Below are 56463 nucleotides of genomic sequence, written 5' to 3'. Positions count from 1 at the left end.
GCCTCTGGTGGGGTCGAGGCGTGTGGGGAGAAGCGGAGTGAGTCAGTGCGTACCGTCGGGGTGACTCCCTCGGTGTGCAGGGCCTTCGCCACGACCGTCGGGTCGTGGTCCGGCATCGTGAAGGAGAGAACGCCGGCTCGGTGTTCCGGGGCGGTGGGGGAGAGGATGAGGCCCCCGTGGGCGGTGACGACTTCGGTCAGTTCGGTGATCCGCTCGGCGATCGCGGCCTCGATCGCCCCGACCGTGTGCCGCTCCACGAGCTCCAGCGCGGTCGCGAACGCGGCGGCCGTCACCGGGCTGAGGTTGGTGATCGACCAGCGTTGTGCGTCCGGGGACGGCGAGTGTTCCGTGCCGTCGAACACGCCGACGTTCTCGACACCCGTCCAGCCTGTGAGGACCGGTTCCAGGGATTCCAGGGCGCGGTCGGACAGTGTGGCGAAGCCGGTCGCCCAGCCCGCGCGCAGCCACTTCTGGCCGCCGGCCACCACCACGTCGGCCGCGTCCCAGTCCATCGCTGTCACACCGAACGCCTGGATCGCGTCCACGATCAGCAGTCGGTCAGGACCGATCGCCTCGCGCAGGGCCGCCAGGTCGGCGCGGTAGCCGGTGCGGAAGTCCACGGCGCTGACGGACACGGCGACGACGTCGTCGGTCAGCGCGGCTCGGACCAGGTCGGGGGTGACCCCGCTGCCGGGTACCGGGTCGAGCCAGCGGGGCGTGGCCCGGCCCAGGTCGGCGGTGCGGCGCCACGGATAGTGGTTGGCCGGGAAGTCGGTGCGCGGCGTGAGAACCACGCCCGTCCGGATGCCGAGGGCCGCGTGGAACATGCCGGTTGAGGCGTTGGGGAGCAGCACCGTGTGCCGGGCGTCGGTGCCCGCGAGGCGTGCGGCCGTGTCGCGTGCGACCGCCTCCGTGCGCATCAGACCGTCCACGGTGGTGTGATCCGCGCTCGCGGACTCCTCCATGGCGCGCGCGGTGGCGGCCACGGCGTCCCGCGACGGGGGACCGAACCGTGCGAAGTCGAGATACCCGGCGGGCGTGTCGAAATGGGCTGCGTACGACGTGAGCACGGGGCTCGTCCTTCCGGGGCGGGGTGGGACGGGGTGGGGTGGGGGCGATGCGAGTCGGTCGGGCCGGTCGAGTGGGCCGCCGGTGGGGCCGGCTGGTCCGGTGGGTCAGTGGTGGCGTGAGGGTGGCGGACCCCCGTACGGGCTTTCGCCGTCCCGGGCACGGTTCCACCCGCCTGCACCGTACGCGCCGCACTCCGCCGCGACCGGGCCCGGGGTGCGCGCGTGGTGTCGGCCCGCACGAGCACGTACAGGGGAACGGGGCGGCCGGACACCTCCCAGAAGGTGCCCGGCCGCCCCGTTCGCCGACGTCGGCGACGATGAACCCTGCGCTCAGTGTCCGGCGGACTCCTCCGGGCGGGCGTGGCGCGGCAGGAGGAACGCGAGCAGGAACGTCAGGGCGAGCATGCCGTCGACGATCCAGAGCAGCGTCTGCATGACGGAGCCGAAGCCGCTCCGGAAGGCGGACGTCGCGGTGTCCTGGAGTGCGGCGGGTATCCGGGCGCCGGCCTCGGGCGAGGTCACGGCGGAGCGGGTCTCCTTCTCCAGGCGGGCGCAGGACGCCGGGGTCGCGGCGGGATCCTTGGCGGTGGCACGGTCCGAGGTGCAGGTGCGCAGGCCGGCCACGATGCGGTCCTGGGCGTCGGGCGAGACATGCGCGGCGGACAGTTGTGCGCGCAGGTGGTCCGAGCGGTGGTCGACGGCGGTGGCGATCCCGCCGCCCAGCAGGCCGAAGAACGCCGTGCCGAGGATGGCCACGCCGAAGGCGCCGCCGAGCTGCTGCACCGCGGTCATCGTGCCGGACGCCGAACCCGTCTCGTGCTGCTCCACGCTGGCGAGGACGATGTCGAAGAACGGGGCCATGAGCAGGCCCATGCCGATGCCCGTGACGAGCAGCGACGGCAGGAGCTGCCAGGGGCCGACACCGGATCCGGCCTGGTCGAGGGTCAGCCACACGCCGAAGACACCGAGTGCCATGACCAGGGCGCCCGCCTGGAGCACGCTCCGGCCGAACCTGACCACGCCCTGGGCGATGCCGAAGCCGACGATCATGCCGCCCGACCAGGGCACCATCACCAGGCCCGCCTTGAGCGGCGAGTAGCCGAGGCCGATCTGGGTGTAGAGGTTGAAGACGAGCATGAAGCCCTGCATGGTCGAGAAGAAGACCAGCCCGAGGATCATGCCGCCGCTGAAGCCGCGCTTGCGGAAGAGGCTCGGGACGACCAGCGGGTCCAGGCCGGCCCTGCTGCGGCGGGACTCGTACACGGCGAAGGCGACGAAGACGACGACGGAGGCGCCCATCATCAGGAACGTCCACACGGGCCAGTCGTACTCACGGCCCTGGACCAGCGGGAAGATGATGAACAGCGCGGCCAGGGAGACCAGGATCATCCCGGGGATGTCGAGGCGCGGCTTGTTCTCGGACCGGCCCCTCGGCAGATAGCGCACGGCGCCGAGGATCGCCGCGGCACCCAGCGGCAGGTTGATGAGGAAGATCATGCGCCAGCCGGTGCCGAAGTAGTCGGCGTCCACCAGCCAGCCCGCCAGGATCGGCCCGCAGACCGCGGACAGACCCATGACCGGGCCGAACATGCCGAAGGCCTTCTGCGACTCCTTCGGCGGGAACATCTCCTTGATCATGCCGAGACCCTGCGGCAGCATCACCGCGCCGAACAGGCCCTGCACGACCCGCGCGCCTATCAGCATCCCGGGCGACACGGACACCGCGCACAGCAGCGATCCCACGGTGAAGCCGGCGGCTCCGACCAGGAACATCGTGCGCCGCCCGTGGATGTCCCCGAGCCGTCCTCCGGTGACGAGCCCGACGGCCATCGAGAGGGTGTAGGCGGCGGCGAGCCACTGGAGTGTGGAGGCGCCGCCGCCGAGGTCGGCCCGCATGGAGGGGCCGGCGATGTTCGTGACGACGGCGTCGAGGAGGTCCATCACCTCGGCCGCGAGAATCACGAACAGCGCAGCCCAGCGCCACCGGTAGGGCGCTGGTGAGTCGATGGGCGTCTCGGCGGACGCGACACCGGTGGTGGACATCGGAAACTCCTCGTGAAGAGCCCGCGCCGGGCTACGACCGGGGCGCGGTGGGACGGATGGGTGTGACTGCCCGGCTAGCCGTCCCGCAGGGAGGAACAGGGAGAGGGGCAGAGGTGGAACGGAGGGCGAAACGGAGGGCGAAACAGAAGAGCGGACGCCGGTGAACGCTGTTCACCCTAGCAGAACAGTGCTCACGGCGAGAACGGCGTTCATTAAGATATAGCGCAACCTTGCGGCGAGGACAAGATATATCGCGTCTGAGTCAGGTGAACGCCGCTCTCCCGGAGAGAACACTGCTCTTCCCTGCCTAGACTGTCCTCATGAGCGACGCGGCCGCCGGCACCCCCGTACCACCTCCGCCGTCCCCCTGGGAGCGGGAGCGCCCCGATCGTGCTCGCGTCGCCCCCGCGCGTGCTCCGCTGTCGCGTGAACGCATCGTCGAGGCGGCGTTCACCGTGCTCGACCGTTCAGGGCTCGACGGGCTGTCGATGCGCCAGGTCGCGGGCGAACTGGGAGTCACGGTGTCCGCCCTCTACGCCTACGTCAGCTCCAAGGACGATCTCCTGGAGCTGATGTACACCCGGCTCTTCGACGGCTTCTCGCTGCCCGAGCCCGACCAGGAGCGATGGCGGGAGCAGGTGCGCGAGTACGCCCGTTCCTGGCGCCGGGTGCTGCTGTCCCATCGCGACATGGCCAGGATCTCCATGGCCCATGTCCCCTTCACCGCCGAACTGCTGCCGCACGTCGAGTCGTTGCTCGCCGTCTTCCGCACCGCGGGACTTCCCGACCGCATCGCGGCGGAGGCCGGTGACCTCATCTCCACGTACATCGACGGGTTCGTCCTGGAGGAGGGCATGTGGCAGGACAGGGCGGCCCAGCAGAGCGGCGGCGGCACGCTGGCCCGCCCCGACTGGCGTGAGATGGCCGACGAGATGCAGAACTACTTCGCGTCCCTGCCCGAGGAGGACTTCCCCCATCTGCGCGCCCTGTCCGGGGTGATGGTGACGGACTCCTCCGACGAGCGGTTCGACATCGGTCTGGAGATCATCCTGCGGGGCCTGGCGAGCTATCTGCCGGACGCGACGGCCTGAACGGCCGCCGCTCGCGCCTCAGTTGTTCCAGCTCTCGTCGTACGGATCGTGCGGAGTCGGGACCGGCCTCGCCAGGCTGACCTCGACGTACGGGATGACCCCGCCGTTGACCGGGTCCTTCGTGCGCCTGGCGGTGTAATGGCCGGTGACCTCGAGCCAGGTGTCGGGTTGCAGGACGGGCGGAATCCGGCCGGACAGGCCGATCTTGACCGGCTGGGCGTCGGCGGCGCAGCAGTTGAGGGCCATGCGGACGAGATACGGCGCACCGGCGTGGTCGAGCGCGACAAAGCCGATGATCTTGACCTGCCGGCCGTCGAGCGAACGGCCGTGGTCGTACGCAGCCCTGCTCGCGTAGTCGACCAGGCCGAGGGCGACCGGGTCACCGGCGGGCAGCTTGGCATAGCCGAAGGGTGCCTGGAGCGCCGTACCGGTGCGCATCGCGCTGTAGGAGCCGAGGGCCGGCGGCGCGACCAGGATCAGCGCGAGCAGCGGGAGGACGAGGAGCCACGAGATACGCGGCTCACGGTGTCCGTGACCGTGCCCGTCGTGACCGTGCCCGTCGTCGTGGCCGTCGGCGTGCCCATGGTCCTCCGTGTGGCCGTCCGTGTGCTCGTCCAGGCCGCCGCGCCCGGTAGCCCCGCCGCGCCCGTCCGCGAGTTCCCGCTCGTGCCCGACGTCGTGTGCGACTGCGACTGCCGCCGTCTTCGCGTCCGAGGCCGTGGGCGCGAGCGCCTGCCGGAGCTCGGCGTCGTGCCCGTCGCCGGACCGGCCGGCGGAGGACTTCCGGTGCTCGCGTATCTCGTACCAGACCGTGGCGAGGGCCGTGACGATGAGCACCACACCGGCCGCGAGCAGCAGCGGACGCAACCCGGCCTTGACGTACCGCAGATAGAGGTCCGTGACGCTCGCGTGCAGCACCGCCGCGCCGACGAGGAAGAGCACGGCCGCTTGTGCCTGCCGGTTCAAAGGAGCACCGCCCCGATCAGTACGGACGTGAGGATCGCGAGGGCGAAGGTGGTGGGTGCGAAGCGTGCCGCGAAGCCGCGGCCGAACGTGCCGACCTGCATGGCGAAGAGCTTCAGGTCGATCATCGGGCCGACGACGAGGAACGCCAGCCGGGCGGTGAGCGAGAACTGGGTCAGCGAGGCGACCACGAACGCGTCGGCCTCGGAGCAGATCGACAGCAGCACGGCCAGGATCGCGAGCGCCAGGATCGACACCACCGGATTCCCGGCCGCGGCGTGCAGCCAGCTCGCGGGTACGACCGACTTGAGTGTGGCGGCGGCCATCGCGCCGAGCACGAGGAACCCGCCCGCGTGCATCACGTCGTGCCGCACCGACCCCCAGAACGCCGCCCCCTTGCCGAGGCCCTCGTGCTCGGGGCGGGCCGGCGGGCGCATCCAGTCGGTGCGGCCCAGGCGCTGCCACAGCCAGCCCATCGCGCAGGCCACGAGAAGACTCGCCACGAAGCGGGCGAGAACCATCTCCGGGTTGCGGGGGAAGGCGACGGCGGTGGCGGTCAGCACGATCGGGTTGATCGCGGGGGCGGACAGCAGGAACGCCAGGGCCGCGGCGGGAGTGACGCCGCGGCGCACCAGCGCCCCGGCGACCGGTACGGAGGCGCACTCGCAGCCGGGCAGGATCGCCCCGGCCAATCCGGCGACCGGCACCGCGAGCGCCGGGCGCTTGGGCAGCGCGCGGGCGAAGAACGACGGCGGCACGAACACGGCGATGACCGCGGACAGCAGGACGCCGAGCACGAGGAAGGGCAGGGCCTGGATCACCACCGCGACGAACACGGTCATCCAGCTCTGCATCACCGGTGCGGACAGGGCTCCGCGGATCGGCCCCTGCGACGCGACGACCAGCAGCAGGAGCATGGTCAGGGCGAGCGGGGAGTTGAAGTTCCAGCCCTGCCGGCCCCGGCGGTCGTCGTCGTCACGCCGGTGCACCGGCGGCGGGGCTTCCTTGGTGATGGTCACGCTCGTGGTACCTCCGGTCGGGGAAGGGCGCGGCTGCGGATGCCCTTCCGCCTTGAATACGCCGGTCCGGCCACAGCTTCTCACCGGGCGTCGGAGGCATTGCCCGCACCCGGGGCTTTCTTGACCTCCGCGGGACCCGGGGCGCGCTTCGCGTGTGTTCCCGCAGGTCCCGCGGACGCGGCTCACGCGGCGCCCCGGTCCCACGGGCGCGGCTCCCGAGGCGCCGCCGGCGCCGGACTGTGGCTCGCGCGGCGGCCGTTGTGACATCTCTTTACGTGGGTGTCATGTACCTGTAGCTTCCCGGCCGCAAGTGCTTTCAGGAATTTGCCGGTTCTTCTTGCAGCGCAACTCCCCCTCCCCGCACCCGCATCGGAGCCGCCCAATGAACCGCAGACGTCAACGCCCGCCACTGAGAGCGCTGATGGCGCTTCTGGCGGTGACCGGACTCTTCGGACTGACCCCGCCGGACACGGAGCCGGTCCCCATGGAGAGCACGGCCGCGACCTCCACGACGGCGACCGTCTTCTACTACACGAAGACCAAGAACTGGCCGGCCACCTATCTGCACTACGCCCCGGACGGCGGTTCCTGGACCACCGTGCCGGGGGTGCAGATGGAGGCGGCCTGCACGGACTGGGTGAAGAAGACCGTGGACCTCGGTTCGGCCGCCGGGCTCCAGGCCACCTTCAACAACGGAAGCGGCACCTGGGACAACAACGGTGGCAGCAACTACGCGCTGGGCACCGGCACCATCACCGTCAAGGACGGTGTGATCGCCCACAGCGACCCGTGCGCCGACACCGGTACGGGCAGCGGCAACCAGGCCACCGTCTACTACTCGACCGCCACCTCCGGCTGGACCACGGCCAACATCCACTACGCGCCCACGGGCGGCTCCTGGACGACGGTTCCCGGCGTCGGCATGGACACCGCCTGCACCGGCTGGTGGAAGAAGACCCTCGACATCGGCACGGCGACCTCGCTCAAGGCCGCCTTCAACAACGGCAACGGCGTCTGGGACAACAACAACAGCGCCGACTACACGATCCCGTCCGGCACCACGACGGTGAAGGACCGGACCGTCACCGCCGGCGCCACCGACCCGTGCGCCGCCCAGGCGCCGGACACCCAGGCGCCGACCACGCCCACGGGAGTCACGGCGAGCGCCACCGACACCTCGGTGGTGGTGAGCTGGAGTCCGGCGACCGACAACACCGGCGTGACGAAGTATCAACTCACACGCACGGGCGGCATGAAGGGAGCCGTCGTCACCGACGTCGGCTCGACGGTCCACTCCGACACGGGACTTGAGGAGAAGACCACCTATACGTACACGGTGAAGGCCGTCGACGCGGCCGGGAACACCTCACCCGCCTCCGCCGCCGCCGTGGTCACGACCGGGGAGAAGGCACCCGCCCCGGCCTCGGGGACACCGCTCGGCACCGACCCGCGCAAGGACCCGATCTACTTCGTCCTCACCGCCCGCTTCTACGACGGCGACAGCTCCAACAACCGCGGTGGCAGCCAGGACGTCAAGTCGGGCAACGCGGCCAACAACGACCCCATGTTCCGCGGCGACTTCAAGGGCCTCGTCGACAAACTCGACTACATCAAGGCGCTCGGGTTCTCGGCCGTCTGGATCACCCCGGTCGTCCTCAACCGTTCCGACTACGACTACCACGGCTATCACGGCTACGACTTCTACAAAGTCGACCCGCGCCTCGAGTCGGCCGGCGCCTCCTACCAGGACCTGATCAACGCGGCCCACGCCAAGGGCATGAAGATCTACCAGGACGTGGTCTACAACCACAGCTCCCGCTGGGGAGCCAAGGGCCTGTTCACGCCGACGGTGTACGGCGTGCGCGACACCCAGTGGAGCTGGTACTACGACGAGAAGAACGACGGATTCGAGTACGACGGCCTGACCGTCGAGCCCAAGTCGGGGAAGTCGTACTACAACGGCGACCTGTGGTCGACCGCCGAACCTTCCGGCAACACCTGCCTCAACTGGGGCAAGCCCACCGGGGGCAAGAGCGCCGAGGGCTACACGCTGTACAACTGCCAGTGGCCGAGCCCCACTTCGGGCATGTTCCCCAAGGCGTACTACCACCAGTGCTGGATCGGCAACTGGGAGGGCGAGGACTCCCGTTCGTGCTGGCTGCACGAGGACCTCGCCGACTTCAACACCGAGAACGCCACCGTCCAGAACTACTTGATCGGCGCGTACGACAAGTACATCGACATGGGTGTCGACGGATTCCGTCTGGACACCGCCGTCCACATTCCGCGCGTCACCTGGAACCGCCGTTTCCTGCCCGCCATCTACGACCGGGTGACCCAGCGGTTCGGCACGGACGCCGCGAAGAACTTCTTCGTCTTCGGCGAGGTGGGCGCGTTCGTCAACGACAAGTGGAACCGGGGCTCGGTGAACCACTCCGCGCAGTTCTACACGTGGAAGGAGCGCAAGGAGTACAGCGCGGACGACGAAACGGCCGCCATCGAGCAGTACAACTACGAGGAGCAGCTCGGCACCGGCAACCAGCCCACTTCCACCAACGCGTTCCTGAGCGGGAACAGCTACCACACCCCGGACCGCAGCCAGTTCTCCGGCATGAACATCATCGACATGCGCATGCACATGAACTTCGGTGACGCGCAGAACGCCTACAACAATGGCAAGGACTCCGACGACTCCGTCAACGACGCCACCTACAACGTCGTGTACGTCGACAGCCACGACTACGGCCCGAACAAGTCGAGCACCCGCTACAGCGGCGGCACCGACGCCTGGGCCGAGAACATGGCACTGATGTGGACCTTCCGCGGGATTCCCACGCTCTACTACGGATCGGAGATCGAGTTCCAGGCGGGCAAGCAGATCGACTGCGGGCCGACCTGTCCGCTGGCGACCACCGGACGCGCGTACTACGGCGACCATCTCGCGGGGAGCGTCACGGCGTCCGACTTCGGCAAGGCCGACTCCGCGAGCGGCGAGGTCGCCACGACCCTCGCACAGCCGCTGGTCAAGCACCTCCAGCGGCTCAACCAGATCCGCCGGGCGATCCCGGCCCTTCAGGCGGGCCAGTACTCGACGGACGGCATCAGCGGCTCGATGGCCTTCAAGCGCCGCTACACCAACGGCTCCACCGACAGCTTCGCCCTGGTCACGGTCACCGGCGGCGCCACGTTCACGGGCATCCCGAACGGTACCTACACGGACGCCGTCACCGGTGACGTGAAGACCGTCACGGGCGGCACGCTGTCCGTGGCCGCTCCCGGGAAGGGGAACCTGCGGGTGTACGTGCTGAACGGTCCCGGCAAGATCGGAACCGACGGGCCCTATCTGAAGTAGCGCCCGACCGGCGCACAGCTGGGAAGCGGCGGTCACCGCCCTCCCGCCCAGGCGTACCCCGCCCGGACGGGGGTACCCGTGACCGCTGCGACCGCACCCGGCGGCAGCCGGGATGAATGGCGCGGTGAGGGGTGGGTACGCGACCGTCGAGCCGTCCGGGAGCGAGACCGGCCCGGGTGGCCGCCCGCCCGCCACGACCTGGGGATCTGCCATGGACACGCCCTTGAACAACAACCACCCGACCGCACCCGCGGCGACGCCGGCCCAGGAGGCACTGGACACCCTCGTCGTGAACACCAGCGACACCGCCGCGCTGGACACACTCGCCGGAAGCGATGTCCTGGTTCCCGTGCCGGACGACGCCTCGGACGCGGACATCGCCGATCCCCACGCCGTGGCGCTGCCCGTCCTGGACGATCCGGAAGGCGGACAGGTGGTTCCGGTGTTCACCTCGGAGCTGGAACTGGCCGAGCTCCTCCCCTCCGTCTCCCGCTACCGTGTCGTGCCGCTGGCCGCGCTCGCCGCCCAGTGGCCCACGGGCGATCTGGACCTCATCATCGACGCCGCCTCACCGCACGGTCTGACCCTCACCTCCGAGGGCGTACGCACTCTGCTGGCGCGGTAGCGAGGCCGGCGGCCGCGCGACGCGGGCGCGGCCCCGGGACCCACCCGGATTCCGTCGGGGCCGTGCCGCGGTCGCCGGACGGAGCCGAATGCGTGCTGTAGCGGAAGGGGGTGTGCGGGGGATCAGGCGTGCAGCATGCGGGCGAGCACCGACCGCTGGAGGGGGAGCGCCTCGGCGTGCAGTTCGCGGCCCTTCTGGGTGAGAGCGACCCACACTCCGCGGCGATCCTCCTGGCAGACGGTGCGTTCCACCAGGCCGTCCTTCTCCAGCCGGCCGATGAGCCGGGACAGCGCGCTCTGGCTCAGATGGACGCGGCCCGCGATGTTCTGCACCCGGCAGTGCTCGCCCGGCTCCATGACGGTCTCGGCGACGAGGATGTCCAGGACCTCGAAGTCACTGGCTCCCAGGCCGTGCGGATGCAGCACTCGGTCGATCTCGCACATCGTGCGCGCGTGCACCGAGAGGATGTCCCGCCACTGGTCCTCGAGCCGGGAACCGGGCGTCGTCGTTGCCATAACTGAACGGTAACAGAGATACGGTCACTAGTTGAGTGTGCAATTAGTGCGCCTGCATCCAGTCGCCGTCCTGTCAGGTGGTGGGGTCCTCGATGAGCCCGTACTGGTTGCCCTCCGCGTCCTTCACCGACGCGACGAGCCTGCCGTTGCCCACGTCCTGGAGCTCCTGGAGCGTCTCGGCGCCCGCGGCGAGCAGAGCCGCCAGGGTCGCCTTGATGTCGTCGACGTGCCAGAACGGGACCGGCCCCGTCAGCCCCTTGGAGTGGCCGTTCGGGTCGAGGCCGACATCCTGGCCCGCGTCCTTGAAGCCGACGTAGTAGGGCTCGTCCACATAGGGCTCCACCCCGAGCAGCTGGGTGAACAGGGCCTTCGCCTTCGCGATGTCCTTGACGGGGTAGATGATGGTCTTCACTCCGGCGGTCATCTCGACTCCTGTGCGGTGCGTGGCGGCCGTGCCGGCCGCTGTCGTGCCGCCGGCGTTCCGGCGGTCCTCTCACGCTAAGCCGGGGGAGGCGGATACGGCTTCTCGAATCCTGACCGGTACGGCGGGCCCGGCGTACCGGTCCTCAGGTGGGTTCAGGTGGACTCGCGGCGCACGAGCTCCGTCGGCAGGATCACCGCCGCCGGATCCTCGCCGCCGATCTGGGCAAGAAGGACCCGTACCATCTCGGAGCTGATGCGGTCCCAGGGCTGGCGGATGGTGGTGAGGGCCGGGGTGGCGGCCGTGGCGGCGGGGGAGTCGTCGAAGCCGCCGACCGCGACGTCCTCCGGGACCCGGCGGCCCGCTTTGCGCAGCGCGGCCAGCACACCCTGGGCCATCAGGTCGGAGGCGACGAACACGGCGTCCACGTCCGGGGCGCGGTCGAGGAGCTGCTCGGCGCCCGCCGCACCGCTGGCGCGGCTGTAGTCGCCGGAGGCGATGAGACGGTCGTCGGCCTCGACGCCCGCCTCGGCGAGCACTTCGCGGTACCCCGCCAGACGTTCGACACCGCCGGGGGTGTCCAGCGGTCCGGTGACCATTCCGATGCGGCGCCGCCCGAGGGAGAGCAGGTGCGTGACCATGTCCCGGGCGCCGTCGCGGTCGTCGGCGGCCACGTAACTCACCTTGGAGCCGAGGCCGATGGGCTTGCCGCACGCGACGAGCGGCACGCCCGCCTCGCGCAGTTCCTCGGCGACCGGATCGCCGGAGTGGCTGGAGACCAGCAGCACCCCGTCGACATGGCCGGCCGTGATGTAGCGCGTGATGCGCCGCCGTTCGTCCTGGGTGCCGGCGAGCATCAGCAGAAGGGGGACGTCGTGCGCGGCCAGTGCCTGGGTGCAGCCGCGCAGCAGGACGTTGAAGTTCGGGTCCTCGAAGAACCGCTCCTGCGGCTCGGTCAGCAGGAAGCCGACCGAGTCGGACCGCCCGGTGATCAGCGAACGGGCGTGCCGGTTCACGACGTAGCCCGTTCTGCGGATGGCGGCGTTGACCGCCTCGGCCGCGGAGGGACTCACATAGTGCCCACCGTTGAGCACGCGCGAGACGGTGCCCCGCGAGACACCCGCCTCGCGCGCCACATCATGGATCGTCGGCGGCTTGCGCCGGCCCCCCGTGTTGCTCATGGTCACGACTTTACGGCTCCTGACAGCAGGTCGAGGCTCCAGAAGCGCTGGATGACCAGGAACAGCGCGACCAGCGGGATGATCGCGAGCAGCGCGCCCGTGATCACCAGGGTGTACAGGGCCGGGGTGTTGGAGCCCTGTTCGAGGAGGGTGAACAGGCCGAGCGTGATCGGGAACTTCTCGTCGTCGCTGAGCATGATGTACGGGAGCAGGAAGTTGTTCCACACGGCCACGAACTGGAACAGGAACACCGTCACCAGACCGGGCACCATCATCGGCAGCGCGACCCGGGTGAAGATCCGCCACTCGCCCGCGCCGTCCATGCGTCCGGCCTCGACCACGTCCCCGGGGACGGCGGCGGCCGCGTAGATCCGGGCGAGGTAGACGCCGTACGGGGACAGGACGAGCGGCAGCAGCACGGAGGCGTACGAATCCGTCAGGTCCGCCTTGGCGAGGAGCAGGTACTGCGGGATCGCGAGGATCACCGGCGGCATCAGCACGCCCGCCATGAGGACGCTGAAGATGGTCTCGCGGCCCCGGAAACGGTAGATCGCCAGGGCGTAGCCGCTGATCGCCGAGACGGCAGTCGACAGCAGGGCGCCGAGACCGGCGTAGAGGGCGGAGTTGCCCATCCACTTCCAGTAGATGCCGTCGCGGTAGGCGTCGAGGTCCTTGATGTTCTGGGTGAAGCCGGTGCCCGGGAGGAACGTGAACGTCGAGAACAGTTCACGGCCCGACTTGGTGGCCGCGATCACCACCCAGGCGACGGGCAGCAGACAGTAGAGCGCGCCGAGCAGCAGCGTGAGGGTCGGGACCAGGGCGATCCCGCCGCGCGGGGGCGGTCCCTGGGCGGTGCCGGGGGTCGTGCCCGCGGCCGGGGCGGCCTTGCGGACGGCAAGAGAACTCATCGTGCTTCCTCCTGCTTGGTACGGGAGTTCGCGGCGCGCAGGAAACCGAAGGACAGGACCAGCGTGACCACGGCGATGATCACTGCCTCGGCTGCGGCCGCGTAGATGTCACCGGTGTTGAATGCGTCCCGGTAGACCTTCATGAGCGGACTCCAGGTCGTGGAGACGGAGTTGGTGAGGGGCTTGAGCGTGGTCGGCTCGCTGAACACCTGGAGCGTGGCGATGATCGAGAAGAAGAAGGTGAGCACCAGGGAGGGTGCCACCATCGGGATCTTGATCCGCAGGGCGGTCTGCAACGGGGTGGCCCCGTCCAGCTTCGCCGCTTCGAGCACCTCGGAGGGGATGGCCCGGAGCGAGGTGTAGATGACGATCATGTTGAAGCCGGTGCCGCCCCAGACCGCGATGTTGGACAGCGCGAGGTACAGCGGACCGCCGTCCAGCAGGTTCGGCTGCGGCAGACCGAACTTCTGGAGGACGAAGTAGAAGGGGCTGACGTCCGGGAGGTACAGGAAGCCCCACAGCAGTGCGGCCACGACGCCGGGGATGGCGTACGGCAGGAAGATGGCGAGCCGGGTGAAGGGCGCCAGGCGCACCTTCTCCGTGTCGAGCATCAGTGCGAAGAGCAGCGCGAGGCCGAGCATCACCGGCACCACGATGGCGCCGTAACCGGCCACGCGCAGCGCGCCGTCGACCAGTTCGCTGTCGGTCAGCGCGTCGGTGTAGTTCCTCAGGCCCGCCCAGACCTCGCTGCGGGCACCGGCGCCCAGGCCGAGGCCCTTGACCTGGACCTTGTGCAGACTGAGCCAGATCGCGTAGCCGATGGGCAGCGCGAAGAAGAGGACGAAGAGGATCGTCGCGGGGAGGAGGAAACCGTACGGGGCCCCCTTGACCCCGTACGGCTTCCGGCGTGCGGTGGTCACTGAGCGACCCCGAAGCCCTGCTTCTTGAGGTCGGCGACGGTGGCGTCCTGCATGGTCTTCAGGGCAGCGCCGAAGTCCGACTTGTTCTTGGCGGCGGCGCCGAACGCGTCGTTGAAGGACGTGTAGGCGACGTTCACGTTCGGGCCCCAGGCGGACGGGGCGGTGGTCTTGGCGACCTCCGCCGCCTTGGTGTAGAAGTCCGGCTGGTTGGAGAAGAAGGCCGGCGGCTGCGCGAACGCGTCACTGGTCTGCGCGCTCGTGGACGCCGGGTAGATGCCGCTCTCCTTCGCCATCGCGGCCACCGCCTGCGGGTCCGTGTTCAGCCAGGCGGCGAACTTCGCGGCGGCCGCCTTGTGCGGGGAGTCCGTGGTGACGGCCGTCGAGGAGCCGCCCCAGCTGCCGGTCACGTTCTCGCCTGACGACCACTGCGGCAGCGGGGCCATCGCCCACTTGCCCTTGGTGTCCGGGGCCGCCGTGGTCAGGGTGCCGGGCGCCCACACCGCGCTGACCCAGGCGATCTCCTTGCCGGTGTTCAGGGCCTTGTTCCAGGCGGGCTGGTACATCGGCTGGTTGTCGATCGCGCCCTCCTTGACGAGACCACCCCAGAAGTCGGCGACCTTCTGGGTGGCCGTGTCGTCGATGCCGACCTTCCACTTGTCGCCCGAGGAGGTCCACCACTTGGCGCCCGCCTGCTGGGCCAGACCGGCGAAGAGGCCGGAGTCGTTGGCGGAGAAGGTGGTGAGTGCCTTGTCCGGTGCCTTCTTCTTCAGCGCGCGGGCGGTTTCGGCGAACTGCTCCCAGGTGGTGGGAACCGTCAGGCCGTACTTCTTGAACAGGTCCTGGCGGTAGTAGAACATCATCGGGCCGATGTCCTGCGGGATCGCGTAGACCGCGTCCGTCCCCAGCGTCGTCTGCTGCCACACGCCGTCGGCGAACTTGGTCTTCGCGTCCTTCGACTCGGCGGCTATGTCGGCGAGCGCGTCATTGCTGACCAGGGTCGGCAGCGCCTGGTACTCGGCCTGGACCAGGTCCGGTGCCTTCTTCGCCTTGTGCGCGGTGAGGATCTTGGTGATGAGCGTGTCGCCCGAAGCCTGCTTCTTCACCTCGACGGTGATCTGCTGCTTCTTCCCCGGCCCCTTGTTCCAGAGGTCGACGACCTTGTCCATGCCCGGCGCCCAGGTCCAGAACGTCAGTGTCGCGGGTCCGGACTGGGATTCGCTCTTGCCGTCGTCGGACGAGCCGCAGGCGGCGAGCGAGGTGGCGCCGAGGACGACGGCGATGGTGCTGGCCACGAGGCGGTTGTGCTTCGTGATGGGCATGGAACGTTCTCCCCTGACCTGGGCCTCCGCCTGCTGCGGAGGCCTGCCCTGTTGGTGCGCAATATGCGCTCCGTGCTTCTGTGAGCGTTCACAGTAGAGAAACATCCCGGACACTTGTCAATGGTTGTTGCTGTGCGGTTATGTTGGACTCACGCCGTCGGCGCTGTGTGTGCACGTTCCCAAATGATCGATTAAACGGGAGAGATCCATGCCGGAGACCAACCCCAAGGGCCTCACCCGGCTCGCCTTCGGTGGGGACTACAACCCCGAGCAGTGGCCGGAAAGCGTCTGGCCCGAGGACGTCCGGCTGATGCGCGAGGCGGGCGTCACGATGGTGAGCGTCGGGATCTTCTCCTGGGCCCTCCTCGAACCGGCCCGGGACACCTATGAGTTCGGCTGGCTCGACCGCGTGCTCGACCTGCTGCACGAGAACGGCATACGCGCCGACCTGGGCACCCCGACCGTCGCACCGCCCGCCTGGTTCTACCGCGAACACCCCGAAGCGCTCCCCGTGGCCGCCGACGGCACCCGCTACGCCTTCGGCTCACGCGGGGCCATCTGTCACAGCAACCCCGCCTACCGCGCCGCGGCCGCCTCCATCACGACCCGCCTCGCGACCCGGTACGCAGACCACCCCGCCCTCGCCCTGTGGCACGTCCACAACGAGTACGGCGTCCCCGTCTCGGCCTGCTACTGCGACTCCTGCGCGGCGCACTTCCGCCGGTGGCTGACCGGCACCTACGGGACGGTCGACGAGCTCAACGAGGCCTGGGGGACGGCCTTCTGGGGGCAGCGCTACGCGTCCTTCGACCAGATCGACCCGCCGCGCGCGACCCCGACGGTCGGCAATCCGGCCCAGGCACTGGACTACAAGCGGTTCGCCGACGCGACCATGCGCGAGAACTTCGTGGCCGAGCGGGACATCCTGCACCGCCTCGCCCCCGGAATCCCCGTCACCACCAACTTCATGACGGCCCTCAGCCAGTGCGACTCCGTCGACTACTGGGCCTGGGGCCGCGAGGTCGACCTGGTCACCAACGACCACTACCTGATGACCGACGGCCGCCGCACCCATGTGAACCTCGCGATGGCCGCCGACCTCACCCGCTCGGTCGCGGGCGGCGCGCCCTGGCTGCTCCTCGAACACTCCACCTCGGGCGTCAACTGGCAGCCCCGCAACCCGGCCAAGGCGCCCGGCCAGATGGCCCGCAACTCCCTCTCCCACGTGGCCCGCGGCTCCGAGGGCGCCATGTTCTTCCAGTGGCGCCAGTCCCGGCGCGGTGCCGAGAAGTTCCACTCCTCGATGCTGCCGCAGGCCGGCACCGACTCCCGCGTGTGGCGCGAGGTCGTCGAACTCGGCGCCTCCGTCGCCTCGTTGGCCTCGGTCAAGGGAACCCGTACGGTCGCCGACGTGGCCGTGCTGTGGGACTGGCACTCCTGGTGGGCGCAGAGCCTCCAGTGGCGCCCGAGCGAGGACCACGACGCCCGCGAGCGCGCCGACGCCTTCTACGAGGCCCTCTACGACCGCCACCTCACCGTCGACTTCGCCCACCCCGAAGCCGACTTGTCGGCCTATCCCCTTGTCGTCGTACCCGCCCTCTATATCATGACCGAGGCCGCGGCGGACAACCTGAGGGAGTACGTCGACAGTGGCGGCACCCTCCTCGTCTCCTACTTCTCCGGCATCGTCGACGAGCACGACGCCGTCCACGAGGGACCCCATCCCGGTGCCCTGCGGGACGTACTCGGCCTGACCGTCGAGGAGTTCTCCCCCCTGCTCCAGGGGGAGCTCGTCCGGATCACCGGGCCCGACGGCTGCGAACTCACCGGCGACGTGTGGAGCGAGTTCGTGGTGCCGCGCGGCGCCGAGACCGTCTGGACGTACGCCGACGGGCTCACCGCCGGCCATCCGGCGGTCACCCGGCACCGGAGCGGGGCGGGTTCGGCCTGGTACGTGTCCACGCGCCTCGCGGCGGGGGGACTTGACGCCCTGATCGGCCGGGTGGCCGACGACGCGCGCATCGCACCGCGCGCCGACATGCCCCGGGACGTCGAAGTGGTGCGCAGGGCAGGTGAGTCGGGCACCTATGTCTTCGCGATCAACCACACGTCGTCCGACGCCAAGGTGCCGCTGGACGCGCACGGCACCGAGATGCTCACGGGCGAACGAGCCGCAGGCCGGCTCGCGGTCCCGGCGGGCGCGGTGCGGGTCGTGCGCCTCGACGGCTGAGTGGGCCGTCGGCCGCAGGGAGTGATGTGCGGGGCGTGGACCAGGGACGTCGACCGCAGTCGAGCCGGCCGGGGACCCACCTGGCTCGGGGGTGTCGACCGCACTCGAGTCGGCCGGGGACCCGCCCGGCGAATCCCTCCCCCGGCAGCCGCACCCACAGCCCGTCGTCCGAACCCCGAGCGAGGCGCCGCCTGATCACCGTCCGGGCTCTCGGCCCCGGCGACCGCACCCGAGCCATCCGGGTCACCACCCGGCGATCCCCCCATCCGGCCGGAGCCGCACGGCCCGCCGGTCGCTCCGACCGCCGTCCGAGTCACGGCACTCGGCGGCACCACTGCCCCCCTCCGACCGTGTGAGCCATCAAGCCGCGGGCGGAGGGGTCAGCCCCCGGATCCACCCGGATCACCCCCGTGATCCACCCGGATCCACCCGGATCCCCCTGGGGGCACCTCTCCCCACCACGTCGAAGGGACGACGGACGATGATGTTCCATCCCAGACGCACACTCAGGGCCCTGCTGCTGCCGCTCGCGGCCGGGCTCGCCCTGGCCGCCCTGCCCGCGCAGACCGCGCACGCGGCGAGCACCCTGACCAACTCCGGATTCGAGGCCGACGGGACCGGCGCGGCCGCGCCCAGCGGCTGGTCGGAGTCCGGCACCACCGCCGCCTCGTACGTCGAAGCCGGTGGCCACGGCGGGAGTTACCGCCTCAGCCACTACTCCGCCTCGGCCTACAAGGTGGAGACCTACCAGTACCTCTCCGGGCTGACGAACGGCAACTACAAGCTCACCGCGTGGGTGCGATCGGGCGGCGGACAGAACTCCGCCTACCTCGCCCTGAAGAACTGCGGCGGCACCGAGCAGCGCACCGACCTGCCGGTCTCCACCAGCGGGTGGATCCACCTGGTCGTGCCCGTCGCAGTGACGAACAACCAGTGCACGGTCAGCGTCTACTCCGACGCCAACGCCGGAAACTGGATCAACGTCGACGACCTGACGTTCACCTCCGGCACCACCGGACTGTCCGTCAAGGGCTCCGACATCTCCTCCCTCGCCAAGAGCGAGGCCTACGGCGGCGTCTACAAGACCGGTTCCGGACCCACCGGCGACGCGCTCGCCATCCTCAAGTCCGCCGGGATGAACTACGCGCGCCTCAAGGTCTGGGTCAACCCGGCCGACGGCTACAACAACAAGGCCCGCGTCCTCGCGATGGCCAAGCGCATCAAGGCGCAGGGCATGAAGCTGCTGGTCGACTTCCACTACTCCGACACCTGGGCCGACCCCGGCACCCAGACCAAGCCGGCCGCCTGGGCCGGACACTCGTACAGCCAGCTGAAGACGGACGTCTACAACCACACGTACGACGTCCTGAACGCCCTCAAGGCGCAGGGCACCACCGCCGACATGGTGCAGATCGGCAACGAGATCAACGGCGGCATGCTCTGGTCCGAGGGCTCCACGGACAACTTCGCGCAGCTCGCCGGACTCCTCAACTCCGGCTACGACGCGGCCAAGGCGGTCAGCTCCTCCACCGTCGTTGCCCTGCACCTCGCCAAGGGCGGCGATCTCACCGGCACCCGCTGGTGGTTCGACACCGCGCTCGCCAACGGCGTGAAGTTCGACGCCATCGGCCTGTCCTACTACGGGTACTGGCACGGCTCGCTCTACGACTTCCAGACCACCCTCGACGACGCGGCCGCCCGCTACGGCAAGCCGGTCTTCGTCGCCGAGACGGCCTACCCCTTCCGTCTCGACAGCGACGACGCGCTCGTCAACCAGATCGACACGACCGCCGAACTCGTCTCCGGCTACCCGGCCACCACCACCGGGCAGTCCAACTGGCTGCGTGACGTGATGAACATCGTGGAGGCCGTGCCGAACGGCCGCGGTCTCGGCGTCTTCTACTGGGAGGCCACCTGGACGGCCGTCACCGGCAACGGCTGGGACCCGGCCGACCCCGCCTCCGGCAACGGATGGGAGAACCAGGCCCTGTTCGGCTTCGACGACAAGGCCCTTCCGGCCATGTCCCTGTTCAGCCACCGCTGAGCGGAAAGGGGTCCGGCCGCCGGTGCGGCCGGGCCCTTTGCCCCCTCGGGGCCGTCCGGCTCCGGCCAGGGTCGCCGGAACGCCGTGCGTGCCGCCTCCGGCTGCGGGACAGTGGCGGGAGACCGTCACGACGGAGGGGGACGAGATGCTGAAGGGGTCCTTCAGCGGGCAACGACAGGACATCCTGGAGTGGTTGCGCAGCCCCGCGGCGCACTTCCCGCCGCAGCGCCGGGCCGACCTCGTCGAGGACGGTGTCAGCCCTGAGTCCCTCGCCGTCAAACTGGGTGTCAGCCGGGCCGTGGCACGCACCCACCTCGACCTCCTCGCCGGAGTCGGGCTGCTGCGCGCCAAGAAGGTGGGGCGGCGGACCTACTACCGGCGCGACGAGTACCGTATCGCCGAGGTGAACCACTACTTCGAGAAGGGCTGGTAGGCGCGTGGGAGACGGGTCCGGCACGGCGGAGGCCACAGTTCTTTCGCCCCGGCGCACGGTGCCGCTCGGCGGCCGCGGCCCCGAGGACGTGGTGGCCGACTCCAGGGGCGGGGTGCTGACCGGTCTCGAGGACGGCCGCATCGTACGGGTCGACGGTCTCGGAGACCCCGACCGCACCGGGATCCGGGTCGTCGCCGAGACGGGTGGCAGGCCGCTCGGCCTTGAACTCCTCCCGGACAACGCCCTGTTGGTGTGTGATGCCGAACGCGGGCTGCTGCGGATCGGTCTCGAGGACGGAGTGGTCCGCGTCCTGGCCGACAAGGTGGCCGGTGTTCCGCTGCGCTTTTGCAGCAACGTGGTCGCCCTCTCGGACGGCACGGTGTACTTCACCGTGTCCAGCCGGAGTTACCCCCTGAAGCAGTGGATCGGCGACCTCGTCGAACACACCGGATCGGGCTGCCTGCTGCGCCTCGCGCCGGGGGAGACGGAGCCCGAAGTCCTCCTGGAAGGGCTTCAGTTCGCCAATGGTCTCGCCGCCTCGGCCGACGAGTCGTTCCTCGTCCTCGCCGAGACCGGCGCCTTCCGTCTGGTCCGCTACTGGCTCACCGGGCCCCTGGCCGGCCGCTCCGAGACCTTCGTCGACGACCTCCCCGGCCAGCCGGACAACCTCTGGCGCGCCCCGGACGGCCCGATCTGGGTGGCACTCGCGGGCCCCCGCGTCGGCGCCCTGGAACTGCTGCACCGCCGGGGCCCCGCCGTCCGCCGTGCCGCGGCCCGGATCGCCGTACGGGCCCCCTTCAGGCCACCGGGCACCACGGGCGCCCTCGCGGTCGACGACGACGGCAGCGTCGTACACCACCTGGAGAGCCGCCGCGCCCGGTTCCGGATGGTGACCAGCGTCTGTGAGTCCGACGGCCGGCTGGTCCTCGGAAGCATCTGGGAGCGGGGCCTGGCCGTCTGTGACCTTCCGGACACCACCGGCTGAGCGACCGGGGCCTTCGCGGGAGGGGCCGGGTGTGCACGGCCCGCGCGCCCGGCGTTACCCTGTTCACCAGCCGCGATCTTGCAGCGCGGCACGGCGGTGGGGCCCGCCGTACCCGAACCGCGGCACGGATGCCGCCGACGGTCCCTGCTTGCGATGCCGGGCGCCCGCACCGGCCCGGCGAGTAGGAGCACCGGAGACCATGACAGTCCCGCACCCCGAGCGCGTCGGCGAGTCCGGCGCCCCCGTGCGCGCGCCCGCGCGCCCGCCGTCGCCCTGGCACGGCCAGGGCCAGGTCGTCGCGGCGGTCTCGCTGGGCGGTGTCATCGGCGCCACGGCCCGCTACGGAGCCGGACTCCTGTGGCCCACGCCGGACGGCGCCTTCCCCTGGACCACCTTCACGATCAACGTCGTGGGCTGCGCCGTCATCGGCGTGCTGATGGTACTGATCACCGAGCTGCCGACGGTGCACCGCCTCGCGCGCCCCTTCTTCGGCACCGGAGTCCTCGGCGGCTTCACCACCTTCTCGACATACGCGGTCGACATCCGCAAACTGGCCGGCTCGGGCCACGCGGCCACCGGGTTCGGCTATCTCGCCGCGACCCTGTTCGGGGCGCTCGCGGCGGTCTGGCTCGGGACGACGGCGGCCCGCCGGGCCCTGGCACGGAGGCAGCGATGACAAGGCTCACGGGCAGTGCCCTCAGGTTGACCGTCCTCATCGGCGAGAACGACACCTGGCACCACAGGCCGCTCTACGCGGAGATCGTGCACCGCGCCCACGCGGCGGGCCTCGCGGGCGCCAGCGTCTTCCGGGGCATCGAGGGGTTCGGCGCCTCCTCCCTCATCCATACCTCGCGGCTCCTCTCGCTGAGCGAGGACCTGCCGGTGGCCGTGATCGTCGTGGACACCGAGGAGCGGGTCCGCGCCTTCCTGCCGCAGCTCGACGAAGTCGTCACCGAGGGGCTGGTGCTCCTCGACCCCTGTGAGGTCGTCCACTACGCGGGCCGCGGTGGCGCGCCCGCCGACGGCTCCGGCGCGAGCGGCGACGACCGGGCCGGGGAAGGCGGGACGCGGCGGTGAACTGGCTGCTGGTGATCGCCGGCGCGGCGGTCGGAGCACCCCTGCGGTATCTGACCGACCGGGCGGTACAGCTCAGGCACGATACGGTCTTCCCCTGGGGCACCTTCGTCGTGAACGTGACGGGGTGCCTGATCCTCGGTCTGCTGACCGGTGCCGCCTCGGCGGGGCAGGTGTCCGGACACCTGCAACTGCTGATCGGGACCGGTCTGTGCGGGGCGCTGACCACGTACTCGACGTTCTCGTACGAGACCCTGAGGCTGACCGAGACCGGGGCGGGGTTCTACGCTGCCGCCAACGTGGTCGTGAGTGTGACGGCGGGCCTCGGCGCGGCCTTCGCGGGGGTCTATTTCGCCCAAGTTTTGTGGACCTAGTTGCCGGGCGTCCACGCGTATAGGTAACACTGTCTCCTGCACTGTCTACAGCACTGTCGACCAACTCCTCAGAACTGGATCCCATGAGCGTCATCAACGTCGGTCAGGCCGTCGTCCTCGGAGTCGTCGAGGGGGTGACCGAATTCCTTCCCGTGTCCTCGACCGGTCACCTCAAGATCACCGAGGGGCTGATGAACATCCCCGTCGACGACAACGCCGTGGTCGGCTTCTCCGCGGTCATCCAGGTCGGCGCGATCGCCGCCGTGCTCGTGTACTTCTTCAAGGACATCGTGCGGATCGTCTCCGCCTGGGGACGTGGACTGCGCGACAAGAACGAGCGGCAGAACCACGACTACAAGTTCGCCTGGTGGGTCATCTACGCGACGATCCCGATCGTGGCCGTGGGCCTCGCGGCCAAGTCGCTCATCGAGGGTCCGCTGGCGTCCCTGTGGGTGGTCGCCGGCTCGCTGATCGCGGGCAGTGCCGTGATGTGGGCGGCCGACCAGATGGGCCGCCACAAGCGCGGTGAGGACGACGTCTCGTTCAAGGACGCGATGCTGGTCGGCAGCTCCCAGATCCTCGCCCTGCTCTTCCCGGGCTTCTCGCGCTCCGGCGCCACCATGTCGACGGGGCTCATCCTCGACCTGGACCGCGTCGCCGCGACCCGGCTCTCCTTCTTCCTCGGCATCCCGGCCCTGACCGGCGCGGGCCTGTACGAACTGAAGGACGCCCTGGGCACCGGTGTGGGCGCCGCTCCGCTGATCGTCGGCACGGTCGTGTCGTTCGTCGTGGCCTACGCCTCGATCGCCTGGCTGCTGAAGTTCGTCGCCAAGCACTCCTTCAACGCCTTCGTGATCTACCGCATCGTCATCGGCGTCCTCCTCTTCGGGCTCCTCGGAACGGGAGTCATCGACAGCTGACACACCGCGGGGCGCCGGTGCGAACCGGCTCCAGCACAGGAACGATCCGCTCACAGGGGGCGCGAGGCCGGAATCCGGCTCCGCGCCCCCTGTGCCGTTCCCGCGCACCCGCGCACCCGTTCGGCATGGAGGCCCGGAGGCCGGGCCGGGGAGCCGCGGGACCGGGCGGGCGGCACAATGGCGATCATGCCCGGGAACTCGTCGTATCCGTCCTCCCCAACCTTCCAGCCGATCCTGGAGAGCATCGCCACCGACATCGCGCAGACACCGGGACGCGGGCGGCCCGCCGACTACATCCCGGCACTGGCCGCCTGCGATCCACGCCGCTTCGGCATGGCCGTCGCGGAGCTGGACGGCACGGTGTACGGCGTGGGGGACTGGCGGCAGCCCTTCTCCACGCAGTCCATCACCAAGGTCTTCACGCTCGCCCTCGACCTGGCCCGCGAGGGCGACGAGCTGTGGGAGCACGTCGGGCGCGAGCCCTCCGGCAACCCGTTCAACTCCCTGGTCCAGCTCGAATACGAGAACGGCATCCCGCGCAACCCGTTCATCAACGCCGGAGCCCTGGTCGTCACCGACCGGCTCCAGACCCGGACGGGCGACGCGGCCCGCACCCTGCTGGAGTTCCTGCGGGCCGAGAGCGGCAACGCGGACCTCGGCTTCGACCAGGACATCGCCGCCTCCGAGACCGCGAACGGCGACCGCAACGCGGCACTCGCCCACTTCATGGCCTCGTACGGCAACATCGACAACCCGGTGCCGGACCTGCTCGACCAGTACTTCCTCCAGTGCTCGATCGCCGCGTCCTGCGCCGACCTCGCCCTCGCCACCGGATTCCTGGCCCGGCACGGGATCCGCGCCGACGGGGGCCGGCTGCTCTCCCGTAGCCAGGCCAAGCAGATCAACGCGATCATGCTGACCTGCGGGACCTACGACGCCGCGGGTAACTTCGCCTACCGGGTCGGGCTTCCCGGCAAGAGCGGGGTGGGCGGCGGCATCATCGCTGTTGTGCCGGGCCGGTGCACCCTGTGCGTCTGGAGCCCGGGCCTGGACGAACGCGGCAACTCGGTGGCGGGCGTGGCGGCCCTGGACCGCTTCACGACCCTGACCGGCCTGTCGGTGTTCTGAATACCCTCGCACCACACGGAGGTCACGCTCCGGACCCCGCACGGAGAGCGCCGCGTCGCCTTCCGGCCACCAGGCGTTGACACGCTTGCGGAGTGTTGGCCATGGCTTTCCCCGTCGATCTCCGCCGCTGCCAGGCTCTGGGCCTGGCCGGAACCGCCGTCCTCGCGCTGGGCGGCGAGACCGCGGGGGCCCTGCCCGCGCGGGACCTCCTCGCCCCCGAGTCGGGGCGGGCCGTACTGGGCCTGGTCGGGGTCTACTTCGGCGTCGTCCTGCTGATAGCCGCCTGGGCGCTGCTGGGCACCGTCGTACGCGGGCCCGAACCGCCCACTCCGCGCGCCCTGTTGCTCGTTCTCGCCACCTGGGCCGCGCCGCTGCTGCTCGCGCCGCCGCTCTTCAGCCGGGACGTCTACAGCTATCTCGCGCAGGGCGCCATGGTGGACGCCCACATCGACGTCTACGCGTACGGCCCCGCGCGGCTCGGCGGTCCGCTCGCCGACGAGGTGGCACCCGTGTGGCAGAGCACGACGACGCCGTACGGCCCGGTCTTCCTCGCCGTCGCCCGCGGACTGTCGTCGCTGACCCGCGGAGAGATACCGGCCGGACTCTTCGGTATGCGCATGGTCGCCCTGCTCGGCGTGGCCCTGATGGCGGCGGCCCTGCCCCGCCTCGCCCGGCACAGCGGCGCCGATCCGGCCGCCGCGCTGTGGCTGGGCGCGCTGAACCCGCTGGTCCTGTTGCACCTGGTGGCCGGTGCGCACAACGACGCCATCATGCTCGGGCTGCTCGGCGTCGGCCTGGTGGCCGCGCGCGGCCGCTGGCCCGTCGCGGGCATCGTCCTGGTCACGCTCGCAGCCCTCGTCAAGGCCCCCGCCGCGCTCGGCCTGGTGGCGGTGATCGCGCTGCGCGGGCGCGGACAGGGACGTAAGGGGATCGCGCGGGCCACGGTGACCACCGTCGTCGTCGCCGTCGCGACCACGGTCGCCGCGACGGCCGTGGCCGGTACCGGCTACGGCTGGATAGCCGCCCTGAAGACCCCTGTCTCACCGCACAACTGGTCGCCGACCAGCGTCCTCGGGCGCGCCACCGGCGCCCTGCTCGAGAAGCTCGGCAGCGGACTCGCGCCGCTCGCGATGCCCGCCTGGCACGCCGTCGGACTCCTGGCGACCGCTGGACTGCTGCTGTTCATATGGCTGAGGCAGCGCCCGCACCCGGTGTACGCGCTGGGCCTGAGCCTGGCCGCGGTCGCGGTGTTCGGTCCGGCGGTCCGGCCGTGGTACGCGCTGTGGGGCCTGTTCCTCATCGCGGCGGCGGCCCCCACCGGTTCGGTGCGCGGCCGGGTCGCCGCCGTCAGCGCGGTGCTCGCGCTGGCGGTGCTGCCGAGCGGGTCGCCCGCGGACCCCGGACAGGTCATCCTCGCCGTCTCCGGGGGCCTGCTCGCCCTGGTCGTGCTCTGGCAGGCCCACCAGGCGGCGCGGCCGCAGGCGCCGGTGCTGGAACGGACGGCATGACGGAGGACATGGAGCACGGAGGGGACCCGGGCGGCAGGAGAGGCGCGGGGACGACGAGCGGGCCGACCGGGACGAGGACGATGAGCGCGAGAAGCACGACGACGGGGACGACGGGATCGCGGGCACCGGCCGGCGGGCGGGCCCGCGCCGGCGCGGCGGCATTGCTGAGCACCGACCGCCGCCGGCTCCTCCTCGTCCTCGGACTGGCCGTGGTCGTCGGCGTGTTCACGGCCACCGTGCCGCTGTTGCGCGACTGGTTCGACCTGCGCGTGTACTACGGGGCGGTCGACAACTGGGTCCACCACGGCGACAGCATCTACGACTACCGGGTGCCGGGAACGGGGTACGGCTTCACCTACCCGCCGTTCGCGGCTCTCGGCATGGTGCCGATGGCACTCGTAGGGCTGAGGACGGCGATCGCCCTCGCCCTGCTGCTCAACCTCGCCGCCCTGACCGCGGTGGTGGGCATCCTGGTCGGCCCCGAACTGCGTCGCTACGGCTGGTTCGGCTGTGCTCTGACGGCGTGTCTGCTGGCGGTGCTCGAACCGGTCCGCGACACCTTCAGCTTCGGCCAGGTCAACCTGGTGCTGCTCGCCCTCGTGCTGAGCGACGCCTGGCTGTTGTCGTACGGACGGGGCCGCTGGGCGGGTGCCGGCATCGGTCTCGCCGCGGCGATCAAGCTCACCCCGGCGCTGTTCATCGCGCTGCTGCTGCTCGGCCGCCGCTGGCGGGCCGCCGGTGTCGCCACCTGCGTCGCCGCGGCGGCCACCGCGCTTGCGGCCTGGGTGGCGCCGGACGCCTCGCGCTTCTACTGGACCGACGCGCTCTGGGACACGACCCGCATCGGGCGCCTGGACTACGTCTCCAACCAGTCGCTCCAGGGTGTGCTGGCACGGCTCGTGGCACCGCAGGAGCCGAGCAGGGCACTGTGGGCGACACTGGCCCTGCTGGTCCTGTGCGTCTGGGCGTGGCGGACCTCGCGTGCCCTCGCAGACGAGGACTGGACCGCCGCTTTCGCCCTGACCGGGCTGGCCGCCTGTCTCGTCAGCCCGATCACCTGGGTGCACCACCTCGTCTGGCTGCTGCCGTCCTTCGCCGTGCTGCTGCGCCGGCGCCGGCTGCGGATCGCGGCGGTCCTGTACGCGGTGCTGTGCAGCAGCGTGGTGTGGCTGTGGTTCGACGATGCCTCGGGCCTCGGCGGTTTCCTCGGCAGCAACACCTATACGTGGATCACGCTCGGGCTGCTGCTGTGGCTGCCGGCCGGTCAGCCGCGCCCCGCCCGGCCCGCCTTGAGCCGCAGGGCCAGTGCGACGCCCGCGGCGCCCAGCACGGCGGCACCGGCGATCTCGGCGGCGCCGGACCAGCCGGGTCCCGCGTCGTCGGCGGGCGCGGCGGCCACGGGACTGGCGCTGTTCACCGGCCGGTCGCTCTTCACGGGCCGTTCGGCGGCCGCGGACCGGTCGGCTCGGCCGGGGCGCGCGGCGGACCCGGCGGCGGAGGGTCCGGCCGCGGGGACGGCGCGCGTGTCGAGCAGCGTGCCCACGGGATCGACCTGTCCGGACGCGGCGAATCCCCAGTCGAGCAGCGAGCGCGCCTCCTCGTAGACGGTCAGTCCGCCACCCGCCTGAGGGTTCATCAACGTGACGACGAGGGTGCGCGTGCCGTGCTTGGCGGCGGCGACCAGGGTGTTTCCCGCGTTGGTGGTGTAGCCGTTCTTGACACCGATCAGACCGGGGTACCGCTCCACCCCGTTCGCGCCGGTGAGGAGCCTGTTGGTGTTCTGGATCCCGTACGTGGCCCCGGCCTCGCCGGGGAACATCGCCTCGGCGGTCGAGCAGTACCTGGCGAAGTCGGGGTTGCGCAGCCCGGCCCGGCCGAACACCGCCAGGTCGTACGCCGAGGAGACCTGCCCGGGTGTGTCGTAGCCGTCGGGCGAGACGACGTGCGTGTCGTTCGCGCCGAGTGAGCGGGCCTTGGCCTGCATCTGGGCGGCGGTGCTCGTCCAGCCGCCGTTCATCGAGGCGAGCACGTGCACGGCGTCGCTGCCGGAGTTGAGGAAGACCCCGCGCCACAGGTCAGCCACGCGGTAGGTGATTCCCCCGGCCACGCCGACCATGCTGCTGCCCGCGCCGATGCCCTCCAGTTCCCGCTCCCTGACGGTGTGCAGGGTGCTGCCGGGCAGCCTCGGCAGGACGGTGAGGGCGAACAGGGTCTTGAGGGTGCTCGCGGGCGGGAGTCTGCGGTGGGCGTTGTGCGATGCGAGGACGTCGCCGGTGCGGGCGTCGGCGACCACCCAGGACAGCGCGGAGACGTCGGGGACCTCGGGTGCCCCGGGCCGGGGCCGTACCTGTGTGCCCGGCTGGTTCAGCGACGAATACGGCGGCGCGGCGGGCCGAGGCGCCTCGGGGGCCGCCCGGGTGAGTGCGATGGCCGGGCTCTGCGCTGCGGCCAGCAGACCGGCCGCACAGACGGCGGAGCAGGTCAGGGCGGCACGCGTGACCGTGGAGCGCGAAGCAGCATTCCGGAATGAGAATCCGATCGTCATACCGCAAACGTAGGAACGGACGCGCGACACGCCGGGGTGGCCGGGCCGAGCGGCGCCATCGAGCACCCGGATGCCGCAGGCGCGTGGCGTCAGGACGGCAGGGTCGGCTGAATGTGGCGCAGGAAGGCGGCGTTGTCGGGGGTGGCGCGCAGCCGCTCCAGGAGCGTCTCCAGGCCCGTCTGCCCGTCCCGCGTCAGCAGGGCCCGGCGCAGTCCCCGAAGCGCGGTCGACTCGGCTGCCGGAACGAGGAGTTCCTCACGCCGGGTGCCGGAGGGGGTGATGTCGACCGCGGGGAAGACGCGCCGGGCGGCGAGGGTCCGGTCCAGCCGGAGCTCCATGTTGCCGGTGCTCTTGAGCTCCTCGAAGAAGTAGTCGTCGGCGCGCGAACCGGTCTCCACCAGGGCAGTGGCCAGGATGGTGAGCGAGCCGCCCTCTTCGGCGAGGCGCGCCGCGCCGAAGAGGCGCTTGGGGCCCTGGAGGGCGGCCGCGTCGACACCGCCGCTGAGGGTGCGTCCGCCGCCGGCGGCCGCGTTGTTGTGCGCCCTGCACAGCCGGGTGAGCGAGTCGAGCAGGATCACGACGTCCTCGCCCGCCTCGACGAGCCGTTTGGCCCGCTCGACGACGAGCTCGGCGAGCGCGATGTGCTGCCTGGGCGCCTGGTCGAAGGTGGAGGCGTAGACCTCGCCGCGTACGGAGCGCCGCATGTCGGTGACCTCCTCGGGGCGTTCGTCGAGCAGCAACACCATCAGACGGCATTCGGGGTGGTTGCCGGCCACGGCGGCGGCCATCTGCTGGAGCAGCACCGTCTTGCCGGTCTTGGGCGGGGCGACGATCAGGCCGCGCTGGCCCTTGCCGACCGGCGAGACCAGGTCCACGACGCGTCCGGTCAGTCCGCTCCCCGGGTGCTCCAGCCGGAGCCGGTCACGCGGGTGCAGCGGGGTGAGGTCCTTGAAGTGCGTGCGGCGACGCGCCTCTTCGGGCGTACGGCCGTTGATCCGCTCGACCTCGGCGAGGGTCCGGGGGCCGCCGGTCACACCCTCCACGGCGTCGCCCTTGCGCAGGCCGTGACGGCGGATCAGCGCGGGGGAGACCTGGAGGTCGTCGGGTGCCGGGAGCAGGCTCGCGGAGCGCAGATGCCCCTTCCCGTTGCCGTCGATGTCGAGGACACCGGCGGCGGTCCGGGTCCGGGGCCGCTGTTGTACAGGGGGGTGTTCGAGTGTGGTGGTCATGGGATGTCCTCTCAGGGACGGGATCGCATGGGCATGCGTGAGGAAGGGGGGAGGAGGCCGCGAAGGGAGGGCGCGGGGCGCGCCTCGGTGCGGCGGGAACATCAACTCGGCCACGGCAAGGGGATTTCCTGGCCGTATGCGGGAGGTGCTGCCCAAAGATGCTGGTCCACGTGTCGGAATCGACGGTGTGTCAGCGAGAGAATGGGAACTTGCACCGGCGCCTGAATAAGGAGGCGTACACGAGTGCTGTTGGCAGAGTAGCACTGGTTGGGCCGGATCTGGTGTGATCCGCGTCTCAGTGACTCGGGGCTCGGGGCTCGGGGTTCGGGGTTCGGGGCTCGCGTCTCGGAGCGAGGGGCCGCTGGTGCGCGGTGCGCGGTGCGCGGTGCGCGGTGCGCGGGGGTCGCGGGCCTGGCGCGGCTCGCGGGTCATGGCTGGAGGGTCGTGGGCCTGGCGTAAGGCGCCGGCTCGTGCGAACGGCGGGCGTCAGCGCCAGTGATGCATCAGCCCGGCCACCGGCCGCCCGTGACGCGTTGCCGCCGCCCGCCCGCGATGCACTTGCACTGCCGCCGCCCAGCCGTGGCGCCCCAGCCGGGCCGCCGCCCGCCCGTGACGCCCCTGCGGGCCCGTCGGCCGCCCGCACGCGACCGCCGCCGGAGTCATGGCCTCGGCGGGGCTTCGACGGCGAGTACGCGGTCGCGCAGGACCGGGAGCTCGCGGCGCATCAGGGCGACCTGGGCCATGTCGAAGTCCACCGTAAGGGTCTCCTCCGCGGTGCCGGCCTCGCCCAGGACGGTTCCCCAGGGGTCGACGACCGCGCTGTGCCCGGCCTGCCGCATGCCGCCATGAGTGCCCGTCGCACAGCAGGCCAGGAGGAAGACCTGCTCCTCCAGGGCCCTGGTGCGGGTCAGGAGCCGCCAGTGGGTGAGCCGGGCCTCGGGCCACGCCGCGGGTACCGCGATCAGCTCAGCGCCCGCGTCGAGCAGGCCCCGGAACAGTTCGGGGAAGCGCAGGTCGTAGCAGATGGCGAGGCCCACGATGCCGAAGTCGGTCGGCACGGTGACGATGTCCTCGCCCCCGCCCATCAGGGTCGCCTCACCGGTGTCGAAACCGTACCGGTGGATCTTGCGGTAGCGCCCCCGCAGGTCGCCGGACCGGTCGAAGAGCAGGGCGGTGTTGTACAGCGTCCCGTCCTCGTCCCGCTCGACGACGGACCCGGCGTGCAACCAGACGCCGGCCCGGCGCGCGGCGGCGGACATGGCCTCGGCGGTGGGGCCGTCGAGCCCCTCGGCCTCGAGCTCCCAGCGGTCGTACGCCCAGGCGCCGGCCGCCCACAGCTCGGGCAGGACCACCAGATCGTCGCCCGCCCGGCCGCGGACCAGTGCGGCCGCCCGGTGGCGGCGCTCGTCCGCGGTGTCCGAGGAGTCCACGGACAGCTGGATCAGCGAGGCACGCATGGCCGTCACCTCCGGGACCGCGCCCGCGCGGCCCAAGGAATCCCGTCCCTACGAGCGTAAGGAGTGACCCGCGTTCCCCGCGCGCCGTGGCACGGCACCCTCCCGGGAACACGGCCTCGACGGAGTCGCCCGGCGTCACCGCGGACGCCGCCGAGGGGCAGCCGGCCACAGCCGCTCGGCGAGCGCTCCGGAAGGGCGGCCGACCGTACCCGTCGAGCCACCTCAGGACCGCGCCCGAAGGTCCCCGTCGAGCCGCTTCGGAAAGACGGCCGACCGTCCCCGTCGAGCCGCCTCGGAACGGCGGCCGGCCCTCCTCGTCGAGCCGCTTCGGAAAGACGGCCGAAGGTCCTCGCCGAGGTGCTGCGCGCGCTGCTCCGAGCGGGCACAATCGATCTTCGTGCGGCCCGCGTCGGTGTCGTGCGACCGTCAACTCGGCCCAGCAGCAAGGAGAACACGGTGGACACCTCGCCCGGCACGCCGCACCGCATGGACCCCGCGGGCGGCTGCCCCCACGCCCACAACGAGCGACTGCTCGCGCGGGGCGCCGTCACGACGGTGGTGCTGCCCGGTGAGGTGGAAGGCGCGGTGGTGCTCGGGCACGAGGCGCTCAAGGAATTCCTCGCGCACCCGGACGTGGCCAAGGGCGCCCGGCACTTCACGGCCCTGAACGAGGGACGTATTGCCGAAGGCTGGCCCCTCATGACCTTCGCCACCGTGCAGGGCATGACGACCGCCGACGGTGACGACCACCGGCGACTGAGGTCCCTCGTGAGCAAGGCGTTCACCGTGCGGCGGGTCGAGCAACTGCGCCCCCGTATCGAGGACTTGACCTCGGAACTGCTCGACGGACTGCACGCGGCGGCCGAGGAGGGCGGGGGAGTGGCCGACCTGCGCGAACACTTCGCGCTCCCGCTGCCGATGGGCGTCATCTGCGATCTCCTCGGTGTCGACGCCCCGTACCGCGACCGGCTCCACCATCTGACGAACCAGGTCGTCTCCACCGACATCGGGCCCGAGCAGGCCGTCGCCGCCAACCGCGAACTGATGGCCGTGCTGGGCGCCGTCGCGGCCGCGCGCGCGGAGAACCCGGGCGACGACCTCACCAGCGCGCTGATCGCCGCCCACGACGAGGACGGCGACCGGCTCAGCCAGCAGGAACTCATGGGCACCCTGGTACTCATGATCATCGCCGGGCACGAGACCACCCTGAACCTGATCACCAACGCCGTACGGGCGTTGTGCGCTCACCGGGACCAACTCGACTCCGTCCTCGAGGGCGAGGCGGACTGGGGGGACGTCGTGGAGGAGACCCTGCGCTGGGACGCCCCGGTCAGCTACTTCCCGTTCCGCTACCCGGTGCGCGACCTCACCGTCGACGGGATCCTCATACCCCGGGGCACCCCCGTTCTCGCCGGCTACTCGGCCGCGGGCCGCGATCGGGCCGCGCACGGACCGGACGCCGACCGCTTCGACGTCACCCGCCCCCGGCGGCCCGGCGCCGCCCGGCACATCTCCCTCGGACACGGCGCCCACTACTGCCTCGGCGCCCCGCTCGCCCGGATGGAGGCCACCATCGCCCTGGAGCGGCTGTTCACCCGCTTCCCCGACCTCGGTCTCGCCGTGCCCGAGGCGGAGCTCACCCACCAGGCCAGCTTCGTCGGCAACAGCGTCCGGACCCTTCCCGTGCGGCCCGGAACCTCCCGCCTCTGACAGCACCCGCGAAAAAGTCTCGAGGGCCTGTCGATTCGCCGGGGCGCCCTTCGTCGGTGCGGTGTAGGAAGCTCATGAGCACCGGGAGGAACCATGAAGTACATGCTGCTGGTCTGCGGCGACGACACCGCCGACGCCTCTGGGATGGCGCCCGTCGAACCGTGGGTCGAGGAACTGGGGGCCGAGCGGGGCGTCCGGCTGCACGGCCACCGCCTCCGGCTGCCCGCCGAGGCGGTCACCGTCCGGGTGCGTGACGGCGAAGTGCTGCGCACCGACGGGCCGTTCGCCGAGACGAAGGAGTATGTCGCCGGGTTCGACATCCTCGACTGCGCCGACATGGAGGAGGCGATCGAGGCCGCCGCGAAACACCCCGTCGCGACGATCGGCGCCATGGAGATCCGCGCGTTCTGGGACGACGAGGACGCCCAAGGGGAGATCCGCCGCCTCGACGCCGAGCTCACCGAGGCCCTCCGCGAACGTGACATCGACCGGGCGATGGCCTGCTACGCCCCCGACGTCGAGGTGTTCCACCCCGTGAGCGGCATGGAACAGAGCGGCGCCGACGCCCTGCGCAAGGCCGAGGAACAGTGGTTCTCCAGGCTCGCCGGCCCCGCCGACCGCGAGGTCCTCGACTTCCGGCTGCGCATCGACGAGAGCGTCGCCTTCAGCCACGCCCTGGTGCGCCTGCGCGCCCCGCTCGTCGACGGCACCACCCTGGACACCACCGCACGCGTCACCACGGGCTACCGCGCGGCGGGAGACCGCTGGCAGATCGTCCACCAGCACACGTCCGTGCCGACGGCCGACGGCCGCCCGCCCGCCGGGGAGGCGAGGTCGTGAAGTACGCCCTGTTCATCTGCACCCCGGTGGACGGTGAGGAACTCGCCCCCGAGGAGATCGCCGACGATCCCCGGTTCGCCTCGTACATCCAGGAGGTGCGCGAGCGCGGCATCGTGAAGGGCGGCGCCCGGCTGCGCCCGGCCGCCGACGCCACGACCGTCCGGGTCGAGGGCGACGAAGTCCTGCTCAGCGACGGGCCGTTCGTCGAATCGAAGGAGTACGTCGCGGGCATCGACATCATCGAGGTCGCCGACCTCGACGAGGCCATCGCGCTCGCCTCCCGGCATCCGGCGGCGCTGGCGGGCGGTTCGGTGGAGGTGCGGCCGGTCTGGGAGTGAACGACGGAGTCGAGGAGGCGGTCGCGGCCGCGTTCCGGGAGGACTGGGGGCAGGTCGTCGCCACGCTGATCCGGATGACCGGCGACTGGGACCTCGCCGAGGAGTGCGCGCAGGACGCCTTCGCCCAGGCGCTCGACCGGTGGCGGCGCGACGGAGTGCCGCGCCGCCCCGGCGCCTGGCTGACCACGACCGCGCGCAACCGGGCCCTGGACGTGCTGCGCCGCGAGGCGGCCGGCGCGCGCAAGCTGCGGGAGGTGGCGGTGTCGGCACGCGACGAGGGTCCGTACGACCCGTACGGAACGTACAACTCGTACAATCCGTACGAAGAGGACCCCGACGACGGGAGCGGGGTCGGCGACGACCGGCTGCGGCTCATCTTCACCTGCTGCCACCCGGCGCTGGCCATCGAGGCCCGGGTGGCCCTCACCCTGCGAACCCTTGCCGGGCTGACCACGCCCGAGATCGCGCGTGCCTTCCTCGTCCCCGAGGCGACGATGGCGCAGCGGCTGGTGCGCGCCAAGCGGAAGATCCGCAACGCGGGCATCCCCTACCGCGTACCGCCCGCGCACCTCCTGCCCGAACGCACCACCGGTGTCCTCGGCGTGCTCTACCTGCTCTTCAACGAGGGGTACGCCGCCACGGCCGGCGCCGATCTGACGCGCACGAACCTCTCAGCGGAGGCGATCCGCCTCGCCCGCGTCCTGGCCCGGCTGATGCCCGACGAGCCCGAAGTCCTCGGACTGCTCGCGCTGTTGCTGCTCCACGACGCCCGGAGCGGCACCCGGGTGGACGCATCCGGCGACCTGGTCACCCTGGAGGACCAGGACCGAACCGCCTGGGACACGTCCGAGGCGGACGAGGGCGCCGCACTGCTGGAGACCGCCCTGCGCCGGGGGCGCCCGGGCCCGTACCAGATCCAGGCCGCGATCGCCGCCTGCCACACCACCGCCGCCACGGCCGAGGAGACCGACTGGGCCGACATCGCCGCCCTCTACGGCGAGCTCCGCCGCTTCGTGCCCTCCGCCGTGGTCCGGCTCAACCGGGCGGTCGCCGTGGGCATGTCCGAGAGCCCCGATGCCGGGCTCGCCCTGGTCGCGGAGCTGGAGGAGGAGGGCGAGCTGGACACCTACCACCTGCTGCCGGCCACCCGGGCGGACCTGCTGCGCCGCGCCGGACGCGGGGCGGAGGCCGCCGAGGCGTACGACAGGGCCCTCGAACTGGTGGAGAACGCGGCCGAGCGGAGATTCCTGGAGAAGCGGCTCGCGGAGTGTCGACCGGCGTAGGGGCCCTTCGTCGGTGGGGTGAAGCCGCCTCCCGGACCGCTGTCCGCCGGGAGGCGACGACACCGCCCGCCCGACGTCTCAGGAGGCTCCGTTTCATGACCAGTTCGGCACCCACGACCCCGTCGGCCCAGGCAACCCCGGCCGGCCTTCCCATCGCTGCCGCCGAAGCGGCCCCGGCCGCCCCCGGCACGACCGCACCGGCGCCGGAGTCCGCCTCGGCGCCTCGCGCGCGAAGAGGCCTCCGGCTGTGGCTCGCCCGGCGCACACGACTGAAGGAGGCCGGCCCCGCACGGACCGGTTCATCCGCGCAGGAAATCCCGAACACCCCGGACGTCTGGCTCGCCGGTCTACGCCTCGGGGGCTGAACCGGCCCGTGCGTCGTCGAGCTCGAAGACGCCGTAGCCGAATCCGCGGGCGTTCACCGTGCCGCCCTCGATCCCGACGCCGTCCGCCTCCACGGAGCGAACGCCGGTGTCCCGTCCCAGGGGACAACTCGACGGTTCACGACGTGGGTTGACCACGACCAGATACCGGCCGCCGCGCACGTACACGAACGGGTACCCGGCGTGCACCACTTCGACCGAGCCGCCAGGACCCAGCTCAGGTGCGCCGGTGCGCAACGCGATCAGGTGGCGAACGAGATGCAGGAGCGAGGTGTCGTCGGCTCTTTGGGCGGCGACCGTCGGGCGGTCCGGCGACGGGTCGAGGGGGAGGTAGAGGCGGTCGGACGGGGCCGTGGAGAAACCGGCGTTGGGGCCGTCGTCCCACTGCATCGGCGTACGGGAACCGGCGCGGTTGTAGCGCGGGCCGAGCACACTGCCCTCCTTCTCGGGCAGTCCCGGAACGTAACGCATGCCGATCTCGTCGCCGTAGTAGATCGCCGGAAGGGTCGGCCAGGTGAACAGGAAGACGAAGGCGGAGGGCAGCTGACCGGCCGTGCGGGGGCCGCAGTTGAGACGGGAGAAGTCGTGGTTGGCGGTCGGGAGCGCGACGAAGCCGCTTCCGTCGAGCGCGGCGGCCGCCGCGCGCCAGGCCTCCACGAACGGGAGTGGTGAGCCGCAGCCCCCGGCGTCGAAGAAGCAGTCGAGCGGGTCCCAGGCCTCGTTGACCGTGCCCTCGCCATTGCTCCACAGCGAGCGCAGGGCGAGTCCGTCGGTGGGGCCGCCGAACTGGAGGAAGAAGTCCGCGTGGAAGCCGGCCGGGACGGAGACCTCGGGTTCGCCCCATTCCGCGAGCAGCACGGCGTCGGGATGCGCGTCGTCCAGCCAGTGCCTCAACTCGGTCCAGATCGCGGCCGTTTCCCTCTTGCCGGGGTCGTCCTTCACGAGCGAGGCGGCCATGTCCACCCGGAAGCCGGCCAGTCCGAGACCCAGCCAGTGGTCCAGCACCGCGCGCAGCGCGGCACGGTTGGCGCGTGGGCCCGGCGCGTCGACCGGCAGGCGCCAGGGTTCGTCCGGACAGGTGCGCCCGTAACCGAAGTTGAGCGCGGGCTGGAAGGCGAAGAAGTTCGGCAGGTACGCCCCCGGGCGGGTCCCGGGTGAGGGGACGAATCCGTCCGGGGAACGGCCCTCGGGCGCCCAGACGTACCGGTCGTCGGCCGGATCGTCCATCGCGGCCCGGAACCAGGGGTGCTGGTCGGAGGTGTGGCCCGCTACGAGGTCGAGGAGTACGCGGATGCCCCGGCGGCCCGCTTCCTCGACGAGCCGGGCGAGGTCGTCGGACGAGCCGTAGCGGGGCGCGACGCGCAGATAGTCGGCGACGTCGTATCCGGCGTCGCCGAACGGGGACACGAAACACGGGTTGAGCCAGACGGTGTTGACGCCCAGCCACGCGAGGTGGTCGAGGCGCTCGGTGATTCCGTCGAAGTCGCCGATGCCGTCGCCGTTCGAGTCGGCGAACGACTGCGGATAGATCTGATAGAAGACGGCGTCGGCCAGCCAGGCGGGGGCGGGGCGGAACGAGGTCATGCCCGCGACGATAGATCAGCGCACCGGGCGTCCGCTGCCCCACAGGCCGCCGTCACACGGTGTTCGCCCCTGGCGGCGGACACGGGGGCGCTCCGGCCCGGGAAGGCGTCGTCCGTACCTTGCGACCCGACGCGAACCGCAGCCCCTAAGCTCGGCTAGATGTTCACCCCGCAAGGTCCCACCCTCCGCGAACTGACGGTGCAGGCCCTCTCGTCGATCGAACACGGCTACGACCTGCTCGCGCCCAAGTTCGACCACACGCCGTTCCGGACCCCGGACCCGATTCTCGAAGCGGTGGGGAAGGCCCTCGAGCCGATGGGGCCCTTCGCCGCGGGGCTCGACCTCTGCTGCGGCACCGGCGCGGGCATGGAGGTCCTGCGGGAGCTGTGCCGGGAGAGCGTCACCGGCGTCGACGTCAGCGCGGGCATGCTGGCGGTCGGCCGCTCACGGCTCGGAGCCGGCGAGGCACCGGCCCGGGTGGGCGGGGAAGGCGCGCCCCTGGCGGGTGGGGAGAAGGTGCCGTCGGTGGGCGGGGAAGCGGCGTCGTCGGTGAGTGGGGAAAAGGTGCCGTCGGTGGACGGGGAAGGGGCGCCCCAGGCGGGCCGGGAAGAGGTGCCGTCGGTTGCCTTCGTCCGTGCGGACGCCCGCTCCCTGCCCTTCGGGCCCGCATTCGACGTCGTCGTGAGCTTCGGCGCCTTCGGGCACTTTCTGCCGCGCGAGCTGCCCGGCCTGTTCTCCGGTGTCCACGCCGTCCTGCGCCCGGGCGGACGCTTCGCCTTCCCCGTCATGGCCCCGCCGCGGCCCGGATCACCGTGGTACTGGGCCTTGCTGGGCTTCGACACGGTGATGCGGGTGCGCAACGCCGTCCGGCGTCCGACCTTCGTCATGTACTACCGCACGTTCCGGCTCGGCGACGTGGAGCGGGAGCTGGCGAGGGCCGGATTCCGGACGGAGCTTCACCCGCTGACCGAGTTCGGCCGGCGACGGGACGGCAGCCCACGGGCGCGCATGGTCGTGGCCACACGTGCGGGCGGCCCGGCAGTCACGTGGCCGCCGGCAATGTGAACTCGTAGACCAAGGCGTCCTGTTGGGCATCCACGGTCAGGTCGGTGATCTCCAGGGGGCGGTCGTACTGGTCGTGCACGCGCCGGGTGACCCGTACCGACTGCGGGAGTCTGGTGATCGCGTCCCGGTGGTGCAGGGTCAGACCCGCCTTGCGCATCCAGTCGTAGGCGCGTGACAGCTGCGCCGACGAGTGGCCGTTCGCGCGGTCGCGGTAGCGGGCCAGCTCCTCCACCTCGGTCACGGCGATGGCGGAAAACGATGTCACGGCCGAGCGCAGTCCGCTGCCGTCGGCCGCGGCGGACTCGTAGCGATGGACCAACGTCGCCCGCAGCGGCGCGAGTCCGAGGGCCTCGGCGTGTTCCGGCGTGGGTGTCTCCCAGGTCACGGTGGCCCGTCGGCGGCCCTCGGGTTCGCCGGTGTGCGCGCCGACGGGGAAGTCGAGGGAGGGGACGTGTTCGGCGCCGGTGCCGGACAGCGTCGCGTGGCTGCCGCGCCGGTCCGTGGAGACCTGGCCGTCGCGCCGCAGCATGTTCAGCGCCTGCCGTACGGTCTCCCGGCTGACGCCGAACCGAGTGGCCAACTCGCGTTCCCCCGGCAGGCGTTCGCCGGGTGGTATGACCCCGTCGCGCAGCTCGCCGAGCAGTTGTGCGGCGATCCGTGCGTAGAGCGGTTCGTGGTCGGACGGATGGGTGGTGCGGGCCATGACCGCGCCTCCTGCATGGTGACAAAAAGTAGCCGTGTGAGCTCGGTGCGCCACCACATCTAGCATTGGTCTAAACCACTGGGAAGGGGTGTCCGGGTACTTCGGCCGATTTCAGTCCGCGCCCCCGGTCGCGACGAGCTTCTCTCGAAGGGTCGCGGCCCGGGCGCCGGCGAACCCCGACTCCCTTGGGCCGACTGCGATCCGCGGGCCCACGCGCCTCGTCGCTTGCCGTGAGGTGACCCCGTTTCCGAGGCCGCGAGATCGCCTGAGCCACCGAACCCGCGCTGTCCGAAAGGCGTGGCCGTGGGCCGGGAACCCGGAACCGGTGCTTCTCAGTAGCTCCAACGGCTGGTCGGTGCGCCTTCGTTCCTGAGACGGGTGTGACAATTCGCCCTTCCTGTAACCCTGTTGGTCGGCCCGGCGGCCACCGCATACTCCAGGCTCCGGCCGGGCGGCGGGATGGCCGCCCGGCGAGACGAGGGGAGACCGTCCACAGTGAACGCGGCTGCCGCAGGGACTTGGAAACTGGGCGACCGGGAGGTCAACCGGATCGGCTACGGGGCGATGCGACTGACCGGCAACGGCATGGCCCAGAACTCGGACGGCACTCCTATCGACCGCGACCTCGCGGTCCGTCTGCTGCGCCGGGCGGTCGACCAGGGCGTCAACCACATCGACACGGCTTCCTTCTACTTCTCCCCGCTGCGCTCGGCCAACGAGCTGATCAACCGCGCGCTGTCATCCCGCCCGGACGACGTGGTCGTCGTCACCAAGGTCGGACCGGGCCGTGATCCCTCCGGCGAGTGGCACACCATGGCCCGCCCCGACCGGCTGCGGGGTCAGGTCGAGGAGAACCTGAGGCAGCTCGGCCGGGACCATCTCGACGTGGTGAACCTGCGCCGGAACGGTCGTGACACGCACTCCGTCGCCGAGCACTTCGGCGCGCTCACCGAGCTGCGCGAGGCGGGTCTGATCCGGCACCTGGGCCTCTCCGACGTGGGCCCCGAGCACGTGGCCGAGGCCCGCTCCATGGCTCCGGTCGTCTGCGTGCAGAACGCCTACGGACTCGACTGGCGCGGAGCCGACGAGAGCGGCCTGGTGGATCTCTGCGGCGAACTCGGCATCGCCTTCGTCCCCTTCTTCGCCGTCTCCGGACTGCGCCGTGAGGCGGCCGCCGGGCAGGAGCGGGACGACCGGGTCCGCGAGGTCGCCCGCGCCCATCGCGCGACGCCGGCCCAGGTGCGGCTCGCCTGGACCCTCCAGCGCGGGCCCCACGTCCTGGCCATCCCCGGTACGGCCGATCCGGCGCACCTGGACGAGAACATCGCGGCGGCCACTCTGCGGCTGACCCCGGAGGAGCAGGAACTGCTCGGAGCGCCGGTCGCCGTCGGCTCGTGATCCCGGGAGGCGCCGGGGCGCCGCCATAGAGGCCGCCCCAGTGCTCCGGTGACGAGGGGGCGTTGTCAGTGGTCCGCCGTAGGCTCGCGGAGGCAGTCTTCGGTGGATGGGGGCGATGTGAGTTTCGATCTCGCGGTGTGGTTCGAGTCCGAGCGGGTCCCGGTCTCCGAGGCCGTCGTGACGTACGAGCGGCTGTGCGACGGTGACCTTGTGGGCGCGGGAGTCGACCCGAGCGAGGCCGTGGCCGCGTTCCATCGGGAACTGACCGGGCGATTCCCCGAGCTCTCGGCCGCCGAGGGCGACGGGCGGGCGGAGGCGTCACCGTGGACGGCGGGCCTCGATGTCTCCGTCGCGCATGTGATCATGCCCATGTCCTCGGGGCGGGCCGCCGGCGCGGCGCCCGAGGTGGTGGCCCTCGCCGGCCGGCACGGACTCGTCTGTTTCGACCCGCAGGCGGAGGTGCTCCACCTTCCGCCGGCGCTGCGCGGCGCGGACGGGCCGAGTCTTCAGCCCTGCGTCGGTCTGAAGGTGGAGGACGCGGACCTCGACGTGATCGAACGGGCCGTGCACCGACTCTCCGAGGAGAACTGGTTCCTGATCCTGGAACGGCGCAGCGGCCATTTCCTCCAGGTCGGTCACGGCCCCAACGCGGGCTTGAGAACGGGTGGGTTCGCCGTCGAACACCGGGACGGCGCGCCGGAACGCCACTACCGGTGTGTGCTGAACGAGAACGACCAGGTGGCCGCGCTGTTCGCCGACTACGCGTCGGGGGCGAGCGCATGGAGCGTCGACGCGCGCTGGGACAGCCTCTTCTGACCGACCGTCCGGCGGACGGCCCCGGCTCCCTGACGGTCAGAGGCCGTCCCGTCCGGTCCCTCCGAAGCCGCGACGCCCCCGACCGGGGCGAAACTGCGGACCGTCGCCAGACATGTCATCGGCGGAGATCTCTCTCCCCCGCGTGCCCGCGACCATGGCCCTCGGAATGTTGCGGGAAAACAGCCCGATACAGGCCGCGCGGAAATCGCGTGACCTGCATCGATGAGCTGGGAAGAATTCAGTTTATCCCCGCATGGAATTCGGTTCCGTGCGGAAACGGATCGCATCCGGGAAGGGTTGTGTGTCAGCACGGCCCTTCCGCGGAGCTGCCCGCCGGCCTGCTAAAGGATTTCGATGTCCTTTACCTTCGGAGGGCGGCTCGGGAAAGTGATGTCGGTCCACCGGTTGATGCGTACCGAGTCGCCGTTCACGTCGTAGTAGATGAGATCGTTGTTGCCCGTCGAAATGCGGTCGACCCACCATGAGCCGAAGTTGGTCCGGCCCTTATTGGCGTAGCAGTCCACGCTGGACCTCCCGTCCAGGTGCGACCAGACCTTCAGGAAGTTCTCCCCGCCACGGCACTCGACGTGGTCGATGGCGAACGCGTTGCCCGTGGGCATGGCCATCGTGACGCCCATGGTGGCCACTGCCGCCACGGTCACGGAACGGGCGACCCTCATCGTCCTTGAGATCACAACTTCTCCTTCATTCAACATTCGAACGGGGAGAGCACGTTACGGCCGGGCGCATGAAGGCTCGCCGAAAAGATGCCTGCCTGCCTCCGTGCGATCCTTCCGTCGTCTCGTCTCTCTGGTTTGCCCTACAAAGATCCTGCAAGGCGGCTGTGTATTACAAGAATCCATGGCCCTCTGGGCCGGAATACACCCTTGAATGTCTAGATCGAGACTGCGCGGAACGGGAGTGAAAGCTTGATTTTCAGCCGCCCGTAAGCCCTTTTCGTTTAGGTGAGACACGGTCGCGTGTCGTGTGCATGTTAATTGACGTGCCGATGCGGAGTGGGAGGGCTCGGGGGCCCGCGACGGATGGCCAGGTAAGCAAAAGACGCACATCGGCAAGGTCCCCACCCGTACCCACACCAGCCAGCAATCCGGCGGCAGTCACGGCAAAAACCGTTGCAGTGCTAGTCCGTCCGCCAGGGGAGGGCGGGCACGGACCCCGGCGTGCTGTGCCAGTAGTCCCGCGTCTCCACCGCGAGTCCCGCGGCGTCGAAGCGGACGAAGACACAGCCCGCGAGGGTCGTGGGACGGCCGTCCTCCCGCGCGAGGACGCGGAACTCGGCGGCCGCCCGGCCGTCCTGGCCGACCAGAGGTTCGGAGAAGCGGACCTCGGCCGTGTCCTCGGACGCGAAGGACCAGCGGAGGTACGCGGCGAGCTCGTCCCGGCCGCGGTGGGGCTCCCGGAACGGCATGGACCGGTGGACGCAGTCGTCCGAGTACAGCTCCAGGATCGACTCGACGTCATGGGCCGCCCAGGCCCGCTCCCACACCCGGACGAAGCGCCGGGCCGCGGTGCTCGTGTCCATCGTGGGCCTCAGACGCGCGCGGGCAGCCAGCGCAGCTGCGCGGCCTGCTGGTAAGGGCCGCCGCCCTCATGGTCGTTGAAGTCGTACACCTCGATCTCCTTGTCCTCGTTCCCCCAGGCGTTGAAGGCGGCGAAGACCGTCGACGGCGGGCAGGTCTGGTCCTCGAGGGCGGCCGAGAACAGGGCGGGTGCCCGGCCCCGCGCGGCGAAGTGCACCCCGTCGAAGTAGGAGAGGGTCCGTTGCACCTGTTCCGTGCGGCCGCGATGGGTCTTGAGGTAGTTGCCGATCTCCCGGTAGGGGGCGCGGTCCGTGAGCACCGTGGCGCGCGGGAAGTCGCACAGGAACGGTACGTCGGGGGCGACCGCGGCCAGGTCGGGCACCAGACCGCCGACCGCGATGCTGACGCCGCCGCCCTGGCTCCCGCCGAGCACCGCGACGCGCGCGGCGTCGACCAGCGGATGGGAGCGGGCCGCCTCCACGGCGCGCACCGCGTCCGTGAACAGCCGCCGGTAGTAGTAGGTTTCGGGCTCCTCGATGCCCCGAGTCATGAACCCCGGGAAGGCGGGCGCGCTGCCCACCGGGTCCGGGGTGTCGCCGCCGCCCCACCCGCTCGCCTGGCCGCGGGTGTCCATCACGAAGTGCGCGAAGCCGGCCGACGCCCACATCAGATGCGTGTGCGGCAGCCCGCGTCCGCCGCCGTACCCGATGAACTCGACGACCGTGGGCAGCGGAGAGTTCACCCAGGCGGGCACGGTCAGCCAGCCCTTGATCGGATGGCCGCCGAACCCGGCGAACGTGACGTCGTGGACCGTGACCGTCTTCAGCGGCAGCTCGACCGGCTCGAAGCGGGCGTCGAGGTCGTGCTCGCGGGCCTCCTGGAGTGTCTTGGCCCAGAACGAGTCGAAGTCCCCGGGCTCGGTGGACGCGCTGCGACAGGTGCGGAGTTCGTCGAGCGGGAGGTCGAACAGGGCCATCAGGGACCACCTTTCGGCACACAGCCAGGTCTTGGCGAGCGCGGATGATCACACCGTACGTCCGCCCTCACGGCCCCGCTACGACCGGGCCGGGAACGGGCCGGCCCCGGGCCGTCCGGCGTCCCTCAGCGCGACGCTCCTCAGGCCGTTCGCCGGGTCCAGTCCGGTTCCGTCCGCGCCCAGTCGTGCTCCCACCGGGCCAGCCGGCGGCGTACCAGGGCCCGGCCTACGCAGAGATGCGCGACCGAGACGGCGAAGACGGCGCCCCCGGCGGTGAAGACGCCGATGGCCAGGGCCTGTTGCAGGATCACCGAAGAACTCGGCGCGGGACGTACGATCGCGCCCCGGGCATCGGTCCACACATCGACCCGCGCACCGCGCCGCAGGCCCGCGGTCACCCCCACCCGCCCGGTCCGCGCGGTCCCGTCGGGCCCCGTCCAGCGAACCGGCGCGGAGAGCGAGCGTGTCCCGCGGCCCGGCGTCGAGGGCACCGCCTCGGGCGCGTCCCGCACGAGCACGGCACGGACGTGGTGCTGGGCGGCCCGCCGTGCCACCGCGCGGCTCTGTGCGCCGTCGTACGTCCACCACGACGCCCCCGCCCCCGCGAGCGGCGCGCCGACGAGCAGCAGAACGCCGACGGTCAGCGCCCACCAGGCCTCGACGACATCGGAGCGGCGCCGCAGCGGATTGCGGCGCCAGCGCCAGCAGCGCACCCGGGTTCGCATGTCCCCTCCTCGTCGCCGCGCGCCGCCGCGGCCCGGACAGGAGCCCTGCTGGCGGACATCGGCCGTCCCCGCCCGCGACACCCGGGCGCACACCCGAATGCCCCGCGCGCGGCCGAATACACCCGCCGGTCCGTAACCTTGGGGCCACCATGCGCGTAAGGCGGTCCTAGCCGAACCGCTCGATCCGAATCCGGTCCACGGGCTGCCCGGACTCCACCAGCACGCGCGAGGCGTGCTCGGCGAATCCATTGGAACCGCAGATATAGGCCTCCCACCCACCGGGAGGCTGTTCGGCCATGAGCGGCGCCACATGTGCGGCGGTCATACGTCCGACGGGCACACCTTCCGGGGCCGCGCGGGTGAACACGGCTGTGGTCTCCTCGCCGTACTCGCGCGCGTAGATGAGCTCCTCGGGGCTGCGCGCGGAGACCAGAAGACGCAGGGGTACGTCCAGCCCCTGCGCGCGGTGGTGCCGCAGCATCGACATCAGCGGTACGACGCCGGAACCCGCGCCGACGAGCAGCGCCGGCCGGTCCCCGGGCCAGGCGAAGAAGCCGCTGTTGGGACCGCGGACCTCGACACGGTCGCCGGGCCGGGCCACGGTGTGGAACCAGCCGGACACCTCACCGCCGTCGACATGGTCCAGGGTCAGTTCGACATGCCCGGTGTCGTCGGGGGCGGACGCGATGGAGTAGTGGCGCTGCGCCACATAACCGTCCCCGGCGGTGAGCCGCAGCATCAGATGCTGGCCAGGCAGATGCCCCGCCCACGCGGGCACGGCGAGCCGGAACGTCGCCGCGTGCGGGGTCTCGCGGCGGATCCCGGCCAGCGTGGCGGTCTGCCAGGTGGTGGCCGTCTCCAGGTTCACGGCGATGCGTCCGGGGACGGCGAACCGGGTCGGCGGTACGAAGGTCGTGGTCTCAGTCACCGGAGTATCGCTGCTCTTCCCAGGGGTTGCCGCGGGCGTGGTAGCCGTTCTGCTCCCAGAAGCCCGGCTCGTCGTGGTCGAGGAGGCGGATGCCCGCGATCCACTTGACGCTCTTCCAGAAGTAGAGGTGGGGCACGATCAGCCGCGCCGGGCCGCCGTGCTCGGCGGGCAGCGGCCGGCCGTCGTGGTCCCACACGATCCAGGCGCGACCGCCGGTGAGGTCGGCCAGCGGAAGGTTCGCGCTGTACCCGGTGTGCGCGTACGCGACCGCGTGGGTGGCGGCCGCGTCCGGTCGTACGGACTCCAGGAACGTGTCCAGGGACACGCCCCGGAACCGCACCCCGAACTTCGACCAGCTCGTCACGCAGTGGATGTCCCCCTCGTACGACGAGGCCGGCAGCGCGTTCGCCTGCTCCCAGTCCCACGACCGGGGCTCGGCCACCAGGCCGTCGATGCGCAGGGTCCAGTCGGCGGGCGCCAGGTCCGGGGTCACCTCGGCCGACAGGACGGGCCAGTCGTCGCCGGCGTCGTACTGACCGGGCGGCAGTGCGGCGTTGTGGACGCGCGGTCGGCCGGTGAAGCCTCGCGTGACGTTCATACGGGTGGTGCCTCCAGGACCGCAGGGGACGACGGCCCACGGATCGAGCGTGGTCGCCGGGGACGGCGGCCCGCGGATCGGGGTGACCGGTGCACGCACGGGTGGGTGTCCCGGGAACGCACCGCCGCTTTACCGTTCAACGGTACGCGCACGTGGATCGTGCACCGAGCCGGTACCGGCCGCTGATCATTGCGTGCGCATGAACTCTCCCGGGCCCCGGGAATAGCCGCGCCCCGGTCCTCCTTGCTCCTTGAGCCGGCTCCGGTGGCCCATGCACGCACATCCGGTGAGCGGTGCACGGCGGACGGTGACCGGAGCGCAGGAGAGTGAGGCAGCAGATGACCGAGGCGTACGTCTCCACACGGTTCGAGGGCCCGGAGACGCAGGGGACCCCCTCCGGCCGGCACCCGCTCGACAACCCGGCGCTCGGCGCCCTCACCGGGCCTCACGCGTATTTCGCCGAACGGCGCGGACGCGTGCTGCGCTACCCCCTGGACGTGTCCCCGTGGCTGGCGCTGCCCGACGATCCCGACGCCGCCGACTGGGCGGATCTGGCGGCCCTGGTGGGCCCCGGGGGCGCGGCTCCGCTGGCCGGCTTCGACGGGCGGACCCCGGAGGGCTGGGAGGTGGTCTTCAGCCTCGACGGCGTCCAGCTCGTGGACGACGGACTGGACGCGGCGCCCGACGCCGAGGCGGTCACGCTCGGCCCCGCCGACGTGCCGGACATGCTGGACCTGGTGGAACGGACCCAGCCGGGCCCCTTCGAGCCGCGGACCGTCGAGCTCGGCACGTATCTCGGGATCCGCCGGAACGGCGCCCTGGTCGCCATGGCGGGCGAGCGGCTTCACCCGCCGGGCTGGACCGAGATCAGTGCGGTCTGCACGGACCCCGCCCATCGCGGTGAGGGTCTGGCCACGCGTCTGATCCTGGCCGTCGCCCACGGCATCCGTGAGCGCGGTGAGACCCCGTTCCTGCACACAGCCGCGAGCAACACCGGCGCCATCCGTCTCTACGAGTCCCTGGGATTCCGGCTGCGCCGAAAGGTCCGCTTCATGGCCGCGAGGGTTCCCGGCCGGCCGGGCGACGGCCGGACCCCGGCCGAGGGATGAGCACGACACGGCCCGCGGGACCTGCGGGTCACGTGCGGCCGGGTCGCTCTCGTGGCGGCCCCGCCTCCGGCCTCTCGGTGCCGAGCGCGGTGGCCGTCGCGTTGTAGCGCAGCAGGTACGAGGCGAAGCGGTCGAGGTCCTCCTCGGGCCAGTCCGCGAGCCGCTCACGGAACGCCACCCGGCGGCTGCGGGTCACCTGGGCGAGGATCTCCGTGCCCGCGGCCGTCAGATACAGCACCTGGACGCGGTGGTCCTCGGGGTCCATGCGCCGCTCGATCAGCCCGGCCCGCTCCAGCGCCGCCACCTGACGGCTCACCGTGGACTTGTCCAGCGCGTAGTGCGCGGCGAGGTCCGTGGCCCGGCAGCCGCCGACCTCCTCCAGATGACCGAGGAGGGTGTACGAGACCAGGGACAGCTCGGGATGCATGCGTCCCGCCGAGGCGCGGGCCCGACGGGCGAACACCGTCATCTCCCGCTGGATGATCTCCACAGCCGCGTCGGCCGTCCCGCCGTCGGCCGGTGTCCCGGTGGCGACGGCCTGTTCACCGGACCCTTCGGATGCCATGACGGACCTCCCTGACCTGCCCTGGTTGCATAGTACAACTTGGGGCTGGAGGAGCCGGAGTCACGTATGCCCGCTCCTGTGAGTGCGGCGGCGAGCGCCCGGCCCGCGACCGTCGCCTGTCCGCCCCCGCCGGCTGATCGTTCCTGTAAGGTGGCCGTCCCGGCCGTGGACCGTATCGGCCGATGAGTTGCCGAGGAGGTGAGACCCATTACCGCTGTGTCAGGTCGGGTGCTCTCCTCTCCAGGCAACGCGGCCGCCGTCTGACGGTGGCAGTGGGAGCGCCCTTCGGTACGTCGAAAGGCCCTCGCCTTCATGCCTCCGCTGTCTCCTGATGTTCCTGACGCGGCCGACCCCGTGGTCGCCGCGCTCCGCTCCGCCGGCTGTGTCTTCGCCGAGGACGAGGCGGAGCTGATCCGCTCCGCCGCCCGCACCCCGGACGAGGCCGCCGCGATGGTGGCCCGGCGCGTCGCGGGACTGCCCCTCGAACACGTCCTCGGCTGGGCCGAGTTCCACGGTCTGCGCATCGGCCTCGACCCCGGCGTCTTCGTGCCGCGCCGCCGTACCGAGTTCCTCGTCGAGCAGGCCGTCGCACTCGCGCGCGGGGCGTCCGTCGTGGTGGACCTGTGCTGCGGCTCGGGCGCGGTCGGTGCCGCGCTGGCCGCGTCCCTCGGCGGCCCCGAACTGCACGCCGCCGACATCGACCCGGCGGCGGTGTGCTGCGCCCGCCGCAATGTGGCGCCCTTCGCGGGCCAGGTCCACGAGGGCGACCTCTTCGAGGCGCTGCCCGCCACGCTGCGCGGCCGGATCGACGTCCTGGCCGCCAACGTCCCGTACGTCCCGACCGACGAGGTCGGGCTGCTGCCCTCCGAGGCCCGCGACCACGAACCCCTGGTCGCCCTCGACGGCGGCGCGGACGGGCTCGATCTCGCGCGCCGGGTCGCCGCCGAGGCACCGCGCTGGCTGGCCCGCGGCGGCTGTCTGCTCATCGAGACGAGTGAGCGCCAGGCGTCCACGGCCGTGGAGGCCTTCGCCCGCGCCGGACTGATCGCACGACTGGCCGTCTCCGAGGAGATGTACGCCAACGTGGTGATCGGAGTGAAGCCCTGACCGGACGGGGCCGGCGCGGGCGACATGCCGCGTTCGGCCCCGGATCAGCCGATCATCCCGTCCCGGGCGCCACACTCTGGCTATCCCCAGCCGCCAGAGGAAGGTCCGGACATGAGCAGTGCCCCGGAGAAGTTCGACGCGTGGGACATCAAGGAGTCGGGACCCGCGGACGCGAGCACCCGGGTGCTGCTGCTGCCCGGCGGGATGTGCAGCACCGCCTTCTACGACGACCTGATGGCCGCACCCGCGCTCGCCTCGGCACCGGTGCGGCTGGTGGCGGCGACTCTTCCGGGGCACGCGGGCACCACGCCCCCACGTGATCTCTCCATGGAGAACTACGCGGCTATGGCGGGCGCCCTGGCCGCGGAGCGGGGCTGCGGTGTCGTGGTCGGCCACAGCATCGGTGCCAATGTCGCCCTGGAGATGGCCGCCGGAGGGCACTTCGCGGGCCCCGTCGTCCTGCTGTCCCCGACGTTCTCGGCATCGGACGAGGCCAAGGCGCTCGCGATCGCCAACGGCCTCGGGCGGGTGCCGGGCATCGGGGCGCTGACCTGGATCGGCATGGTCAAGCTGTCACCGCGGGCCGTGGGGCACATGCTGCCGCCGGCCCGCCGCGAGGCGCTGAGCGCCGAGGTGGCGAAGAACGATCCGGAGTTCTGCCGCCAGATGATCCGGCGCTACTACGACTATCTGGACCGGTACGGGAACCTGGTCTCCCGGCTCCGTGACTCGGGTGTGCCCGCCTGGGTGGTACGCGGCGACCGCGACGAGGTCGGTCTGACGGACGAGGAGCGGGCCGGGCTGGAGGCCAGCCCCAACGTGACGATGGTCCCGGTCCCCGACGCGGGCCACGCGGTGATGGTCGACCAGCCCGACGCGGTCGCCGAACTCGTGGTCCGGGTGGTTCTCGGCTGACCGCGCGCCTCCGGCTCCGTACCGCGTGGTCCTCAGGTCCGCACCGGGCCTTCCTCCGGCGTCCCGCCGAGTGATCCTCCTCATTGTGCAACTAGTTGCATAACGCACGGCCCGTCGTCTACAACAGACGTACGACACCGCGCACGGAGGGCCCGATGAGCCGTTACCCGCATCTGCTGAACCCGCTCGACCTGGGCTTCACCACCCTGCCCAACCGCGTACTCATGGGCTCCATGCACGTGGGCCTGGAGGAGGCCGAGCGCGGCTTCGAGCGCATGGCGGAGTTCTACGCCACCCGCGCGCGAGGCGGCGTCGGCCTGATCGTCACCGGTGGCATCGCGCCCAACGACGCCGGACGCCCGTACGAGGGCGGCGCCAAGCTGACCACCGAGGCCGAGGCCGCGCAGCACGCCGAGATCACCGCCGCGGTGCACCGCGAGGGCGGAAAGATCGCGATGCAGATCCTGCACTTCGGCCGGTACGCCTACCACCAGGACCTCGTCGCCCCCAGCGCGCTCCAGGCCCCGATCAGCCCCTTCGTGCCGCACGAGCTCAGCGACGCCGAGATCGAGCGGACCATCGACGACTACGTGCGCGCAGCCAGGCTCGCCCGGCAGGCCGGCTACGACGGCGTCGAGATCATGGGCTCCGAGGGCTACCTCATCAACGAGTTCATCGCCCTTCAGACCAACCGGCGCGACGACCGCTGGGGCGGCTCGTACGAGAACCGGACGCGCTTCCCCCTCGAGATCGTCCGCCGCGTACGCGAGGCCGTCGGCGACGACTTCATCATCATCTACCGCCTGTCGATGCTCGACCTGGTGCCCGGCGGCTCCTCCCTCGACGAGGTCATCACGCTCGCCCGGGCCGTCGAGGCCGCCGGAGCGACGATCATCAACACCGGCGTCGGCTGGCACGAGGCCCGTATCCCCACCATCGCGACCTCGGTTCCGCGCGGCGCGTACGCCTGGGTGACCAAGAAGGTCATGGGCTCCGTCTCGATCCCGCTGGTGACCACCAACCGCATCAACACCCCCGAGATCGCCGAGCAGTTGCTCGCCGACGGTCACGCCGACATGGTCTCGCTCGCCCGGCCGATGCTCGCCGACCCCGACTTCGTCGCCAAGGCCGAGGCCGGACGCCCGGAAGCCATCAACACCTGCATCGGGTGCAACCAGGCCTGCCTCGACCACACCTTCAGCGGCAAGATCACCTCCTGTCTGGTCAACCCGCGCGCCTGCCACGAGACGGAACTCGTCCTCGCGCCGACCCGGCTGCGCAAGACCGTCGCCGTCGTCGGCGCCGGTCCCGCCGGACTCGCCTGCGCCGTCAGCGCCGCCGAACGCGGCCACGACGTCACCCTGTTCGACGCCGCGGCCGACATCGGCGGCCAACTGAACGTGGCCCGCAGGGTTCCCGGCAAGCAGGAGTTCGACGAGACGATCCGGTACTTCCGCACCCAGCTCGAACTGCACGGCGTGGAAGTCCGGTTGAACACCCCGGCCACCGTGGACACGCTGGAGACGTACGACGAGGTCGTCGTCGCCACGGGCGTCAGCCCGCGCACCCCCGAGATCCCGGGCGTCGACCACCCGAGCGTCGTCGGCTACCTCGACGTCCTGCGCGACGGAGCCCCTGTCGGCGACCGCGTCGCCATCCTCGGTGCCGGCGGCATCGGCTTCGACGTCGCCGAGTTCCTCACCGACAGCGGCGACAAGGCGAGCGAGGACCCGGCGACGTACTTCCGCGGCTGGGGCGTCGACATGGACTACCGGAGCCCCGGCGGTCTCGGCACCCCCGAACGGCCCACCCCGCCGCGCACGGTGCACCTCCTCCAGCGCAAGGCGTCCAAGGTCGGCGCCGGACTCGGCAAGACCACCGGCTGGATCCACCGCACCGAGCTCAAGCACCGCGGCGTCACCATGGTTCCGGGCGTTCAGTACGACCGGATCGACGACGCCGGACTGCACGTCACCGTCGACGGGCACAGCCAGGTCCTGGAGGTCGACACGATCGTGCTGTGCACCGGTCAGGACCCGCGCCGCGACCTGTACGACGCGCTCCGCGCAACGGGCCGCGGTGTCCACCTCATCGGCGGCGCCGACGTGGCCGCCGAACTGGACGCCAAGCGGGCCATCAAGCAGGGCACGGAACTGGCGGCGGCGCTCTAAGGGCTGTCCCGTAGTCCCCGGCGGGCGCACGACGACAGCTACGGCTCCCCCAAGCTCTTCGAGCAGGGGGTACCCCCACGCCGCGTTGTCGGATCGCCCGAATACGCCCAGTATGAGGACGATCCTCCGCCTTGCGATGCACCGCATCTGACGCCGCGCGCTGATCCACCGGGGATTACGGGACAGCCCTCAGGGCCCGTCCGAAGCGAACCGCGGGGGCGCTGTCGCGATGCCCGGCCTGCCACGGCCGGGCACCGGGCGGCGCCCGCGGCCCTCCCTAGGATGACCTCATGTCACTCCCGCACGCGATCCTCACCGCCCTGCTCGAGAAGCCCTCGTCCGGCCTCGAACTGACCCGGCGGTTCGACAAGTCGATCGGCTACTTCTGGTCGGCGACGCACCAGCAGATCTATCGCGAGCTGGGAAAACTGGAGGCCGAGGGGTACATCAGGGCGCTTCCCCCCGAGCAGCACGCCCGGGGCCAGAAGAAGAGCTACGAAGTCCTGCCCGCGGGCCGCGCCGAACTCGCCCGCTGGACCGCCGCCGCACAGGACCCGAAGCCGCTGCGCGACACGATGCTGCTGCGCCTGCGCGCCGCGGCCGTCGTCGGCACCGAGGGCGTCGAGGCCGATCTGCGCCGCCATCTCGCCCTGCATCAAAGCCAGTTGGCCGAGTACGAGGAGATCCAGGACCGGGACTTCCCGCCGGAGCGGAGCACGCCCGAGGACCGGCTGCGCCATCTCGTCCTGCGGGCGGGCATCGACCTGGAGACCTTCTGGACCCAATGGCTGACCCACGCCCTGGCCGAGTTCGACGGCATGCGGGCGGACGACTGAGCCGGTACGGCACCGAGCGACTGCGCCGGTACGGCACCCAGCGGCTGCGCCGGTACGGCACCGAGCGGCCGTCCGAGGCCTCGGCCCGCGGAACGGCCGCCCGTCGGGACGGACCCCGGATCAGAGCCGGTGGGGCTTGGACCGGCGGCGCAGGAACCAGGCCGCGGCCACCGTGCCGGTCACGACCAGCGCCGCGCCGCCCACGACCGTGGCCGTGCCGTAGTCCTTCACGGCTCCGCCGAGTCCGCCCATGACACCGCGCGAAGGCGACGGTGAGACCGTCGTCGAGATCGTGGGAGTCGCGGGGGCCGCGCTGGCGGCGACGATGATCGCCTGGGTGCCCGCCGTCGTACCGTCCTGGCACACGACGATGACCGTGAAGGTCCCCGGGCTCACGCCCGTCCAGGCCGCCGACTGGTTGGTGCTCGTCCCGGTGAGCGACATCTGGCGCCCCTGGGCGAAGTTCGTCTGCCCGCTGGAGAGCAGCGAGGCATTGCCGAAGCTGCTTCCGTTGCTCGGGCAGGCGCTGGTGGTGACCGAGACCGCGGTGCCACTGGTGCTCACGGAGATCCCGGAACCCCAGGCGACGGCCGCGGGAGCGGCCAGGGTGAGAGGAAGCGCAGCGGTGGCGGCCACGGTCAGGCCGGAGCGGAGAAGTCTCTGAGTGGTACGCATAGGAACTGCCCTCCAGCGGCACGGTTGGCGGTACATCCCATGCGCCGCCGAGGATCGGAGGGCCCGTGCTGCCTCAGTGCGAGCCAATGCGCCCCGGCCGGGGTGCGCACGCGGACGGGGACCGGGCAGGTGACGAATTCCATCGTCCGGCGGACGGCGGACGCGGCTGACGCCCGTTCGATCCGGGGGTTCACCGCCACCGCCCAGGTCACCGGGCGCCAGGGCCTGTCCGGCAATTCGCGTCGTCGCCCGGGCAGACGGGAATCGTCAGACAGGCCCTGGGACGCCTCACTTCCGTCCGGTCGTCACGGAGCGCTCCGGGGAACGCGCGCCCCAGGTGCCGTCGGGCAGCTTCGCCCGGATCCGCACCCGGTACGTCACGTCCGCCTCCCGGCCGACGTAGAAGCTGTGGGTGCAGGTGCCGCTGGGCGGGCTGCCGCCCCAGACGAGCGAGGTCACGTCGCGCCCGTCGAGCTGGATCCGGTACTCCGTGATCACCCCGTCGACCTCGGGCGCGGTCCACGAAAGGTCGATGTAGTACGCCCCCTCGCTCCGGTGGGTCGTCGCCCGGAAGCCGGCCGGCGCCGTGCCCCTGTCGTCCTCCGGCCCCGGCGCGGTGGTGATCCGGACGGCGCCGCTCGGCGCCGAGACGTTGTCCGCGGCGTCGCGGGCCCGCACCGTGAAGACGTAGGCCGTGTCCGGCCGCAGCCCCGTGACGACGGCGGCCGTCTGTGCGCCGCCCACACTGTGGATCTTCGACGTGCCCTGGTAGATGTCGTACGACACCACGCCCCGCGCGTCGGACGATCCCGTCCAGGACAGCTGGACCGCCCGGCCGCCGACGGCCCTCCCATGCGGGCCGGCCGGGCGGGTGGGCGCGGTGCGGTCGGCCGCGATCGCCGCCGGGGTGGTGGCCCACACCGGCCGGCTGAGCGGCCCCGGCACCCCGTCGGCGTTCCGGGCCCGGACCCTGAAGACGTAGGAAGTGGACGGTTCGAGACGGACGATGTCCACCATGTGCTCCGAACCGGCCACTTCCTTGACCTTGGTCGTCCCGCGGTACACCTCGTAGCGGGTGATCCGAGGGTCCTCGTCGGCCAGGTTCCACATGACGTGCACGCTGGTCGAACTCCCCGCGGTGGCGGTCACGCCCGTCGCCGCGGCGGGCAGCCGTTCTCCCCGGCCGGACGTCGGGGCGCCCCATCCGCAGGAGGTGAGCGCGAGCAGCGCCGCGCACACGAAGGCGCGCGGGGCGGTGACGGGAACGTGTCGCACGGGTCAGCCCTCCCTCGACGGGATTGGTCTGTACCTATAAGACAACGGGTGACGCGGCCACATCAAGAGGGTCGACGTCGTCGCCCGGCCCGTCGCGGGGTACGTATGCTGATCCTTGACGCGGTGTGAACTCGCCCCGTTTCCAGGGGAGTTCCTGCCCGCGGCGCGGAACGCTGTCGTCGCTGATCCCGCGCCGACGCGTGCGGCCGAGAGGTCCGGGGCCGGGTCCGGCTCGGGCTCTCGGCCGTACGGCGCCCGCGGAACCGGCCGTGCACCGTCCGGCCCCCTCCCGGTGGACGCGCTGTCACAGGCCCACCAGATTTGGGCAGATGAGCGTCCATGTCCCCCAGGAGAGGGCCTCCCATCGTGCGTGCCCAGTCGCTGACGCTGGCCGCGGCGGCCGCTGCCGCCCTGCTCGCCTCGGCTCCGGCGGTGCTGTCCACGACCTCCACCACGGGCCGCCCCGGAAGCCCCGCCGCGCCCGCGCGGGAAGGCTCCGTCAGGGCCGCCGACCTGCTCGCGAAGCTCGGCGGCTGCACCCCCGTCTCGCACGGGCGATACCGCAGCGACGACGGCACCCCTGCCGACATCCCGGTCTGCGGAACGCCCGGCGCGGTCTTCTGGACGGCCGACATGGACATCGACTGCGACGGCAGGGCGGGCCCTTCGTGCAACGGCCGCACCGACCCGCTCTACTCGGAGTCCACGGCCTTCCAGCAGTCCGACGGACGCTATCTGAGCGCCGAGACCCTGCCCTACATCGTCGTGCCGGCCCCGAGCGGCATCTGGAACTACCGGGACCACGGCATCGGGCCCGGCTCGGTGGCGGCCGTGATCTACCGTGACCGGGTCCAGTACGCCGTAGTCGGTGACACCGGCCCGCAGGACATCATCGGCGAGGCCTCCTACGCCACGGCCGCGGGGCTGGGGATCCGCCCCGATCCCCGCGGTGGCGGCACCCCTTCCGGGGTCACCTACATCGTGTTCAAGAACGCCCGGGTCTCCCCCATCCAGGACCACGCCGCCGCCGTGGAGACGGGGGAGCGGCTGGCCCGGAAACTCCTCCTGGGCGAGGGCTGAGTGCAGAGGGCCGAGTGCGGTCCCGCCGTCAGACGGCCGCCCAGCCGTTGTCGACGGGCAGGATCACGCCGTTGACGTTGCTCGCCGCGTCCGAGGCGAGGAACACGATCGCCGCGGCCTGTTCCTCGGCCTCGGCGAGCCGGCCGACGTTGCCCATGTAGGCGCCGAGGGCCGCCGGGCCGTGGGCGCCCGCCTCGATGTCCACGGTGATGCCGGTGCTGGTGCCGCCGGGGGCGATGGCGTTGGCGCGGATGCCCTTGTCCCGGTACATCACGGCGAGGGACTTCGTGAGCCCGACGACGCCGTGCTTCGAGGCGGTGTACGCGGCCCCCGCGGCGCTGCCGCGCAGCCCCGCCTCCGAGGCGGTGTTCACGACGACTCCCTTGCCGGCGGCGAGCATGTGCGGCAGCACCGCCCGGGTGAGCAGGAACGGGGCCGTGAGGTTGACCCGGATGACCCGCTCCCACTCCGCGTCGCCGACCTCGGCC

Annotated in this window: 51 protein-coding genes and 1 pseudogene (2 of these 52 cut by a window edge); 27 read left to right on the top strand and 25 right to left on the bottom strand. The window is 71.4% G+C overall.

Annotated elements, in window-relative coordinates; all coding sequences use genetic code 11:
- Positions 1–1070, bottom strand: the 5' portion of a protein-coding gene (locus ABZV42_RS08620; protein WP_355984022.1) for an aminotransferase class V-fold PLP-dependent enzyme. It extends 43 nt beyond the left edge of the window; 1070 of the gene's 1113 nt are visible here — the first part of the coding sequence; it begins with the start codon at positions 1068–1070; its stop codon lies off the left edge, out of view.
- Between the two features lie 330 nt (positions 1071–1400).
- Positions 1401–3113, bottom strand: a complete 1713-nt coding sequence (locus ABZV42_RS08615; protein WP_355984021.1) for an MFS transporter — start codon at positions 3111–3113, stop codon at positions 1401–1403.
- A gap of 320 nt (positions 3114–3433) precedes the next feature.
- Between ABZV42_RS08615 and ABZV42_RS08610 the strand changes: the two genes are divergently transcribed.
- On the top strand, positions 3434–4204 hold the full coding sequence (locus tag ABZV42_RS08610) for a TetR/AcrR family transcriptional regulator (RefSeq protein WP_355984020.1): 771 nt from the start codon (positions 3434–3436) through the stop codon (positions 4202–4204).
- Between the two features lie 18 nt (positions 4205–4222).
- Here the strand turns inward: ABZV42_RS08610 and ABZV42_RS08605 are convergent, their stop codons facing one another.
- On the bottom strand, positions 4223–5170 hold the full coding sequence (locus tag ABZV42_RS08605) for a TIGR03943 family protein (RefSeq protein WP_355984019.1): 948 nt from the start codon (positions 5168–5170) through the stop codon (positions 4223–4225).
- Positions 5167–6186: a permease gene (locus ABZV42_RS08600; RefSeq protein ID WP_355984018.1), complete on the bottom strand. Its 1020-nt coding sequence runs from the start codon at positions 6184–6186 to the stop codon at positions 5167–5169. Before ABZV42_RS08600 ends, ABZV42_RS08605 begins: the two co-directional genes overlap by 4 nt.
- 484 nt (positions 6187–6670) lie before the next feature.
- On the opposite strand from ABZV42_RS08600, the gene ABZV42_RS08595 reads away from it, so the two are divergent.
- Positions 6671–9538, top strand: coding sequence for a carbohydrate binding domain-containing protein (locus ABZV42_RS08595; RefSeq protein ID WP_356051352.1), 2868 nt, complete (start codon positions 6671–6673; stop codon positions 9536–9538).
- Between the two features lie 211 nt (positions 9539–9749).
- A complete protein-coding gene (locus ABZV42_RS08590; protein WP_355984017.1) occupies positions 9750–10163 on the top strand; it encodes an SseB family protein in 414 nt (137 codons plus the stop codon).
- 122 nt (positions 10164–10285) lie between these two features.
- Here the strand turns inward: ABZV42_RS08590 and ABZV42_RS08585 are convergent, their stop codons facing one another.
- The 6 genes from ABZV42_RS08585 to ABZV42_RS08560 all read right to left on the bottom strand — a co-directional run bounded on the left by ABZV42_RS08585 (position 10286) and on the right by ABZV42_RS08560 (position 15427).
- A complete protein-coding gene (locus tag ABZV42_RS08585) occupies positions 10286–10678 on the bottom strand; it encodes a MarR family transcriptional regulator (protein ID WP_355984016.1) in 393 nt (130 codons plus the stop codon).
- 73 nt (positions 10679–10751) lie between these two features.
- On the bottom strand, positions 10752–11102 hold the full coding sequence (locus ABZV42_RS08580) for a VOC family protein (RefSeq protein WP_355984015.1): 351 nt from the start codon (positions 11100–11102) through the stop codon (positions 10752–10754).
- Between the two features lie 152 nt (positions 11103–11254).
- Complete coding sequence (locus ABZV42_RS08575) at positions 11255–12286, bottom strand: LacI family DNA-binding transcriptional regulator (RefSeq protein ID WP_355984014.1); 1032 nt, start codon at positions 12284–12286, stop codon at positions 11255–11257.
- A complete protein-coding gene (locus ABZV42_RS08570; protein WP_355984013.1) occupies positions 12283–13188 on the bottom strand; it encodes a carbohydrate ABC transporter permease in 906 nt (301 codons plus the stop codon). Before ABZV42_RS08570 ends, ABZV42_RS08575 begins: the two co-directional genes overlap by 4 nt.
- The gene (locus ABZV42_RS08565) at positions 13185–14108 is read right to left on the bottom strand and encodes a sugar ABC transporter permease (RefSeq protein WP_355984012.1); all 924 of its coding nucleotides are present in this window, start codon (positions 14106–14108) and stop codon (positions 13185–13187) included. The genes ABZV42_RS08570 and ABZV42_RS08565 overlap by 4 nt, the downstream gene beginning before the upstream one ends.
- On the bottom strand, positions 14105–15427 hold the full coding sequence (locus ABZV42_RS08560; protein ID WP_355984011.1) for an extracellular solute-binding protein: 1323 nt from the start codon (positions 15425–15427) through the stop codon (positions 14105–14107). Before ABZV42_RS08560 ends, ABZV42_RS08565 begins: the two co-directional genes overlap by 4 nt.
- Positions 15428–15635: 208 nt before the next feature.
- Between ABZV42_RS08560 and ABZV42_RS08555 the strand changes: the two genes are divergently transcribed.
- From ABZV42_RS08555 to ABZV42_RS08505, 11 genes are all read left to right on the top strand, one after another.
- Positions 15636–17657: a beta-galactosidase gene (locus ABZV42_RS08555; protein ID WP_356051282.1), complete on the top strand. Its 2022-nt coding sequence runs from the start codon at positions 15636–15638 to the stop codon at positions 17655–17657.
- A 484-nt stretch (positions 17658–18141) separates the two neighbouring features.
- Positions 18142–19701, top strand: a complete 1560-nt coding sequence (locus tag ABZV42_RS08550; protein WP_356051350.1) for an arabinogalactan endo-1,4-beta-galactosidase — start codon at positions 18142–18144, stop codon at positions 19699–19701.
- 145 nt (positions 19702–19846) lie between these two features.
- Positions 19847–20134: a helix-turn-helix domain-containing protein gene (locus tag ABZV42_RS08545; RefSeq protein ID WP_355984009.1), complete on the top strand. Its 288-nt coding sequence runs from the start codon at positions 19847–19849 to the stop codon at positions 20132–20134.
- A gap of 4 nt (positions 20135–20138) precedes the next feature.
- Positions 20139–21119: an SMP-30/gluconolactonase/LRE family protein gene (locus ABZV42_RS08540; RefSeq protein WP_356051280.1), complete on the top strand. Its 981-nt coding sequence runs from the start codon at positions 20139–20141 to the stop codon at positions 21117–21119.
- 199 nt (positions 21120–21318) lie between these two features.
- Positions 21319–21795, top strand: coding sequence for a fluoride efflux transporter CrcB (crcB, locus tag ABZV42_RS08535; RefSeq protein ID WP_355984007.1), 477 nt, complete (start codon positions 21319–21321; stop codon positions 21793–21795).
- Positions 21792–22196, top strand: coding sequence for a DUF190 domain-containing protein (locus ABZV42_RS08530; RefSeq protein ID WP_355984006.1), 405 nt, complete (start codon positions 21792–21794; stop codon positions 22194–22196). Before crcB (ABZV42_RS08535) ends, ABZV42_RS08530 begins: the two co-directional genes overlap by 4 nt.
- Complete coding sequence (crcB, locus tag ABZV42_RS08525; protein ID WP_355984005.1) at positions 22193–22567, top strand: fluoride efflux transporter CrcB; 375 nt, start codon at positions 22193–22195, stop codon at positions 22565–22567. The genes ABZV42_RS08530 and crcB (ABZV42_RS08525) overlap by 4 nt, the downstream gene beginning before the upstream one ends.
- A gap of 83 nt (positions 22568–22650) precedes the next feature.
- Positions 22651–23487 (top strand): undecaprenyl-diphosphate phosphatase, encoded by an 837-nt coding sequence (locus tag ABZV42_RS08520; protein WP_355984004.1) that lies wholly within the window; start codon positions 22651–22653, stop codon positions 23485–23487.
- A 177-nt stretch (positions 23488–23664) separates the two neighbouring features.
- Complete coding sequence (locus ABZV42_RS08515; RefSeq protein WP_356051278.1) at positions 23665–24615, top strand: glutaminase; 951 nt, start codon at positions 23665–23667, stop codon at positions 24613–24615.
- A 101-nt stretch (positions 24616–24716) separates the two neighbouring features.
- Complete coding sequence (gene mptB, locus ABZV42_RS08510) at positions 24717–26123, top strand: polyprenol phosphomannose-dependent alpha 1,6 mannosyltransferase MptB (RefSeq protein WP_355984002.1); 1407 nt, start codon at positions 24717–24719, stop codon at positions 26121–26123.
- Between the two features lie 80 nt (positions 26124–26203).
- Entirely contained in the window at positions 26204–27727 is a 1524-nt protein-coding gene (locus ABZV42_RS08505) for a glycosyltransferase 87 family protein (protein WP_355984001.1), read from the top strand.
- A gap of 38 nt (positions 27728–27765) precedes the next feature.
- On the opposite strand, the pseudogene ABZV42_RS08500 reads toward ABZV42_RS08505, so the two are convergent.
- The 3 genes and pseudogenes from ABZV42_RS08500 to ABZV42_RS08490 all read right to left on the bottom strand — a co-directional run.
- Positions 27766–28668, bottom strand: a pseudogene (locus tag ABZV42_RS08500) (serine hydrolase); the annotation flags it as partial.
- A gap of 89 nt (positions 28669–28757) precedes the next feature.
- Entirely contained in the window at positions 28758–29897 is a 1140-nt protein-coding gene (rho, locus tag ABZV42_RS08495) for a transcription termination factor Rho (RefSeq protein WP_355984000.1), read from the bottom strand.
- Between the two features lie 659 nt (positions 29898–30556).
- Complete coding sequence (locus ABZV42_RS08490; RefSeq protein WP_355983999.1) at positions 30557–31354, bottom strand: carbon-nitrogen family hydrolase; 798 nt, start codon at positions 31352–31354, stop codon at positions 30557–30559.
- A gap of 486 nt (positions 31355–31840) precedes the next feature.
- Here ABZV42_RS08490 and ABZV42_RS08485 point away from each other — a divergent pair, with 486 nt between their 5' ends.
- From ABZV42_RS08485 to ABZV42_RS08470, 4 genes are all read left to right on the top strand, one after another.
- On the top strand, positions 31841–33064 hold the full coding sequence (locus tag ABZV42_RS08485) for a cytochrome P450 (RefSeq protein WP_356051348.1): 1224 nt from the start codon (positions 31841–31843) through the stop codon (positions 33062–33064).
- Between the two features lie 93 nt (positions 33065–33157).
- Positions 33158–33904, top strand: coding sequence for a nuclear transport factor 2 family protein (locus ABZV42_RS08480; RefSeq protein ID WP_355983998.1), 747 nt, complete (start codon positions 33158–33160; stop codon positions 33902–33904).
- A complete protein-coding gene (locus tag ABZV42_RS08475) occupies positions 33901–34242 on the top strand; it encodes a YciI family protein (RefSeq protein WP_355983997.1) in 342 nt (113 codons plus the stop codon). The genes ABZV42_RS08480 and ABZV42_RS08475 overlap by 4 nt, the downstream gene beginning before the upstream one ends.
- On the top strand, positions 34233–35525 hold the full coding sequence (locus tag ABZV42_RS08470; protein WP_356051346.1) for an RNA polymerase sigma factor: 1293 nt from the start codon (positions 34233–34235) through the stop codon (positions 35523–35525). Before ABZV42_RS08475 ends, ABZV42_RS08470 begins: the two co-directional genes overlap by 10 nt.
- A 347-nt stretch (positions 35526–35872) precedes the next feature.
- On the opposite strand, the gene ABZV42_RS08465 is transcribed toward ABZV42_RS08470, so the two are convergent.
- Positions 35873–37492 (bottom strand): alpha-amylase family glycosyl hydrolase, encoded by a 1620-nt coding sequence (locus ABZV42_RS08465; RefSeq protein ID WP_356051276.1) that lies wholly within the window; start codon positions 37490–37492, stop codon positions 35873–35875.
- Positions 37493–37651: 159 nt separating this feature from the next.
- Between ABZV42_RS08465 and ABZV42_RS08460 the strand changes: the two genes are divergently transcribed.
- Positions 37652–38557, top strand: a complete 906-nt coding sequence (locus tag ABZV42_RS08460) for a class I SAM-dependent methyltransferase (protein ID WP_356051274.1) — start codon at positions 37652–37654, stop codon at positions 38555–38557.
- Here ABZV42_RS08460 and ABZV42_RS08455 read toward each other — a convergent pair.
- Positions 38535–39260: a GntR family transcriptional regulator gene (locus ABZV42_RS08455; RefSeq protein ID WP_355983994.1), complete on the bottom strand. Its 726-nt coding sequence runs from the start codon at positions 39258–39260 to the stop codon at positions 38535–38537. The genes ABZV42_RS08460 and ABZV42_RS08455 overlap by 23 nt on opposite strands.
- Before the next feature lie 459 nt (positions 39261–39719).
- On the opposite strand from ABZV42_RS08455, the gene ABZV42_RS08450 reads away from it, so the two are divergent.
- Together ABZV42_RS08450 and ABZV42_RS08445 are read left to right on the top strand one after the other, a co-directional pair.
- Positions 39720–40658, top strand: a complete 939-nt coding sequence (locus ABZV42_RS08450) for an aldo/keto reductase (RefSeq protein WP_356051272.1) — start codon at positions 39720–39722, stop codon at positions 40656–40658.
- A 117-nt stretch (positions 40659–40775) separates the two neighbouring features.
- A complete protein-coding gene (locus ABZV42_RS08445) occupies positions 40776–41474 on the top strand; it encodes a hypothetical protein (RefSeq protein WP_356051270.1) in 699 nt (232 codons plus the stop codon).
- 341 nt (positions 41475–41815) lie between these two features.
- Here ABZV42_RS08445 and ABZV42_RS08440 read toward each other — a convergent pair whose 3' ends face one another.
- The 6 genes from ABZV42_RS08440 to ABZV42_RS08415 all read right to left on the bottom strand — a co-directional run bounded on the left by ABZV42_RS08440 (position 41816) and on the right by ABZV42_RS08415 (position 46242).
- Positions 41816–42154, bottom strand: coding sequence for a beta/gamma crystallin domain-containing protein (locus tag ABZV42_RS08440; RefSeq protein WP_355984051.1), 339 nt, complete (start codon positions 42152–42154; stop codon positions 41816–41818).
- A 461-nt stretch (positions 42155–42615) separates the two neighbouring features.
- Positions 42616–43017 (bottom strand): nuclear transport factor 2 family protein, encoded by a 402-nt coding sequence (locus ABZV42_RS08435; RefSeq protein ID WP_355983991.1) that lies wholly within the window; start codon positions 43015–43017, stop codon positions 42616–42618.
- 8 nt (positions 43018–43025) lie between these two features.
- Entirely contained in the window at positions 43026–43991 is a 966-nt protein-coding gene (locus ABZV42_RS08430; RefSeq protein ID WP_356051268.1) for an acetylxylan esterase, read from the bottom strand.
- A 140-nt stretch (positions 43992–44131) separates the two neighbouring features.
- Positions 44132–44716 (bottom strand): hypothetical protein, encoded by a 585-nt coding sequence (locus tag ABZV42_RS08425; protein ID WP_355983989.1) that lies wholly within the window; start codon positions 44714–44716, stop codon positions 44132–44134.
- Positions 44717–44882: 166 nt separating this feature from the next.
- Positions 44883–45644, bottom strand: a complete 762-nt coding sequence (locus ABZV42_RS08420; protein WP_355983988.1) for a ferredoxin reductase — start codon at positions 45642–45644, stop codon at positions 44883–44885.
- Positions 45637–46242, bottom strand: a complete 606-nt coding sequence (locus ABZV42_RS08415; protein WP_355983987.1) for a sulfite oxidase-like oxidoreductase — start codon at positions 46240–46242, stop codon at positions 45637–45639. The genes ABZV42_RS08420 and ABZV42_RS08415 overlap by 8 nt, the downstream gene beginning before the upstream one ends.
- Positions 46243–46580: 338 nt before the next feature.
- Here ABZV42_RS08415 and ABZV42_RS08410 point away from each other — a divergent pair, with 338 nt between their 5' ends.
- Positions 46581–47351 (top strand): GNAT family N-acetyltransferase, encoded by a 771-nt coding sequence (locus ABZV42_RS08410; RefSeq protein WP_356051344.1) that lies wholly within the window; start codon positions 46581–46583, stop codon positions 47349–47351.
- A 28-nt stretch (positions 47352–47379) separates the two neighbouring features.
- Here ABZV42_RS08410 and ABZV42_RS08405 read toward each other — a convergent pair whose 3' ends face one another.
- Positions 47380–47820, bottom strand: a complete 441-nt coding sequence (locus ABZV42_RS08405; protein ID WP_355984049.1) for a MarR family winged helix-turn-helix transcriptional regulator — start codon at positions 47818–47820, stop codon at positions 47380–47382.
- Between the two features lie 408 nt (positions 47821–48228).
- Here ABZV42_RS08405 and ABZV42_RS08400 point away from each other — a divergent pair, with 408 nt between their 5' ends.
- The 4 genes from ABZV42_RS08400 to ABZV42_RS08385 all read left to right on the top strand — a co-directional run bounded on the left by ABZV42_RS08400 (position 48229) and on the right by ABZV42_RS08385 (position 52945).
- Entirely contained in the window at positions 48229–49023 is a 795-nt protein-coding gene (locus ABZV42_RS08400) for a putative protein N(5)-glutamine methyltransferase (protein WP_355983986.1), read from the top strand.
- Positions 49024–49134: 111 nt separating this feature from the next.
- Positions 49135–49938: an alpha/beta hydrolase gene (locus ABZV42_RS08395; RefSeq protein WP_355983985.1), complete on the top strand. Its 804-nt coding sequence runs from the start codon at positions 49135–49137 to the stop codon at positions 49936–49938.
- Between the two features lie 155 nt (positions 49939–50093).
- Entirely contained in the window at positions 50094–52109 is a 2016-nt protein-coding gene (locus tag ABZV42_RS08390; RefSeq protein WP_356051266.1) for an NADPH-dependent 2,4-dienoyl-CoA reductase, read from the top strand.
- A gap of 290 nt (positions 52110–52399) precedes the next feature.
- Positions 52400–52945, top strand: a complete 546-nt coding sequence (locus ABZV42_RS08385) for a PadR family transcriptional regulator (protein WP_355990589.1) — start codon at positions 52400–52402, stop codon at positions 52943–52945.
- A gap of 120 nt (positions 52946–53065) precedes the next feature.
- On the opposite strand, the gene ABZV42_RS08380 is transcribed toward ABZV42_RS08385, so the two are convergent.
- Positions 53066–53620 (bottom strand): hypothetical protein, encoded by a 555-nt coding sequence (locus ABZV42_RS08380; protein ID WP_355990591.1) that lies wholly within the window; start codon positions 53618–53620, stop codon positions 53066–53068.
- 288 nt (positions 53621–53908) lie between these two features.
- Complete coding sequence (locus tag ABZV42_RS08375; protein ID WP_356051264.1) at positions 53909–54895, bottom strand: fibronectin type III domain-containing protein; 987 nt, start codon at positions 54893–54895, stop codon at positions 53909–53911.
- A gap of 366 nt (positions 54896–55261) precedes the next feature.
- On the opposite strand from ABZV42_RS08375, the gene ABZV42_RS08370 reads away from it, so the two are divergent.
- Entirely contained in the window at positions 55262–55975 is a 714-nt protein-coding gene (locus ABZV42_RS08370) for a glycoside hydrolase family 75 protein (protein WP_355990597.1), read from the top strand.
- A 28-nt stretch (positions 55976–56003) separates the two neighbouring features.
- Here the strand turns inward: ABZV42_RS08370 and ABZV42_RS08365 are convergent, their stop codons facing one another.
- On the bottom strand, positions 56004–56463 hold the 3' portion of the coding sequence (locus ABZV42_RS08365; protein ID WP_355990600.1) for an SDR family NAD(P)-dependent oxidoreductase. 305 nt of this gene lie beyond the right edge of the window; only the last 460 of its 765 coding nucleotides appear in the window; the start codon falls outside the window, past its right edge — the gene reads right to left on this strand; its stop codon occupies positions 56004–56006.

Origin of the sequence: Streptomyces sp. NPDC005281, from assembly GCF_040607495.1 — a bacterium.
Classification (GTDB): domain Bacteria; phylum Actinomycetota; class Actinomycetes; order Streptomycetales; family Streptomycetaceae; genus Streptomyces.
Note: the sequence above shows the minus strand (reverse complement) of the source record. Positions and strands in the feature narration are given on the sequence as shown.

Excerpts from the sequence above, each read along its gene's own strand:
- ABZV42_RS08615 (WP_355984021.1), bottom strand. The coding sequence starts at position 3,113 with ATGTCCACCACCGGTGTCGCGTCCGCCGAGACGCCCATCGACTCACCA.
- ABZV42_RS08610 (WP_355984020.1), top strand. The coding sequence starts at position 3,434 with ATGAGCGACGCGGCCGCCGGCACCCCCGTACCACCTCCGCCGTCCCCC.
- ABZV42_RS08595 (WP_356051352.1), top strand. The coding sequence starts at position 6,671 with ATGGAGAGCACGGCCGCGACCTCCACGACGGCGACCGTCTTCTACTAC.
- ABZV42_RS08590 (WP_355984017.1), top strand. The coding sequence starts at position 9,750 with ATGGACACGCCCTTGAACAACAACCACCCGACCGCACCCGCGGCGACG.
- ABZV42_RS08585 (WP_355984016.1), bottom strand. The coding sequence starts at position 10,678 with ATGGCAACGACGACGCCCGGTTCCCGGCTCGAGGACCAGTGGCGGGAC.
- ABZV42_RS08580 (WP_355984015.1), bottom strand. The coding sequence starts at position 11,102 with ATGACCGCCGGAGTGAAGACCATCATCTACCCCGTCAAGGACATCGCG.
- ABZV42_RS08570 (WP_355984013.1), bottom strand. The coding sequence starts at position 13,188 with ATGAGTTCTCTTGCCGTCCGCAAGGCCGCCCCGGCCGCGGGCACGACC.
- ABZV42_RS08560 (WP_355984011.1), bottom strand. The coding sequence starts at position 15,427 with ATGCCCATCACGAAGCACAACCGCCTCGTGGCCAGCACCATCGCCGTC.
- ABZV42_RS08555 (WP_356051282.1), top strand. The coding sequence starts at position 15,636 with ATGCCGGAGACCAACCCCAAGGGCCTCACCCGGCTCGCCTTCGGTGGG.
- ABZV42_RS08550 (WP_356051350.1), top strand. The coding sequence starts at position 18,142 with ATGTTCCATCCCAGACGCACACTCAGGGCCCTGCTGCTGCCGCTCGCG.
- ABZV42_RS08545 (WP_355984009.1), top strand. The coding sequence starts at position 19,847 with ATGCTGAAGGGGTCCTTCAGCGGGCAACGACAGGACATCCTGGAGTGG.
- crcB (WP_355984007.1), top strand. The coding sequence starts at position 21,319 with ATGACAGTCCCGCACCCCGAGCGCGTCGGCGAGTCCGGCGCCCCCGTG.
- ABZV42_RS08530 (WP_355984006.1), top strand. The coding sequence starts at position 21,792 with ATGACAAGGCTCACGGGCAGTGCCCTCAGGTTGACCGTCCTCATCGGC.
- ABZV42_RS08520 (WP_355984004.1), top strand. The coding sequence starts at position 22,651 with ATGAGCGTCATCAACGTCGGTCAGGCCGTCGTCCTCGGAGTCGTCGAG.
- ABZV42_RS08515 (WP_356051278.1), top strand. The coding sequence starts at position 23,665 with ATGGCGATCATGCCCGGGAACTCGTCGTATCCGTCCTCCCCAACCTTC.
- mptB (WP_355984002.1), top strand. The coding sequence starts at position 24,717 with ATGGCTTTCCCCGTCGATCTCCGCCGCTGCCAGGCTCTGGGCCTGGCC.
- ABZV42_RS08505 (WP_355984001.1), top strand. The coding sequence starts at position 26,204 with ATGAGCGCGAGAAGCACGACGACGGGGACGACGGGATCGCGGGCACCG.
- rho (WP_355984000.1), bottom strand. The coding sequence starts at position 29,897 with ATGACCACCACACTCGAACACCCCCCTGTACAACAGCGGCCCCGGACC.
- ABZV42_RS08490 (WP_355983999.1), bottom strand. The coding sequence starts at position 31,354 with ATGCGTGCCTCGCTGATCCAGCTGTCCGTGGACTCCTCGGACACCGCG.
- ABZV42_RS08485 (WP_356051348.1), top strand. The coding sequence starts at position 31,841 with ATGGACCCCGCGGGCGGCTGCCCCCACGCCCACAACGAGCGACTGCTC.
- ABZV42_RS08480 (WP_355983998.1), top strand. The coding sequence starts at position 33,158 with ATGAAGTACATGCTGCTGGTCTGCGGCGACGACACCGCCGACGCCTCT.
- ABZV42_RS08465 (WP_356051276.1), bottom strand. The coding sequence starts at position 37,492 with ATGACCTCGTTCCGCCCCGCCCCCGCCTGGCTGGCCGACGCCGTCTTC.
- ABZV42_RS08460 (WP_356051274.1), top strand. The coding sequence starts at position 37,652 with ATGTTCACCCCGCAAGGTCCCACCCTCCGCGAACTGACGGTGCAGGCC.
- ABZV42_RS08455 (WP_355983994.1), bottom strand. The coding sequence starts at position 39,260 with ATGGCCCGCACCACCCATCCGTCCGACCACGAACCGCTCTACGCACGG.
- ABZV42_RS08450 (WP_356051272.1), top strand. The coding sequence starts at position 39,720 with ATGGCCGCCCGGCGAGACGAGGGGAGACCGTCCACAGTGAACGCGGCT.
- ABZV42_RS08440 (WP_355984051.1), bottom strand. The coding sequence starts at position 42,154 with ATGAGGGTCGCCCGTTCCGTGACCGTGGCGGCAGTGGCCACCATGGGC.
- ABZV42_RS08435 (WP_355983991.1), bottom strand. The coding sequence starts at position 43,017 with ATGGACACGAGCACCGCGGCCCGGCGCTTCGTCCGGGTGTGGGAGCGG.
- ABZV42_RS08430 (WP_356051268.1), bottom strand. The coding sequence starts at position 43,991 with ATGGCCCTGTTCGACCTCCCGCTCGACGAACTCCGCACCTGTCGCAGC.
- ABZV42_RS08425 (WP_355983989.1), bottom strand. The coding sequence starts at position 44,716 with ATGCGAACCCGGGTGCGCTGCTGGCGCTGGCGCCGCAATCCGCTGCGG.
- ABZV42_RS08415 (WP_355983987.1), bottom strand. The coding sequence starts at position 46,242 with ATGAACGTCACGCGAGGCTTCACCGGCCGACCGCGCGTCCACAACGCC.
- ABZV42_RS08410 (WP_356051344.1), top strand. The coding sequence starts at position 46,581 with ATGACCGAGGCGTACGTCTCCACACGGTTCGAGGGCCCGGAGACGCAG.
- ABZV42_RS08405 (WP_355984049.1), bottom strand. The coding sequence starts at position 47,820 with ATGACGGTGTTCGCCCGTCGGGCCCGCGCCTCGGCGGGACGCATGCAT.
- ABZV42_RS08400 (WP_355983986.1), top strand. The coding sequence starts at position 48,229 with ATGCCTCCGCTGTCTCCTGATGTTCCTGACGCGGCCGACCCCGTGGTC.
- ABZV42_RS08395 (WP_355983985.1), top strand. The coding sequence starts at position 49,135 with ATGAGCAGTGCCCCGGAGAAGTTCGACGCGTGGGACATCAAGGAGTCG.
- ABZV42_RS08390 (WP_356051266.1), top strand. The coding sequence starts at position 50,094 with ATGAGCCGTTACCCGCATCTGCTGAACCCGCTCGACCTGGGCTTCACC.
- ABZV42_RS08385 (WP_355990589.1), top strand. The coding sequence starts at position 52,400 with ATGTCACTCCCGCACGCGATCCTCACCGCCCTGCTCGAGAAGCCCTCG.
- ABZV42_RS08380 (WP_355990591.1), bottom strand. The coding sequence starts at position 53,620 with ATGCGTACCACTCAGAGACTTCTCCGCTCCGGCCTGACCGTGGCCGCC.